Annotated in this window: 45 protein-coding genes and 2 tRNA genes (1 of these 47 only partly in view); 3 read left to right on the top strand and 44 right to left on the bottom strand. The window is 60.8% G+C overall.

The window, feature by feature from the left end:
• The 4 genes from HMPREF2999_RS05275 to dapB form a co-directional block, all read right to left on the bottom strand.
• On the bottom strand, positions 1 to 262 hold the 5' end (the start) of the coding sequence (locus HMPREF2999_RS05275) for a ribonuclease J (protein ID WP_070674073.1). It extends 1,454 nt beyond the left edge of the window; only the first 262 of its 1,716 coding nucleotides appear in the window; the start codon lies at positions 260 to 262; the stop codon falls past the left edge of the window.
• 396 nt (positions 263 to 658) lie between these two features.
• Positions 659 to 1,594: a 4-hydroxy-tetrahydrodipicolinate synthase gene (gene dapA, locus HMPREF2999_RS05270; protein WP_005507895.1), complete on the bottom strand. Its 936-nt coding sequence runs from the start codon at positions 1,592 to 1,594 to the stop codon at positions 659 to 661.
• A gap of 193 nt (positions 1,595 to 1,787) precedes the next feature.
• Entirely contained in the window at positions 1,788 to 2,450 is a 663-nt protein-coding gene (locus HMPREF2999_RS05265; protein ID WP_070674075.1) for a tetratricopeptide repeat protein, read from the bottom strand.
• 9 nt (positions 2,451 to 2,459) lie between these two features.
• Entirely contained in the window at positions 2,460 to 3,230 is a 771-nt protein-coding gene (gene dapB / locus HMPREF2999_RS05260) for a 4-hydroxy-tetrahydrodipicolinate reductase (protein ID WP_070674078.1), read from the bottom strand.
• A 252-nt stretch (positions 3,231 to 3,482) separates the two neighbouring features.
• On the opposite strand from dapB, the gene HMPREF2999_RS05255 reads away from it, so the two are divergent.
• Positions 3,483 to 5,429 carry an acyltransferase family protein gene (locus HMPREF2999_RS05255; RefSeq protein ID WP_070674081.1) on the top strand — a complete coding sequence of 649 codons (1,947 nt, stop codon included), beginning with the start codon at positions 3,483 to 3,485 and terminating at the stop codon, positions 5,427 to 5,429.
• Positions 5,430 to 5,617: 188 nt separating this feature from the next.
• Here HMPREF2999_RS05255 and HMPREF2999_RS05250 read toward each other — a convergent pair whose 3' ends face one another.
• The 30 genes from HMPREF2999_RS05250 to rpsB all read right to left on the bottom strand — a co-directional run bounded on the left by HMPREF2999_RS05250 (position 5,618) and on the right by rpsB (position 42,531).
• A complete protein-coding gene (locus HMPREF2999_RS05250; protein ID WP_070674084.1) occupies positions 5,618 to 6,949 on the bottom strand; it encodes a M16 family metallopeptidase in 1,332 nt (443 codons plus the stop codon).
• Between the two features lie 22 nt (positions 6,950 to 6,971).
• Entirely contained in the window at positions 6,972 to 8,018 is a 1,047-nt protein-coding gene (locus HMPREF2999_RS05245; protein WP_168165995.1) for an acyltransferase family protein, read from the bottom strand.
• Between the two features lie 148 nt (positions 8,019 to 8,166).
• Positions 8,167 to 10,386 (bottom strand): polyribonucleotide nucleotidyltransferase, encoded by a 2,220-nt coding sequence (locus tag HMPREF2999_RS05240; RefSeq protein WP_005507099.1) that lies wholly within the window; start codon positions 10,384 to 10,386, stop codon positions 8,167 to 8,169.
• Positions 10,387 to 10,804: 418 nt separating this feature from the next.
• On the bottom strand, positions 10,805 to 11,074 hold the full coding sequence (rpsO, locus tag HMPREF2999_RS05235) for a 30S ribosomal protein S15 (protein WP_005507098.1): 270 nt from the start codon (positions 11,072 to 11,074) through the stop codon (positions 10,805 to 10,807).
• Between the two features lie 262 nt (positions 11,075 to 11,336).
• Complete coding sequence (locus HMPREF2999_RS05230; protein WP_070674088.1) at positions 11,337 to 12,737, bottom strand: amino acid permease; 1,401 nt, start codon at positions 12,735 to 12,737, stop codon at positions 11,337 to 11,339.
• Positions 12,738 to 12,989: 252 nt separating this feature from the next.
• Complete coding sequence (locus HMPREF2999_RS05225; protein ID WP_044142243.1) at positions 12,990 to 13,328, bottom strand: hypothetical protein; 339 nt, start codon at positions 13,326 to 13,328, stop codon at positions 12,990 to 12,992.
• A 275-nt stretch (positions 13,329 to 13,603) separates the two neighbouring features.
• A complete protein-coding gene (gene mtnN, locus HMPREF2999_RS05220; RefSeq protein ID WP_049341700.1) occupies positions 13,604 to 14,497 on the bottom strand; it encodes a 5'-methylthioadenosine/S-adenosylhomocysteine nucleosidase in 894 nt (297 codons plus the stop codon).
• A complete protein-coding gene (locus HMPREF2999_RS05215; protein WP_005507094.1) occupies positions 14,497 to 14,955 on the bottom strand; it encodes an S-ribosylhomocysteine lyase in 459 nt (152 codons plus the stop codon). The genes mtnN and HMPREF2999_RS05215 overlap by 1 nt, the downstream gene beginning before the upstream one ends.
• A 219-nt stretch (positions 14,956 to 15,174) precedes the next feature.
• Positions 15,175 to 16,191, bottom strand: a complete 1,017-nt coding sequence (locus HMPREF2999_RS05210) for a bifunctional riboflavin kinase/FAD synthetase (RefSeq protein WP_070674090.1) — start codon at positions 16,189 to 16,191, stop codon at positions 15,175 to 15,177.
• A gap of 262 nt (positions 16,192 to 16,453) precedes the next feature.
• Complete coding sequence (locus tag HMPREF2999_RS05205) at positions 16,454 to 17,161, bottom strand: DUF4345 domain-containing protein (RefSeq protein ID WP_070674092.1); 708 nt, start codon at positions 17,159 to 17,161, stop codon at positions 16,454 to 16,456.
• A 220-nt stretch (positions 17,162 to 17,381) separates the two neighbouring features.
• Positions 17,382 to 18,479 carry a tRNA pseudouridine(55) synthase TruB gene (truB, locus tag HMPREF2999_RS05200; protein ID WP_070674094.1) on the bottom strand — a complete coding sequence of 366 codons (1,098 nt, stop codon included), beginning with the start codon at positions 18,477 to 18,479 and terminating at the stop codon, positions 17,382 to 17,384.
• Positions 18,480 to 18,920: a 30S ribosome-binding factor RbfA gene (rbfA, locus tag HMPREF2999_RS05195; protein WP_005507090.1), complete on the bottom strand. Its 441-nt coding sequence runs from the start codon at positions 18,918 to 18,920 to the stop codon at positions 18,480 to 18,482.
• Between the two features lie 172 nt (positions 18,921 to 19,092).
• Positions 19,093 to 21,954, bottom strand: coding sequence for a translation initiation factor IF-2 (infB, locus tag HMPREF2999_RS05190; protein WP_070674097.1), 2,862 nt, complete (start codon positions 21,952 to 21,954; stop codon positions 19,093 to 19,095).
• A 219-nt stretch (positions 21,955 to 22,173) separates the two neighbouring features.
• Entirely contained in the window at positions 22,174 to 22,515 is a 342-nt protein-coding gene (locus HMPREF2999_RS05185) for a YlxR family protein (RefSeq protein ID WP_005507088.1), read from the bottom strand.
• 251 nt (positions 22,516 to 22,766) lie between these two features.
• The gene (gene nusA, locus HMPREF2999_RS05180) at positions 22,767 to 23,864 is read right to left on the bottom strand and encodes a transcription termination factor NusA (RefSeq protein WP_070674100.1); all 1,098 of its coding nucleotides are present in this window, start codon (positions 23,862 to 23,864) and stop codon (positions 22,767 to 22,769) included.
• A 109-nt stretch (positions 23,865 to 23,973) separates the two neighbouring features.
• Positions 23,974 to 24,645: a ribosome maturation factor RimP gene (gene rimP, locus HMPREF2999_RS05175; RefSeq protein WP_049348873.1), complete on the bottom strand. Its 672-nt coding sequence runs from the start codon at positions 24,643 to 24,645 to the stop codon at positions 23,974 to 23,976.
• 99 nt (positions 24,646 to 24,744) lie between these two features.
• A complete protein-coding gene (locus tag HMPREF2999_RS05170; RefSeq protein ID WP_070674103.1) occupies positions 24,745 to 26,577 on the bottom strand; it encodes a proline--tRNA ligase in 1,833 nt (610 codons plus the stop codon).
• A 111-nt stretch (positions 26,578 to 26,688) separates the two neighbouring features.
• Entirely contained in the window at positions 26,689 to 27,924 is a 1,236-nt protein-coding gene (locus HMPREF2999_RS05165) for a GNAT family N-acetyltransferase (protein WP_246823084.1), read from the bottom strand.
• 192 nt (positions 27,925 to 28,116) lie between these two features.
• A complete protein-coding gene (gene ispG / locus HMPREF2999_RS05160) occupies positions 28,117 to 29,259 on the bottom strand; it encodes a flavodoxin-dependent (E)-4-hydroxy-3-methylbut-2-enyl-diphosphate synthase (RefSeq protein WP_044142245.1) in 1,143 nt (380 codons plus the stop codon).
• Between the two features lie 139 nt (positions 29,260 to 29,398).
• On the bottom strand, positions 29,399 to 30,754 hold the full coding sequence (locus tag HMPREF2999_RS05155; protein WP_070633914.1) for a M50 family metallopeptidase: 1,356 nt from the start codon (positions 30,752 to 30,754) through the stop codon (positions 29,399 to 29,401).
• A 232-nt stretch (positions 30,755 to 30,986) separates the two neighbouring features.
• Entirely contained in the window at positions 30,987 to 33,035 is a 2,049-nt protein-coding gene (locus HMPREF2999_RS05150; protein WP_070674109.1) for an ABC transporter ATP-binding protein/permease, read from the bottom strand.
• A 9-nt stretch (positions 33,036 to 33,044) separates the two neighbouring features.
• A complete protein-coding gene (locus tag HMPREF2999_RS05145; RefSeq protein WP_070674111.1) occupies positions 33,045 to 34,235 on the bottom strand; it encodes an efflux RND transporter periplasmic adaptor subunit in 1,191 nt (396 codons plus the stop codon).
• Between the two features lie 210 nt (positions 34,236 to 34,445).
• Positions 34,446 to 35,300 carry a hypothetical protein gene (locus HMPREF2999_RS05140; protein WP_070674116.1) on the bottom strand — a complete coding sequence of 285 codons (855 nt, stop codon included), beginning with the start codon at positions 35,298 to 35,300 and terminating at the stop codon, positions 34,446 to 34,448.
• A gap of 496 nt (positions 35,301 to 35,796) precedes the next feature.
• Positions 35,797 to 37,122: a 1-deoxy-D-xylulose-5-phosphate reductoisomerase gene (gene dxr / locus HMPREF2999_RS05135; RefSeq protein WP_070676249.1), complete on the bottom strand. Its 1,326-nt coding sequence runs from the start codon at positions 37,120 to 37,122 to the stop codon at positions 35,797 to 35,799.
• 139 nt (positions 37,123 to 37,261) lie between these two features.
• Positions 37,262 to 37,849, bottom strand: a complete 588-nt coding sequence (locus HMPREF2999_RS05130; protein WP_070667193.1) for a cell division protein DivIVA — start codon at positions 37,847 to 37,849, stop codon at positions 37,262 to 37,264.
• 193 nt (positions 37,850 to 38,042) lie between these two features.
• The gene (locus HMPREF2999_RS05125) at positions 38,043 to 38,951 is read right to left on the bottom strand and encodes a phosphatidate cytidylyltransferase (RefSeq protein ID WP_070676248.1); all 909 of its coding nucleotides are present in this window, start codon (positions 38,949 to 38,951) and stop codon (positions 38,043 to 38,045) included.
• Positions 38,952 to 38,958: 7 nt separating this feature from the next.
• Positions 38,959 to 39,516, bottom strand: a complete 558-nt coding sequence (gene frr / locus HMPREF2999_RS05120; protein ID WP_070676247.1) for a ribosome recycling factor — start codon at positions 39,514 to 39,516, stop codon at positions 38,959 to 38,961.
• Positions 39,517 to 39,810: 294 nt separating this feature from the next.
• On the bottom strand, positions 39,811 to 40,554 hold the full coding sequence (gene pyrH, locus HMPREF2999_RS05115; protein WP_005507067.1) for a UMP kinase: 744 nt from the start codon (positions 40,552 to 40,554) through the stop codon (positions 39,811 to 39,813).
• 195 nt (positions 40,555 to 40,749) lie between these two features.
• Positions 40,750 to 41,580, bottom strand: a complete 831-nt coding sequence (tsf, locus tag HMPREF2999_RS05110) for a translation elongation factor Ts (RefSeq protein ID WP_005507065.1) — start codon at positions 41,578 to 41,580, stop codon at positions 40,750 to 40,752.
• Positions 41,581 to 41,733: 153 nt separating this feature from the next.
• A complete protein-coding gene (gene rpsB, locus HMPREF2999_RS05105; RefSeq protein WP_005508818.1) occupies positions 41,734 to 42,531 on the bottom strand; it encodes a 30S ribosomal protein S2 in 798 nt (265 codons plus the stop codon).
• A gap of 445 nt (positions 42,532 to 42,976) precedes the next feature.
• On the opposite strand from rpsB, the gene HMPREF2999_RS05100 reads away from it, so the two are divergent.
• A complete protein-coding gene (locus HMPREF2999_RS05100) occupies positions 42,977 to 43,624 on the top strand; it encodes a M23 family metallopeptidase (RefSeq protein WP_246823083.1) in 648 nt (215 codons plus the stop codon).
• Positions 43,625 to 43,749: 125 nt separating this feature from the next.
• Here the strand turns inward: HMPREF2999_RS05100 and HMPREF2999_RS05095 are convergent, their stop codons facing one another.
• The 10 genes from HMPREF2999_RS05095 to HMPREF2999_RS05050 form a co-directional block, all read right to left on the bottom strand.
• On the bottom strand, positions 43,750 to 45,930 hold the full coding sequence (locus tag HMPREF2999_RS05095; protein ID WP_246823082.1) for a flagellar motor protein: 2,181 nt from the start codon (positions 45,928 to 45,930) through the stop codon (positions 43,750 to 43,752).
• 10 nt (positions 45,931 to 45,940) lie between these two features.
• Positions 45,941 to 46,984: a hypothetical protein gene (locus HMPREF2999_RS09660; RefSeq protein ID WP_070676245.1), complete on the bottom strand. Its 1,044-nt coding sequence runs from the start codon at positions 46,982 to 46,984 to the stop codon at positions 45,941 to 45,943.
• Positions 46,985 to 47,244: 260 nt separating this feature from the next.
• Positions 47,245 to 47,318, bottom strand: a tRNA-Ile gene (locus HMPREF2999_RS05085).
• Between the two features lie 109 nt (positions 47,319 to 47,427).
• Positions 47,428 to 48,633, bottom strand: coding sequence for a glycosyltransferase (locus HMPREF2999_RS05080; RefSeq protein WP_070676244.1), 1,206 nt, complete (start codon positions 48,631 to 48,633; stop codon positions 47,428 to 47,430).
• A gap of 326 nt (positions 48,634 to 48,959) precedes the next feature.
• Positions 48,960 to 49,832, bottom strand: coding sequence for a phage holin family protein (locus tag HMPREF2999_RS05075; RefSeq protein ID WP_005508823.1), 873 nt, complete (start codon positions 49,830 to 49,832; stop codon positions 48,960 to 48,962).
• A 566-nt stretch (positions 49,833 to 50,398) separates the two neighbouring features.
• A tRNA-Asn gene (locus HMPREF2999_RS05070) sits at positions 50,399 to 50,471 on the bottom strand.
• A 195-nt stretch (positions 50,472 to 50,666) separates the two neighbouring features.
• Positions 50,667 to 52,775 carry a DNA primase gene (dnaG, locus tag HMPREF2999_RS05065; protein WP_070676243.1) on the bottom strand — a complete coding sequence of 703 codons (2,109 nt, stop codon included), beginning with the start codon at positions 52,773 to 52,775 and terminating at the stop codon, positions 50,667 to 50,669.
• Between the two features lie 137 nt (positions 52,776 to 52,912).
• The gene (gene dusB / locus HMPREF2999_RS05060) at positions 52,913 to 54,079 is read right to left on the bottom strand and encodes a tRNA dihydrouridine synthase DusB (RefSeq protein WP_049355088.1); all 1,167 of its coding nucleotides are present in this window, start codon (positions 54,077 to 54,079) and stop codon (positions 52,913 to 52,915) included.
• A 200-nt stretch (positions 54,080 to 54,279) separates the two neighbouring features.
• Positions 54,280 to 55,257: a GNAT family N-acetyltransferase gene (locus HMPREF2999_RS05055; protein ID WP_070676242.1), complete on the bottom strand. Its 978-nt coding sequence runs from the start codon at positions 55,255 to 55,257 to the stop codon at positions 54,280 to 54,282.
• Positions 55,258 to 55,385: 128 nt separating this feature from the next.
• Positions 55,386 to 56,765, bottom strand: a complete 1,380-nt coding sequence (locus HMPREF2999_RS05050; RefSeq protein ID WP_005507052.1) for a glycine--tRNA ligase — start codon at positions 56,763 to 56,765, stop codon at positions 55,386 to 55,388.
• Between the two features lie 231 nt (positions 56,766 to 56,996).
• On the opposite strand from HMPREF2999_RS05050, the gene HMPREF2999_RS05045 reads away from it, so the two are divergent.
• On the top strand, positions 56,997 to 57,212 hold the full coding sequence (locus tag HMPREF2999_RS05045) for an RNA-binding S4 domain-containing protein (RefSeq protein ID WP_005508828.1): 216 nt from the start codon (positions 56,997 to 56,999) through the stop codon (positions 57,210 to 57,212).
• The last annotated feature ends 459 nt before the right edge of the window (positions 57,213 to 57,671 follow it).

Raw genomic sequence — 57,671 nt, 5'->3', positions numbered from 1 at the left:
CCTCGTGGCCGTGGGTCAGCACCATGGCAACCACGTCGTCCAGACGGTCGACAATGTAGCTGAAGTCGGGCAGGATCAGGTCCACGCCGGGCTGGGACTCTTCGGGGAAGAGCACGCCGCAGTCAACAATCAGCAGCTTGCCGTTGATTTCGTACACGGTCATGTTACGACCGACTTCGCCCAGGCCGCCCAGGGGCACCACGCGCAGGGTGTCCTTCTTCAGGCGGGGAGGGAGGGGAAGATTCGCTTCAAAGACGCTCATCGTGTGTCTCCTCTTTCTTCTATGTTTTCTTGTGATGTCTGTGATTCGTAGGCGACGCTTCGTACCGCAAGCGCTCCAGCCGGCTCTCATGTGCCGAGGCGGAGGTGCTGCCGGTGCGTCCAAATCACCGAAAGTATTCAAAAGTATTCGGGGCGTAGTGTGCGGGTGCCTCTGTCTACCCTGGGCCCTGTCTGAGTGGGGGCTAGAGTCTTCATGAGTCAACAGGCAACGATAAACCGCGACAATACGCCAGAGCGGACCCCTCACCTAGTGTTAGGTGTGGAGTCCGCGTCCGTTAGCTACATCATGTGCCCCGAAGTCGGGGTGTGACGGTAGCCGAAGTCCTCTATATATACGCTCCCCGCGCTATTGCATACGCTGGGTCAGCGTTAAAGTTTAGGCGTTCTTCAGGGTGTGCGCGATGCTCGAGGAGAGCAGGTCAGCTCGCATTGCCTGGGCAACCTCCGGTTCGGAGAGTACGTGCGGCAGGCGAACAACGGGCTCATCCAGCACACCCTGCCAGGAAAGAATTTCCTTGGCGGCAACGCAACCGGGGGCACGGCCCATAGTTGCTCGGACAATCGGAGTCAGTTCCAGGTGAAGACGCTGAGCCTCCACCAGGTCCTGTGCAACGACAGCATCAATCAGGGCACGGAAGAGTGCGGGTGCCACATGTGCGGTCACCGAAACGAGGCCGACGGCACCCATTGCCATCCAGGGAAGGGTCAGTCCGTCGTCGCCGCTGTAGTAGTGCAGGTCGGTGGTTGCCATAACTTCGGTTGCGGCACCAAAGTCTGCCTTGGCGTCTTTCACCGCTACAATACTATCAATTTCTGCAAGGCGGCGGTAGGTTTCGGGTGCGATGGGGATGCCCGCACGACCCGGAATATCGTAAAGCATGACGGGGGTCTCAGTTGCTTGAGCAACGGTCGCAAAATGGGCGTAGACACCCGGCTGAGTCGGCTTGTTGTAGTAGGGGGTCACGACCAGCAGGCCGTCCACGCCAACCTTTTCGGCACGGTGTGCCAGCTCAATGGTGTGCGCGGTGTCGTTCGAACCAACACCGGCAATAATCTTCGCACGAGAACCGACGGTATCCTTCACAATCTGGAAGACGCGCTCGTTCTCGTCATCGGTCATGGTGGAGTACTCACCGGTGGTACCGCAGACCACCAGGCCGTCGTGGCCGTTCTCCACAAGGTAGTTCGCCAGGTCTGCGACCTGCTTTTCATCAACGGAGCCGTCCTTCGCGAAGGGGGTCACCATTGCGGTCAGGAGGCGACCAAAGACAGGCTCAACAAAAGTACCGGGGTTCGAAAGGTTCTCAGACATATGTCCAGAGTACGCCCGAAATGCAGATTTTTGCTACAGAACGCATAAGTTTTCATGCGTGTTCTACTATTCGGACTCTTTCAAACCCGCGGTACTTCCACGAGAGCCTATGAAACCGGGCACATAGCCTCGGCGTTATCAGTCTCATACCGAAAATAAATGTGGCATTGACTAGGGATCGCAGCGCTAGCGCCTAACGCATGCCCTTCGCCTGACCGCCCGAACGCAACGCCCACGCGTTACGCATCGCCGCACGAGCACGCTTACGCTCGCCGCCCGCATCATACATGCACGCCAGGTTGAACCATGCCTTCCAGCTATTCGGCTCCTGCTCCACCGCCGCGGCGAAGCTCTCGAACTCCACCGCCGCAGCCTCACGGTCCACACGACCCGCCGGGGTGCGAGGCAGGGTATCCTCCGCAAGCTCACCCGAAGCAGCCAGCTCCTGAGCCATACGCTGAATACGAGCACCGAAAAGCACCTCACGCACCAGCGCCCACGCACCCAGAATCGGGAGCAGGATCATACCCGCGCCAAGAACGATGCCAGCCACAGAACCGGATGTGAGCATCACGAAGCCCTGCTGCGCAATATGCACCAGGTACAGGGTCAGCAGCGCGCAGGTCAGCGCCGCGAAGGTCTTGCCGAATCCGCCAGCATCCACCGTCACAAAGACAGCACTAAAAATCAGCACACCCATAATAGAGGCACGCGCCGCCAAAGGCAGTGGCAGAATCAGCACGGTCAGCACCATCAGCACGCAGGCGCAGACAGTCCACAGACGCAGTGAAGTCCACCAGGGGCTACGAGCCTCGGAAGATACCGGCGAGGCGTCGGGTGAAGTCTGTTCAGACATAACGCTCCCCTACGACAAATCCATGTAGGCGTCCAAGCCCACGCTCAAACCCGGATGCGCCGCCACCTCACGCACACCCAGCAGAACACCGGGCATGAAGGAGGCACGGTCAAAGGAATCGTGACGAATCACGAGCTGCTGACCGGGATCGCCCAGCAGAATCTCCTGATGCGCCACCATGCCGCGCAGACGCACCGCATGTACGTGAATATCGTCGATTACGGCGCCGCGCGAACCAAAAGGATCGGAGGTGGTGGCATCCGGGCTTGCGCCCACGCCAGCCTCCGCGCGGGCGGCAGCCACCTTACGGGCGGTGTGCACAGCGGTACCGGAGGGGGCGTCCACCTTATTTGGGTGGTGAATCTCGATAATTTCTACCGATTCGAAGTAGCGTGCCGCCTTCGCCGCGAACTCGGTGGCGAGAATCGAACCAATCGCAAAGTTCGGGGCGATGAGCACACCCACCTCGGGGTGCTCAGCCAGCAGTTCGCGCAGGGAGTTCAGACGCTCGGGGGTCCAACCGGTCGTACCAACCACCGCGTGCATACCGTGCTCCACCGCGAAACGCACATTCGCCTCGCTGGATTCGGGAACGGTCAGGTCAATAACAATCTCTGCGCCGGCATCGACCAGCTCCTGCAGGTCGTCGCCGCGGCCCAGTGCCGCCACCAGGTCCATGTCTGCGGAGGTGTTGACGGCGCGCACCGCCTCAGAACCCATACGGCCCGCGGCACCGAGTACCGCTACCTTCCAGATTTTTTCGTTACCCTCGCGGGCCATCTTCTCTCCTCCGTAACTTATGAGCACCCCGACGATGGGGCAGACGCTGTGACGTACAGCCTCTATTATCCCCGTGTGAGCGCGGTGCACGCCATCGCACACGCTGGGTGAGATGCCCTGCGGAACCTCAGCGGCATAAAAAGCGAAGTAATCTAACCGTCATACAAGCCGTTTAATACGTTATCTAAAGTTAGCAACCATATAATTAGGAAGTATTTCTCTATTTTCCATCCTACGGAGTGCTTTCACAGTATGAAGTCCCTCTTTACCTCCTCCGTGCGTCCAGATGAGGCTAACCGGCGATATATTCTGCCGGGTCTGGACGGCCTGCGAGCAATCGCTGTGCTCCTCGTGATGGTGTACCATTTCTGGCCCACCGTACTACCCGGCGGCATGATCGGCGTGGATATTTTCTTCGTCATCTCCGGTTTCCTGATTACCTCCCTGCTTCTGCGTGAAGGTGCTCTCACCGGCAAAATTGCCCTGGGCAACTTCTGGATTCGCCGTGCCCGCCGACTGCTTCCCGCCATTACCCTGCTGATTCTGGTCATGGGACCGGTCAGCCTGCTCATTGGCGGCGATATTCAGGTGAACCTCGGCCGACAGCTCGCCGGTGCGGCGACCTTCTCGTCCAACTGGATTTCCATTTTTGCCGGTAATGACTACTTCGCGCAGACCTCCCCGGAGCTCTTCACAAACTTCTGGTCCCTGGCAGTGGAAGAACAGTTCTACGTGGTGTGGCCGCTGCTCATTGTTGGCGCTGGCGTGCTGTTGCGCCGCTCGTGGCGTCGCTTCAGCGTGGTTATGGTGCTGGGCATTATTGCGTCACTGAGCGTTGCTACCGCTCTTCTGATGTCCGGCGCACCCATTAGCCGCGTCTACTACGGCACCGACACTCACCTGTACGGCCTGCTACTCGGCGCCCTGCTGGCGTTTGCGCGCCCCTGGTCGCTGTACCCGCCGCTGCAGCAGTCCGTGCTGTACCGCGTGGCTCAGCCCTTCGGCCTGGTCGCCTTCGCCCGCGTCATGATCAGCTGGCTGTCCCTGTTCGCGCTGATTCCCTACGCAATCCTCGTTCCCGAGTCGGCACCCGGTGCGATTCCCTGGGGCCTGTTCGGTGCCTCCCTGCTAGCACTGGGCGTGATTCAGGGCATGCTTCCCGACATGCTTGCTGGCGCTTCCGAGGTGCTGCGCCGCCTGCTGAACTTCGCTCCCCTACGCTGGGTGGGCGAACGTTCCTACGGCCTGTACCTGTGGCACTGGCCGCTCGCCGTGGTCATGCACTACGCCCTGGGCGCTGACCGCTCCCCACTGGTAAACGTGGGCGTTCTGGTGGCGACCTTCGCTATTGCGGAGATGTCGTACCGCTGGGTTGAGACCCCGATTCGCCGCTACGGTTTCCGCGGTAGCGCTAACCGTGTGGTGGCGGCTTTCCAGTCCTCGCGCACTAAGTTCCTGCCGGTTTCGGTGGCTCTTGCCGCTGTTGTGGCGGCTGCTTCGACCGGTCTGGCGGTGCACACCGCTCCGGCGATGACTACCGCCCAGCAGTCTGTTGAGGACGGCAAGCGTGCTGCCGCTGAGCGTATGAAGGCGCGTCAGGAGGCGCAGGCTGCGAGCGCATCGGCAAGCCCGAGCGCTGCGGGTAAGGACGCGAAGGCTTCGGCAAGCCCCTCGGCGTCGAAGGCTGCAACCGGTTCGGTGAACTCTTCGCAAGTGACCATTGTGGGTGACTCCATTGTGGTGGCGGTATCCCCCGAGCTGTACGACAAGATGCCCGAAGCAACTATTGACGCGCAGGAAGCACGCACCATCGCTAAGGCCCTGCCGATTATTAAGTCCATGGGTGCCAACGGCCAGATTCGTAAGACCTTCGTGCTGTCGGTGACCGCGAACTCGACCATTCTGGACGGTCAGCTCGACGAGGTTCTGGCGGCTATGCCTGCCGATTCTAAGCTGGTGCTGGTCACCGGTTACGGCCCGCGCAACCTGACCTGGATTGACTACTCGAACGGTAAGATTCGTGAGTTTGCGGCTCAGCATTCTGATCGTGTGATTATTGCGGATTGGAACTCTACGATCCGCCAGGCTCTGCAGACTCAGAGCGGTCTGCTCTCCTCCGATGGTGTTCACCCGGAGGCTGCCGGTCAGGAGCTCTACGCCCAGGTGCTGATGGAAGCTATCGCCAAGGCACAGAAGTAGCCCTCAGAAGCAGTGTTCTGAGGTAGCTCTAAGCAGTAGCTTTTCGGGTGCTGCCGCTCATGCTGAGCGTCAAGAGCATGAGCGGCAGACAGCCCCGAAGCCTTACTTCCGATGAACGAAAATGCCCGTTCCTCCCCCTTGTATAGGGGAAGGAACGGGCATTTCTGTGTTTCAGAAGTGCTCAGGGGTTAGCGCACGATGGTGGTAATCATCTGCTGCTGCCCCAGATACGCCGCCAGGTCGCGAACCTCCTCCAGGGAGACCGCGCGGATCTTCTCCAGCAGCTCATCGGTGCTGGTGAACAGTCCAGAGTCCAGCTCGGCGCGGCCCAGGCGGGACATGCGCGAACCCGAATCCTCGCTACCGAGCACGGTGGAGCCGGCCAGCTGGCCGCGGACCTTCGTCAGCTCCTCCTCGGTAATACCGGCGGTGGCGAGCTTATCGAACTCGTAGCCCATGACCTCGCGCACCTGATCGGTCTTAGCGGGCAGGCAGCCGGCGTACATGCCGAAGTAGCCGGCATCCGAGTACGCACCGGAGAACGCGAACGTGCTGTAGGCGAGGCCGCGCTTCTCACGAATCTCCTGGAACAGGCGCGAGGACATGCCCGCACCGAATGCGCTGGTCAGCACGCTCATTGCGTAGCGGCGGTCGTCACCGGCGATAATGCTCGGGCAGCCCATCACAATGTTGGTCTGTTCGAAGCCTTTCTCCACCTCACGCAGCTCGCTCAGCGGAACAATGCCGCTGTCGGTGCGTACACGACGCGGTGCCGGTGCCACGCCCTCCTGTAGGTTCCAGCCGTAGCGGGTCAGCGCCTCCAGCACGAGGCGGACCATGGTACTGTGCTCCAGCGAACCGGCGGCAGAAATAACCAGGCGGTCCGGGGTGTAGTAGCGCTTGTAGTGCTCCCACACGGCGTCACGCGGCACCTCGGTAATCTCCTGCGGGGTACCGCCGATGGGGCGGCCCAGCGGGTTCTCACCCATGAGCTGCTCCACGAAGTTCTCGAAAGCAACGTCGGTCGGGTCGTCCTGGTCCATGGCGATCTCTTCAAGGATCACGCCGCGTTCCTGCTCCAGGTGAGCCGGGTCCAGCAGTGCGTTGGTGACCATATCGGTGATGACGTCCACCGCCATGGGTGCGTCATCGTCGAGCACACGCGCGTAGTAGCAGGTGTGCTCCTTAGCGGTCAGGGCGTTAGATTCGCCGCCTACCGCGTCGAAGGAGGATGCGATGTCCAGGGCGGTGCGGGTGCCGGTGCCCTTGAACAACAGGTGCTCCAGGAAGTGGGTGGAGCCAAGCATGCCGGGGGCTTCGTCACGGGAGCCGACTCCCACCCAGAACCCGATGGATACGCCGCGGGTACCGGGCATTTTTTCGGTAATCACGCGTACGCCACCGGGCAGGATGGAGCGGCGCACCTCGTTACCGCCTACACCCTCGTAGATGAGGCGGCCGTGCTCGTAGTTGAGCTCTTCGGCGATGGCCTCAAGCTCGACGGGCAGGGAAATAGACATTCAGCGTCCTTCGATATTTCGATTAGCTAATTTTTCGTTCAAGAAAGCGAGGCAACGCAAACAGCGGAACCCGTAGCTTCTGAGCACAGTACCCCATCAGGAGCGAGGCGAGGATTGCGAAGATCGTTCCTCCCACCAGGAACAGGGGTACCGAGAAGAAACCGGTCTTAATCAGTACGAAACGGAAAGCGGCACCGCACACAATGTGCGCGATAAAGATTTCCAGGGAGTGACGGCCTAGGTAGGCGAGCCAGCCGCTCCACGAAACCCGCGCCAGCAGGTAGGAGAGCGAGAGCACCGCCAGCGAGGACAGCAACGAAGCGACAATACCCATGGCAATTGCCGCCGGGTTATTCGCAAAGTAGGGCACCACAGTCGGCGGAGCAGCCTGTACATTCACCAAAATTACGGTGTATACAGCAAGACCTACTACCACAATGGCAGCGTGTACCGCCAGCGGTACGGACTCCATAATAGCTTGGAATCTCTCATGCCCAAGAGCCACGCCAAACATGAAGAAGACCGCAAGAGAGATACCTCCGGTACCTACATAATCGCCGCTATAGCCCCAGAAAACGATGGCAAGAACCGCGCACGCTGCCACAACAGCGTAGGCTTTGACATCCTTCTGCCAGACACGGCCCAGCACAGCAATAATGGTGACAATCATGAGCCAGGGGAAGAACCAGAGTTGCCCTTCAGGCTTCCACAGTTCGAGCAGGCTCATGACAGTCGTCTTATCGGAAGAATTAGACGGAAGCACAAGCTTCATGCCCACCTGCAGAACCTGCCAAATAACGTAGAGGTATCCGAAGAGGATCAGCCGCTTCGTCAGGTATGAGGAGGGGGTAGTCTTCGTTGCTCCTCGCGACACGAACAGGCCGCTCAGGAAGGCAAAAACTACCAGGTGCCAGAAGTAAACCCCGTAATCCAGCATGAACTTGTAGGGACGCAGGGCCTCGGTGCCCAACCCTGATGCCCACATTCCTCGATGAATATGACCAAAGACAATCGCGATAATTGCGAGGCCCTTGGCAACGTCAATCGTCGTATCTCGTCGAGTCGACAATTCCGATATTCCTTTCATAGCGAAAACAGCAGTCTGCATTCTGTTGTTCTCTATCCTCATAAAAAATGAGGGGCGCCCGGCACACCCGGCGGGGAGTGAACCGCACCGGGTGCGCCGAACGCCCCTCATCACTTAGCGGGGGTTACGACTACTCGTCGTCGCCACCCTCAACGACCGGTGCCAGCGAGAGCTTGCCGCGGTCATCAATCTTGGTGATCTCCACCTGGACCTTCTGGCCCACGGAGACAACGTCCTCAGCGTCAACAACGCGCTTGCCGCCGTTGAGCTTACGCATCTCGGAGATGTGCAGCAGGCCGTCCTTACCGGGGGTCAGGGAGATGAACGCACCGAAGTCGGTCACCTTCACCACGGTACCCAGGTAGCGTTCGCCAACCTCGGGAACCTGCGGGTTAGCGATAGCGTTCACTGCCGCACGGGCAGCCTCGGCGGAGGGGCCGTCAGCTGCGCCAATGTACACGGTGCCGTCGTCCTCAATGGAGATGTCTGCGCCGGTGTCTTCCTGGATCTGATTGATCATCTTACCCTTGGGGCCGATAACCTCACCAATCTTGGCAACCGGGATCTTCACGGAAATAATGCGCGGTGCGAACTCGCTCATCTCGTCCGGCGCGTCAATCGCGCTGACGAGCACCTCGAGGATGTGCAGGCGAGCCTCACGTGCCTGGGTCAGCGCGCCAGCGAGCACGGATGCGGGGATACCGTCGAGCTTGGTGTCCAGCTGGATAGCGGTCACGAACTCGGAGGTACCTGCCACCTTGAAGTCCATATCGCCCAGTGCGTCTTCCGCGCCGAGGATGTCGGTCAGAGCTGCGTAGCGGGTCTCGCCGTCAACTTCGTCAGAGACCAGGCCCATTGCAATACCTGCAACGGGTGCGCGCAGCGGCACACCGGCGTTCAGCAGGGACAGGGTCGATGCGCAGACCGAGCCCATGGAGGTCGAGCCGTTGGAGCCCAGGGCCTCAGAGACCTGACGGATTGCGTAGGGGAACTCTTCGCGGGAGGGCAGCACCGGGGTGATTGCGCGCTCTGCGAGTGCACCGTGGCCGATTTCGCGGCGCTTGGGCGAACCCACGCGGCCGGTCTCACCGGTGGAGTACGGAGGGAAGTTGTAGTGGTGGATGTAGCGCTTGGACTTGACCGGGTGCAGGGAGTCCAGCTGCTGCTCCATCTTGAGCATGTTCAGGGTGGTGATACCCATGATCTGGGTTTCGCCGCGCTCGAAGAGAGCGGAACCGTGAACGCGGGGCAGGATTTCAACCTCAGCGGTGAGCTGACGGATGTCGGTCAGGCCGCGGCCGTCAATACGGACCTGCTCGGTGAGGATACGCTGGCGAACCACGTGCTTGGTCAGGGCAGCGAATGCTACGGAGACCTCGTTGGAGCGCTCTTCGAATTCCTTACCTTCGCCGGTGAGAGCTTCCATGAGCTCTTCCTGCAGCTCGGATGCTGCTGCTTCGCGTTCCTGCTTGCCAGCGATGGAGTACACCTCTGCCAGGCGGTCTGCTGCGAATGCCTCAACTGCTGCGTCGACGTCTTCGCCGTGGCCGCCGAAGAAGGGCAGTTCCAGGGCGGGCTTGCCTGCGCGAGCCACCAGGTCAGCCTGTGCCTTGCACAGCGCTGCGATGAAGGGCTTAGCTGCTTCCAGACCCTCTGCGACGATCTCTTCGGTGGGGGCGGTCTGGCCGTCTTCCTTGATGAGCTTCCAGGAGTTGTCGGTTGCTTCTGCCTCAACCATCATGATGGCGACATCTTCGGTACCGTCAGCCTTGGTGACGATACGACCTGCAACAGCCATGTCGAACACAGCGTTTTCCAACTGGGAGTACTTGGGGAAGCAGACCCACTGGCCGTCGATCAGTGCCATGCGCACGCCACCGATGGGACCGTTGAACGGCGCACCGGACAGGGAGGTCGATGCGGATGCAGCGTTAATTGCGAAGGTGTTGTAGATTTCGTCCGGCTCGTAGGTCAGGACGGTCACAACAACCTGGACCTCGTTGCGGATGCCCTTGGTGAAGGCGGGGCGCAGCGGGCGGTCAATCAGGCGTGCAGCCAGGATTGCCTCGGTGCTGGGGCGGCCTTCGCGGCGGAAGTACGATGCGGGGATCTTGCCGCCTGCGTACATGCGCTCTTCCACGTCCACGGTCAGCGGGAAGAAGTCGAAGCCCTCGCGGGGAGACTTGCCGATTGCGGTTGCGGAGAGCAGGGTGGTCTCGTCATCGATGGTGACGAGGACGGAGCCAGCAGCCTGCTTTGCGAGGCGGCCGGTTTCAAAGCGCACGTGGCGCTTACCGTGAATGCCGTTGTCGATTTCGACTTCAGCAAACTTGATTTCGGGACCTTCCACGGTTCCTTCTTTCTTCTTGGCAGGCCGTACGGCGCACGAGTCGGCCTTCGATAGGAAACCACGGCACCTCTCCCCCGCCTTTTCGTATGCTCGACGTGTGTCGGCGAGGTTGCGGGGGTGGTGTTGTTCCGTAATTCGCTACCGAGGACCGCGGCGTGTGTGCCGGCACGGCCTTCTGTTCTTTCTTTCAGGTGGGGTGGCGTCTTCTACCGATTTCTCGCTGTGAATCTAGCGCTGGAATCTAGCCTTGGAATCTAGTGCTGGAATCTAGCGAGCGGAAGATGCGCCCCTCAACGCGGCAGTACGGACGCGCTGGCGCTACCGCCTCCGTGTTGGAGGGTTGGTAGTGCTGACAGCACGTCCGCACACACCGCCTAAAGGCGATTAATCACCACAAAAGCGTCAAGACGCTCCTGCTTTATCGGCGCAGACCCAGGCGCTCGATCAGCGAACGGTAACGCTCGATGTCGACGCTCTTCAGGTAGCCGAGCATGTTGCGGCGACGACCAACGAGGATCATCAGGCCACGACGGGAGTGGTGATCGTGCTTGTGGAACTTCAGGTGCTCGGTCAGGTCGGCGATACGACGAGACAGAACTGCAATCTGAACCTCGGGCGAACCGGTGTCGCCCTCGTGGGTTGCGTATTCCTTGATGATTGCCTGCTTGACAGCGGGATCCAGTGCCACTTTTAACTCCTAGAGTTAGTACCGCATACGTCCCGTACGGACGGTTGCCGCCGGGTGGTGGGCTTACGCCCTGTAATACACGTCGTCTACTGCGGACTGCAGACGCGTTCTTCCCATTCTACGCTACAGGGGCGCTTTCGTGGAAGGGTGAGCAGAAGCCCGGCGACAGGTAGCTCATCACACTACCGGTCGCCGGGCTTCACAGCTGGTTTCTCATACCGGGCTCTACGTTTATTCGGTGGGCTCTACGTTTATTCAGTGCTTATGCTTCACTGCGAGCGCGCACAACCACGAGGCGGTAGTAGCCCAGCAGGAACAGGCACCAGATTGCGCCCATCACCAGCGCCAGCTGGGTGTCGGCGAAGCAGCCGAAGAGCACCACGATAAAGATCATGAACGCCAACGCCAGGTAGCTCAGCCACAGGGGCTGGCGTACCGGCTGCGCCTCGGTATCGGCGCCGCTGCGCTTGAAGGCAATGTGCGCCAGCAGAATCATGACCCACACGAATACGGTCGCGAAGGTTGCCAGGGAGGCGACCACCTCGAACGCGTTCTCGAAGAGCACGTTCACAATCACGCCGACCGCCATGACCAGCACCATGATGAGGGTGGTCATCCAGGGCGCACCATTCTTCGTAACCTTCGCAAAGGAAGCCGGCGCCAGGTTCTGCTTCGCCAGGCCATACATCATGCGGCCGGCACCGTACACATCCGCGTTCAGCGCAGAGATGGCGGCGGTAATGATGACCACGTTCAGAATCGAAGCAGCCGCCGGAATGCCCAGACCCTCAAAAATCTGCACGAACGGCGAGTTCGCCTTCGTCACCGAGTACCAGGGGTACAGGGACATGATGACCGACAGGGTCAGAATGTAGAAGATGAGGATGCGGAACGGCACCGTGCGAATCGCCTTGGGAATCGAGGTGCGCGGGTCCTTCGCCTCACCGGCGGCAATACCGATGTTCTCGATACCACCGAAGGCAAACATCACCACGGTAAAGCAAGCGAGGAAGCCGGTAAATCCGTTCGCGAAGAAGCCGCCTTCAAGAGCCCAGAGGTTCGTGACGGAGGGTGCCACAGAGTCGTGCGCCTGCACACCCACGAAGAGCAGGGCGATACCGCCAACAATCATGGCGACAATGGCGCTGACCTTCACGAGCGTGAACCAGAATTCGGTCTCACCAAACGCCTTGACCTTCGCCAGGTTAATAGCGAGCAGAATCAGCAGAACCGAGACAATCCAAATCCAGGAGGGGCTGTTCGGGAACCAGAACTTCATGTACACGGCAAAGGCGGTGACGTCCGCAATGGCGACCAGCGCCATTTCCAGGGCGTAGGTCCAGCCGGTCACAAAACCCGCCCAGCGTCCGAGGTAGCGGGTCGCGTATTCGGAGAACGCGCCAGAGACCGGGTGCGCCAGGGCGAGTTCGCCCATTGCGCGCATCACCATGAACACTGCCGCGCCGCCAATAACGTAGGCAAGCAGCACGGAGGGGCCGGCCAGCTGAATGGCGGATGCAGAGCCGTAGAACAGGCCGGTGCCGATGGCGGAGCCGAGGGCGATGAACATGATGTGACGCAGGGAGAGTCCACGCGCTAGCTGCGGGCTCTCGGAGGCTACTGCTCCCTGCTGTACCGGGGATGAGTCCGGAGTGGTATTCATCTTCTTCTTTTCCTTTACCTCGTGGGGTGTACCCGCCGGTGGCGGGGAAACTTATCGGGTGGTGCCGCAGCTCAGCAGGCGGCTGAGAGCGGTACCGGTTGATTCACTCCCCATCGAGTGATGGGGCGTTGCGCGGAAGGTGTTGCCTTCGCGCGTCGCCCCATCGCATCCCCACCCAACCGGTACGGTGGGTGGGAATACAAAAGACGGCGGGAAGGCAACGTTGCCTTTCCGCCGTCTTTTCGTCAAAGACTACTTCTGTCGCTTACGTCCAATGACGATAGAGCACAGAGCGGTTGCAGCAGTCACGGTGTAGACTGCAGGCCACGCACCAAGCTTCTTGGCGAGCGGATGAGCGGCGCCAAACGCGCCGAGGTAGATAGCGGTGAGGAAGGTGGCACGGCCTGCGCCAGCCTTACGCTTCCAATTCTTGTAAGCCACGGCACCGCACAGTGCCAGGACAGCGCCACCGAGCGGGCGGATGCCGGTGCTAGATGCAACCTTGTAGCCACCGAGCAGACCGGTGACGGAGGCGAGAGTCGGGCAGAACTTCACGACGTACTCCTCTGTGAGATCGGATAGTTTCCACATTCATAGTACTCCACGACACACAGAATGTATATTCACCACGGTTAATATTTCTGCATTTCTTACGGACCGGGTACGTCAAAGTGCCTGATCATAAAAAGACTGGGGTACAAAAACCAGTACAAAAAGACCGGCATAAAAAGACCGGCATAAAAAGACCGGCATAAAGGGACCGGGGCGCAAAGACCGGGGCGCAAACCCGTCAGGTTCACGCCCCGGCACTTGCCGCATGCGAGTTCACTTCGTGCCGCATGCTCTAGAGCTTTAGCCTTAGAGCTTTAGAGAGCCAGCTCCAGCGCCTCCAGCTGCGCTTCGGTCCACAGCTCAGCAGCCAGCTGCAGAGCGTAACGAGCCGAACGAGGAGCCACCACGTCCACGGAGAGGTGGAAGTCCTGGTCAGCCTCCGGGCCGCACAGATCAGACACGCAACGCACTCCGATAAACGGAATCTCGTAGTTGTGGCAGACCTGCGCAATAGCGGTGGTCTCCATATCGGTGCTGATGGCGCCCTCGAACGCCTCGCGGGTGTCCTTCACATTGTGGGCGGTTACGAAGGAGTTACCCGCCAGCATCTGGCCGCGGCGCACCTCCCACACGCTCTCAGCCTGCTCACGCACCGGCTCCAGTGCGGCGAGCGCATGCTCCAGAGCGTCCTGCCACTCGTCCGCCTGACCGTCGTAGCTTTCGGGCATGCCCGGAACCTGGCCGCGCGCGTAACCGAACGCGGTCGCGTCTGCGTCAGTGTAGGTGTAGTTCTCGCCAATCAGCACGTCGCCCACGTTAATGCCGCGAGCCAAACCGCCGGCGGTACCTGCGCTAATAACGCCCAGGCAGTTCGAGGAGTAGCTGATTGCCTCGGTGACGGCGCTCGCCGCGTTCACCAGACCAATCTTGGAGCGAACCAGCAGCAGCGGAACCTGGTCCTCGCCCACCTGCAGGTAGCGCGGGTGGAATACTGCGGCGCCCTCGGTGAAGGACGGCTGCAGCTCCTCGGTGACCTTCAGGAAGGGTGCGAGCTCCTCATCCATAGCCACCTGAATGATGATGGCGTTAGACATGCCGTCCATCAGCTCAAACATGCTGTTGAACGCCTCAGCCGGGTCGAAAGCGTTCGGGTCAAAGTCCACCGGGTTGAAGGCGGATGCGAAAGCGTCAGGAATCTGTGCGCTCATTACGCCATCACCTGCGCCCACTCATCGCGTGCCGCGAGGAACTCGCGAGCCGCAGCCTGCGCACCTTCGAGGGTGTGGTTGGCACCCCAACCGCACTGCACCTCGTTAGCTGCCGGAACCTCGGTCGCGTTGAGGATGTCGTTGAGGGTTGCTTCCAGGATGGGGAAGAACTCCTCGGGCTCCAGGCCCAGGGTCAGCGCGTAGAAACCGGTCTGGCAGCCCATCGGGGAGAAGTCAATCAGGCGATCGGTGTGGTTGCGCATGTGCTCGGCGCTCAGGTGCTCGATGGAGTGCACGGTCGGCATTTCCAGGTGCGCGGTGTTCGGCTGGGTGAAGCGGATATCGTACTTGATGAGGGTGTCGCCACCGGGCAGGACCTTGCGGTCTGCGATACGCACGTAGGGTGCTGCTACGGCGCGGTGGTCGAGGTTGAAGGATTCGACGTTCATTTTTTCCATGACTCTATCTTCTCTTAAAACGAGGACGACTAAAACAGGGGTGCCTCACGGGAGGCGCAGGACGTTTCGTCGGAAGGCGCAGGAGGTCAGGTGCGAAGAAGGTGCCCGCTTTTGCACATCCGGTCGGGTACGCAAAAGCCCCGGCGGCAGATCCGAAAATCTTACCGTCGGGGCTTCAAAGACGTTAAAAGCAAAAGCTATGAGCGCAGGATATTGCTCTTAGAAGTGGGGATGCTTCACTTCCGCCTGCACCGGGCACTCCGGCGGGCAGTAGTTCTTCGCGTCCTCAGCCAGCACCTCGCGGGTCTGCACCACATCATCGTTAATCTGCTCAATCAGCGCCTCAGCACCGGTGTACGCCACCATGGGGCGCAGACGTTTCACGAATTCAATCAGCACACGCTGACCGTACAGGTTGAAATCCTCCACACGCTCTTCCGGGCGGTCAATCACGTGCGCCTCAACCTGGCGGTGCTCAATACCGTCAAAGGTCGGGTTCGTACCCACCGAAATAGCGGAGGGGTGACGGTTACCGGATTCGTCCACGAGCCAGCCGGCGTACACACCGTCGGCGGGAATCAGACCGCGCGCCTCAAGCTCAAGGTTCGCGGTCGGGAAGCCCAACTCGCGGCCGCGCGCCAGACCGTGCACGACCTCACCAGCCATCATGTGGTGGCGGCCCAGCAGCTCGGTTGCGGCGGGCATATCGCCCTCCAGCAGCAGCTGGCGGATGCGGGTCGAGGAGCAGCGGGTGTTCTCATCCACCATCAGATCCTCAACGACAACCACCTCAAAGCCGTACTTCTCCCCCAGCTCACGCATGGTGTTCAGGTCGCCGGAGTTGTTCTTGCCAAAGCGCACGTCGTCACCGATGACCACGAAACGCGCGTTCAGCGCATCCACAAAGGTGGACTTCACGAACTCCTCGGGGGTCTGCGCAGCGAACTCCAGGTTATAGTTCAGCAGCAGGTAGTCGTTCAGACCCAGCAGGCACATGAAGTAGCGGCGCGAACCCTGACCCATAATGTCGTGGTGGGCCGCCTCGGGACGGTGCACCTGCATCGGGTGCGGGTCAAAAGAGACCGCGATAGAGCTCAAACCGTGCTCTTCAGCAAGGGAGACCACGCGCGAAATCACGCGGGCATGTCCACGGTGCACGCCGTCAAAATTGCCGATGGTCACGACCGAGGGGCCGTAGCCGGCGGGGACCTCGCTCAAAGCGGTGTAGAGGGTCACGGGCTCTCCTGAAAAAGATAAATGTACCTAACCATCCTAGACCACAGGCGGCAGGATGCAGAATTCAAAACGGGAATCAACAGGGAATGGAACGGCGCCCCTCGCAGGCGGTGCCTTCTCCCCTACCTTTGCGGATGCGGCGGGGTATCTGGCACGCAACTGTGCAGCCTCCGCACCTGGAAAATCCATGCGCAGCACCCGCCCAGAAGAAAGCCCGGGCAGGCACCCCACCGTGCGGCAGGAACCTTCCCGGGCGTTACGACTACTTACGAGCCTGGTTACGAGAAGCCTTCAGCATCTCCTCGCGAATCTTATTGGACTTGTTAATCCAGCCGTACCACACCAGCAGGCACGGAGGAATCACAAGCTCAGTCACCATCAGCACAATCAGCGACCAGTGCGGGGTGCCGAAGAACGCCCACGACAGGATACGACCCACACCACCCAGGAAAACCACCAGGCAGGAGAACGCAAGCATGTTCACCCACTTGAACTTCACGGCAATGAACACGAAGGACAGGCCCACACCCACATAGGTTGCCGCGAAGAACACGTAGTTCGACTGCACCGAGGGGTTCGCAAAATCTGCAGGCGCATCCGGAATGACGCGGATACCGCCCAGAACCTGCCACACACCGTACGCAATCATGAACAGACCGTACAGCGCCACAGCCGCACGGAACGCCGCACGGTTCTGAGGCTTAGCCGCCTCCTCAATGCTCTTGGGGCGGGCAAACGCCTCGCGGGTTGCCTTCTTCTCAGCCTTCTTATCTGCCTTCTGCGACGCCTTATCGCCGGACGCCGGTGCGGCTACGCGAACACCCTCGGGTGCCTTCGCCGCAGAAATAGGCTCAGCAGGCTTAGCGGCACCCGCCTTTGCGGCAGTTTCAGCCTGTGCAGACTCCACGCGGGGTACCGGCGCGGTACGAGGCTCACTCGCCTTCTTAGCAGAGCTCTGGTTCTCGCTCATCTTCTCTCCTTCAGCAGGGCCAGGCGGCACCCGCACGAGTAGTCATGTGTGTTCAGGGGTTGTACACGTTAGCGTGTTGAATGAATAGGGCGCACATTCGGTAGGGCGCACGTTCGATAGGTGCTGAATCAATCAGGATTGAAGGATTCAGTTTTGGGCAAATCAGCTTTGGGTAGGCGCAAACACCGAACCCTCTTCGCCCATCATAAGCCCTCAACGCCTAGTTGAAGGAACGATTCGCCTCAAAAACCAGCACCGGGGCGGCTTGCACCTTCCCGCGCTGCTTCTTATTCTCCAGGAGGGCAACCAGGGTACCGTCCGGAGCGAAGCCCGCCACAATACCCTCAACGCTGGCATGCTGCACCGCGCCGGACTCATCCGCGCTCGCGTGCACGGAACGCTTCACCACGGAACCGTCACCGCTGGGGCTAATACGACGACCGTAAGAAATATCGCTCGCCTCCGCGGCAGAGAGCTCACGCGCACCAAAGATGCGGCGTGCCGCCTCCTCCAGGGGAAGCAGCGGCAAATCTTCCAGCGGTGCTTCCGACTCTTCACGGCGCTGCTTCAACTGCGCCAAATCGGCGGCATCCTCAAGCACCACCGCGCCCACACGGGTACGGCGAAGAGCCGTCAGGTGGCCACCGGTGCCCAGAATCTTGCCCAAATCACGCGCAAGGGCACGAATATAGGTGCCCGAAGAACACGAAACCGTCACATCACAGTCAATCACGGGAACCGAGGTTGCCGCGTGCTCGCCCTCGTTCTCGGGGTCCTCAATCACGTACTCGGCAAAACCAGGGTTGATGGAATGCACCGTGAACTCGCTAATCGTCACCGGACGCGCCGCCAACTCAACCTGCTCACCGCTACGCACACGCGCATACGAACGAACACCGTTGATCTTAATAGCGGACACCGCAGAAGGAACCTGCAGAATATCGCCACTGAGCTGCGCCACAGCCTCCAGGATGCGCGCACGCATCTGCTCAGCGTCCAAACCGGTCAGCGCCTCAACGGCATCCGGATGCGCGGCAGTGTGCTCACCCTCGGCGTCCTCAGTCAGCGTCTCAATGCCCAGACGAATCGTCGCGTCATAGGTTTTATCCTGACCGACCAGGTAGGTCAGCAGCTTCGTCGCCTTATTGATGCCCAAAATCAGCACGCCGGTCGCGGCGGGATCCAGCGTACCGGCGTGACCAACCCGCCGGGTGCCAGCAATACGACGCATCTGAGAGACCGCGTCGTGGCTGCTCACCCCGGCGGGCTTATCAATGACCATCAGGCCGGACGGGCCCTGAGGTTGCTTCTTCGCCACTTAGGCGTCCTCACCCTCGGCAGGCTCATCCTTCTTGTAGGGGTCAGCCTCACCAGCGTACTCGGCACCCTCAGCTGCAGCAGCCAGGGCGGCGTCGCGCTCGCGAGTCTCACGCAGAAGCGCCTCAATGTGGAAGGCGTTCTCGGGAACCTCGTCAGCGACGAAAGTCAGGGTGGGGGTCAGGCGGGCAGTGATGTTCTTACCCACCTCGGCGCGCAGAATACCCTTAGCGGATTCCAGCGCCTTCTTGGTGTTTGCGGCGTCCTCTTCGGAGCCGAACACGGTGTAGTACAGGGTTGCGTGCTGCAGGTCGTTGGTCACGCGGGCATCGGTAATAGTCACAAAACCGAGGCGGGGGTCCTTAACACGACGCTCCAGCGCCTTCGCCACAATTACCTTGATGCGGTCGGCAAGTCGTGCCGCGCGGGCTGCATCAGCCATGTGTTTCTCCTTGAAATGTCGTGGTGCTTCCGCGAACACTCGGGGTGCTGCGGAGGCGTTCCAGGTAATGCGGAAGCGCCCGCCCCGCCAGCATCCGCCCCGCAGGCTCCAGTTTTAGAAGCCTGCGGGTGCGGGAACACTAGCGGGTGACGGGCGCATCAGCGTGTGAGCCTTAGACACGCGGCTTTTCGCGCATCTCCCAAGTCTCGATAATGTCGCCTTCCTTGATGTCGTTGAAGGAGCCGAGGCCAATACCACACTCGAAACCTTCGCGAACCTCGGTAGCGTCGTCCTTGAAACGACGCAGCGACTCGATGGTGAGGTTGTCTGCCACCACGGAACCGTCGCGCACCAGGCGTGCCTTGGCGTTGCGCTTGATGATGCCGTTCTTGACGATCGAACCTGCGATGTTGCCCCACTTGGAGGAGCGGAAGACCTCGCGGATCTCTGCGGAGCCGAGCTCCACTTCCTCGTACTCGGGCTTGAGCATACCCTTGACGGCCTGCTCAATTTCCTCAATCGCACGGTAGATGACCGAGTAGAACTTCATCTCGACGCCTTCGCGGTCTGCAAGTTCGGCAACGCGCTCTGCCGGGCGGACGTTGAAGCCGATGATCACCGCGTTGTCCACGGTTGCCAGGTTCACGTCGTTCTGGGTAATAGCACCCACACCGCGGTGGATGACGCGCAGCTGAACCTCGTCGCCACCGGCGTCGATCTTCATCAGGGACTCTTCCAGTGCTTCCACAGCACCGGAGACGTCACCCTTAATAATCAGGTTCAGGGTGTCCATCTTGCCCTCAGCCACAGCGGCGTCGAAGGACTCGAGGGTCACGCGCTTACGACGCTTAGCCAGCTGAGCGTTACGATCAGCAGCCTCACGCTTCTCAGCGATCTGACGGGCGGTACGCTCTTCCTCGGTGGAGAGGAAGGTGTCGCCTGCACGAGGAACGGTGGACAGACCCAGCACCTGAACGGGGCGGGACGGGCCAGCTTCCTTCACAGCCTGACCGTTCTCATCGAACATTGCACGAACGCGACCGTGAGCAACACCGGCAACGATAGCGTCACCGACGTGCAGGGTACCGGACTGAACCAGGACGGTGGAAACCGCACCACGGCCCTTGTCCAGGTTTGCTTCAATAGCAACGCCGCGCGCTTCCTTGTTCGGGTTAGCGGTCAGTTCGAGCACGTCAGCGGTCAGGGTGACAGCCTCAAGCAGCTCGTCGATGTTGGTGCCGTTGCGAGCGGAGACGTCCACGAACATGGTGTCGCCACCGTACTCTTCGGGGATCAGACCGTACTCGGTGAGCTGGCCACGGATCTTGTCCGGGGACGCGCCTTCCTTATCGATCTTGTTCACAGCAACCACGATCGGCACGTTAGCTGCCTGTGCGTGGTTCAGTGCCTCAACGGTCTGGGGCATAACGCCGTCATCCGCTGCGACCACGAGGATTGCCACGTCGGTGACCTTCGCACCACGGGCACGCATAGCGGTGAACGCCTCGTGACCGGGGGTATCGATGAAGGTAATCGCGCGGTCTTCGCCCTCAACGGTGGTGTGGACCTGGTATGCACCAATGTGCTGGGTAATGCCGCCGGCCTCACCCTCAATAACGTTGGTGTTACGGATAGCGTCCAGCAGGCGGGTCTTACCGTGGTCAACGTGACCCATGACGGTAACGACCGGGGGACGAACCTCCAGAACATCCTCGCCCTCAGCTTCTGCTTCGGCTTCGAGGTCAATGTCGAAGGACTCGAGCAGCTCGCGCTCCTCATCCTCCGGGGAAACAATCTTGATCGAGTAACCCAGTTCGGCACCCAGCAGCTCGAAGGTCTCCTCGTCCAGGGACTGAGTCTGGGTAGCCATCTCACCCAGGTGGAAGAGAACCGTAATCAGCGATGCCGGATTTGCGCCAATCTTCTCAGCGAAGTCCATGATGGACGCGCCGCGGCGCAGACGAATCTCGGTCGAGCCGTCGCCGCGAGGAACAACCACGCCACCGGGTGCCGGTGCGTTCAGCTGCTCCTGCTCATGGCGGCGAGCTGCCTTGGATTTGCGGCCCTTACGCTTGGAACCGCCGCGACCGAATGCACCCTGTGCGTTGCCGCGACCGCCGGGGCCGGGACGACCCGGACCGCGGTTGAAGCCGCCGGAACCGCCGCCGCGACGTGCGCCGCCGCCACCGTTACCGCCACCGTTGTTGGAACCGGACGCGCCGCCACCAACGTTGGATACCTTGGGCATCATCGAGGGGTTCGGGCGTGCGCCGCCGCCGCCAGCCGGACGGGGTGCACCGGGACGTGCGCCAGCTGCCGGACGGGGGCCACCGTTACCGCCGGGGCGTGCGCCACCTGCGGGGCGGGGACCGCCGTTACCGCCGGGGCGTGCGCCACCGTTGCCACCGGGACGACCGTTACGTGCCGGACGGGGACCGCCGGAACGCTGGGAGTCGCCGCCGCCACGCTTCATACCCTGCTGGGATGCGAAGGGGTTGTTACCGGGGCGAGGACCGGGCTTGGGGCCGGGCTTCGGAGCGGCAGGCTTGGGTGCTGCCGGCTTCGGTGCAGCCTCGGGGCGTGCCATGCCCTGCTGGGATGCGAAGGGGTTGTTACCCGGGCGGGGGCCGCCGGGCTTGGGTGCTGCTGCCGGCTTTGCGGCGGGCTTAGCTGCAGGCTTGGGAGCTGCGCTCTCAGCTGCTGCGGGCTTAGCTGCAGGCTTGGGTGCCGGCTTAGCGGCAGGCTTTGCCGCTGCGGGCTTGGGAGCTGCCGCAGGCTTAGCGGCGGGCTTTGCCGCTGCGGGCTTGGGTGCCGGCTTAGCTGCCGACTCCGCTGCTGCCTTTGCGGGTGCTGCCTTTGCGGCAGGCTTAGCGGCTGCGGCGGGGAATTCCGCGCGCAGCTTCTTCAGAACCATGGGGTTCAGGGTGGAAGAGGAGCTCTTAACGAACTCGCCCATATCCTTGAGCTTGGCAATAACTTCCTTGGAAGGTACGCCTACTTCTTTAGCAAACTCGTGTACTCGAGGCTGAGCCAAATTTTCTCCATTCCCGGTCCGCACCGGGAATGGTGCGGACACTAATGTTTACGGGGTGCACGCCCGAAGGCGCGCCAATTCGTGAAATTGCCGGTGGGTGAGCACGAAAGGGTACTCATTTCGCGGCACTCATTAGATATCCATCAGTTTTCTGACTCGCTTTCAGATAAGAAGTCGTCAAACTCGTTGACTTACAGAGGGCATATACCCGAAAAGCGTCTATGAGGGGGTCGAGTCCGCAATCACGGCTCGAATCTGCTCACAGCACGCCTGCAACTGGGCTGCAGGGACCGCTTTTTTGAAGGCGCGCGCCAGACCGTTCTTTTTCTGCAGAGCGGCTACGCACTTTTCGCTCGGATGGATCCAAGCGCCTCGTCCGGGCATAGTTCCCGCCGTATCGGGCTGATAGGGCGGGGTGTCCGCCTGCTCGGTAGCAGACGTGACGGGTGTGCGGGCGATGCGCAGCAGGTTGCGCTGTTCATCGCGGGCACGGCATCCGATGCAGGTACGGACCGGTCCTTCAAATGCTTCGGAGGTTGCGGTGAGGTCGTGATCGCTCATGGTCCTCTCCCCTCTCTAGCGTGTGTAGAACCGCGTTCGCCGTACATTCGTGATGCTCCATCCGGTGTATGCGAGGGCGCGTTAAAGCGCCCGGTTACGCACCGGTACATCTTAATAGTGTATCCCGTTTTTAAGAATCATGGGCAAAACTGTGACGCAGGCGCAAGAACACCGGGCACGTTGCTGCCCGATCTCTTGCGCCTGCATCAAAAGGATATGCCGCGGGATACGCCCCTCACCGGGGCTAATGCTTATTCAGCGTCCTGTGCGGACTCTTCTGCTGCTTCTTCAATTGCCTTCTCAGCGGAAGCTTCTTCAGCCAGGCTACGAGCCACGCGAGCTGCAACCTCTTCCTCGGCACGAACCTGAGCGTACTTAGACTCGGAGAGAATATCGATACGCCAGCCGGTCAGCTTCGCTGCCAGACGTGCGTTCTGACCCTCACGGCCGATAGCCAGGGACAGCTGGTCATCCGGAACCACGGCACGAGCGGAGTACTCACGCGGGTTCGCGATAATGACCTCGGTGACCTTCGCCGGGGACAGCGCCGCAGCGATGAAGGTTGCCGGATCGGTCGAGTAGTCGACAATGTCAATCTTCTCGTCATTCAGCTCGGCAGCAACCGCACGCACGCGGGCACCCATATCGCCGATGCACGCACCCTTCGCATTAATGGTCGGGTTCTTCGCGGACACAGCAATCTTGGAGCGGTGGCCAGCTTCACGGGCGATGGAGTTAATAGCAACCAGGCCCTCAGAAATCTCGGGAACCTCGTGCTCGAACAGGCGCAGAACCAGGTTCGGGTGCGAACGAGAAACCACAATCGAGGGGCCCTTGGGGCCGCGGCGAGCCTCAACCAGGTAGGCGCGCAGGCGGGAGCCGTGCGGGTACTTCTCGCCCGGAACCTGCTCGTTGCTGGGCAGAACAGCTTCAACGGTGCCCAGGTCAACCTGAACCATACGCGGGTTGTTGCCCTGCTGGATCACGCCGGACACCAGGGTGCCCTCACGATCCTTGAACTCACCCAGAACGGATGCGTCCTCAGCGTCACGCAGACGCTGCGAGAGCACCTGACGGACGGTTGCGGCAGCGATACGGCCAAAGTTGTTCGGGGTATCGTCGAACTCGTCAATCTTCTGGTTATCCTCATCAAGCTCAGGAGCCAGAATGACGAACTCGCCGGTGGTGTGGTCGATGACGGCACGAGAGCCCTTAATAGCGCCGGGCTGTTTCATGTACGCGAGCAGCAGGGCGTTCTCAACCAGGGTGAAGAGCTCCTCCATGACGAGAGAGCGCTGCTTCGCCAATGCGCGCAGTGCGCCCAGGTCAATAGTTTTAATATCCTCCACGCTTTTCAGCCTTTCCCAGTTAGCACGGCGCCGGGACGCTTAGTGCGCCCCGGCTCCCGAACGGTATATACCTGGCACGGAGCACCCCGTGCCTGAAGCTTTAATAACTCTATTCTACCGGCTCAGCGGGCGAATTGAAGTCAATCTCGACGTGAGCAGAAGCAATATTTTCCCACGGAAGCAAGCTCGGCTCGTGGTACGACTCCTTCTGACCCTTCTTCGTGTTCTTCTTACGAGCCAGCACCGGACCCTCATCCTGCACCTCGTGCAGACGCGCCAGGTACTCGGTGCCGTCGGGTGCGGTGACCGCAATCAGGCGGGTACGGGCACGCTCCCAGTGGCGGCGCTCGGTCAGGGCGCGGGTAGCACCCGGCGAGGACACCTCCAGCTCGTAGGGGAAGAACTCGTCGTTTTCATCCGCACGGTCCAGGGCACTCGAAATCGCACCGGAAATCTCCGCGAGGGAATCCAGCGACAGCGAATCGGTACGCTCAGCGGTGTAGTCCACCGTAATCTTCACGGTGCGGTTCGCCGCCGGGCCCGAAATCTTCAGACCCTCCAGCACCAGCGAGAACTCGGAGATAACCGGGGCAATCGCCTCGGCAACCTCTTCCTCACGGATCGCACGGGTACCCACGCGCACCGGTGCCTCCACCACGGGCTCACTCTCAACGCGAGTGCGGGGAGCGTTCACACCATTCGCCACGCGGGATGCGGCACGGCGAGCGCGCGCATTCGGGGCGCTCTTCTTAGAGCCAGAACGCTTCGGCTTGTATGCCATAGTTCTCTTCTTTCATTCTTCCGCCGCTACCCTGCCCCACCTCCTGGGAGGTAGGGCAGGTGGCGACGGTTTTACGTTTTTGCGGGCTAGTGGCGTGCCTTAGACGCCGCGCACCTCAGCGATGACCTCAGCCACCGCGTTCTCGACGGACACCTCGCGAGCCTCACCGCTGCGGCGGTCCTTCAGCTCCAGCACGCCGTCCTTGAAGCCGCGACCAATCACCAGGATGGTGGGCACACCCAGCAGCTCGGCGTCGCCGAACTTCACGCCGGGGCTGGTCTTCGGGCGGTCATCCAGCATGACATGCAGGCCGGCGGATTCCAAGGATGCGCTGAGCTCTTCAGCGTACTCGTGGGATGCTGCGTCCTTGCCAGTGATGACGATATGCACGTCTGCCGGTGCCAGGTTACGCGGCCAGATCAGGCCCTTCTCGTCGTGGTTGCCCTCGGCGATAGCGGCCAGTGCGCGGGTCACGCCCACACCGTAGGAGCCCATGGTCACGGTCTGCAGCTTGCCGTTCTGATCCAGGACCTTCAGGCCCAGTGCCTCAGCGTACTTGCGGCCCAGGGCGAAGATGTGGCCCATCTCGATACCGCGGGCTGCCACCAGCTCACCGGAGCCATCCGGTGCCGGGTCGCCTTCACGCACCTCGCACGCCTCAATCACGCCGTCGGCGGTGAAGTCGCGGCCGAAGACCAGGTTCGCCACGTGCTTACCCTCTTCGTTTGCGCCGGTCACCCAGCGGGTACCGCGCACCACGCGGGGGTCAACGAAGAAGGGAATGCCGGTTGCGGAAGCTACCGCATCCTCGTCCTCGGTGTGCGCACCGAACAGGGGCGCGTCCAGGCTCAGGCCGGGGCCAACGTAGCCCTTGACCAGCTGCGGGTATGCCTTCAGATCCTCCTCGCTGGCCGCCTCAACCTCAACCTCGCCGCCGATGCCCAGCAGGGCACCGATGTTGACCTCAGCGCGGCCCAGGTCCACGGCACGGTCGCCGGGAACGCCCACGGCGAAGACCTTGCGCTCGCCGGAGGGGGTGATGACGGTGCCGAGGAAGCACTTGAGGGTCTGCGAAGCTTCCAGGGTGCCGCCGGTAACCTCGGAGTGCAGTTCGTTCATGCGCTCCACCAGGGTCTCAATGGTGGCGGAGTCGGGGGTGTCCACGACGATTGCCGCCGGGGTGTCCTCGGTGATTTCGATTTCCTCGGGAACCACGGTGGTGACGGCCTCAACGTTTGCCGCGTATCCGCCCGCGGAACGCACGAAGGTGTCCTCACCGATGGGGGTCGGGTGCAGGAACTCTTCACTGCGGGAGCCACCCATCGCGCCGGACTGTGCGGTCACAATGACAATCTCCAGGCCCAGGCGCTCGAAGATGCGCTGGTAGGCGGCACGGTGCGCCATGTACGCCTCGTTCAGGCCCTCATCGTCAATGTTGAAGGAGTAGGAGTCCTTCATGACGAACTCGCGGCCGCGCAGCAGGCCCGCGCGGGGGCGCGCCTCATCGCGGTACTTGGTCTGAATCTGGTACAGGTAAACCGGCAAATCCTTGTAGGAGGAGTACAGGTCCTTGACCAGCAGGGTGAACATTTCCTCGTGGGTGGGTGCCAGCAGCATGTCTGCACCCTTGCGGTCCTTGAGGCGGAAGAGGTTATCGCCGTACTCATCCCAGCGGTTGGTTGCTTCGTAGGGTTCGCGGGGCAGCAGTGCGGGGAAGTGAACTTCCTGCGCGCCAATGGCGTCCATCTCTTCGCGGATGATGTTCTCGACCTTGCGCAGTACCTTCAGGCCCAGGGGCAGCCAGGTGTACACGCCGGGGGCTGCGCGGCGGATGTAACCGGCGCGGACCAGCAGCTTGTGGCTGGCGACCTCAGCGTCTACGGGGTCCTCGCGCAGAGTGCGCACGAAGAGGTTGGAAAGGCGAAGTACCACGATTCTCCTTGAAAGGTCGATAGGTTTAGGTAGGGTGCCCGAGGCTCACCGGGTGAGCCGTAAATAGGCACAGTCGTCTTTAATTTTATAGCGTTTTAGGATTCGGCGTGTTTAGCGCTCAAAAATGATGGTCGAGAACTGCCCAATCTGCTCCCAACCGGTCCCCCGGTACATGGCGAGCGCACGGGCGTTGTAGTCGTTCACGTACAGGCTCAAATGCGGGTAGTAGCGCTGCAGAATCTGCGCGGCGGCGGCAAAGAACGGCTTAGCCAGACCGTAGCCGCGGTAGTCCGGATGCAGCCACACGCCCTGCACCTGTGCGGCGTCCAGGTTCACGATGCCCGCATCCGCTTTGAAGATAACCCGCCCATTCACATCGGTGACAATGGCGCAGCGCTGACCGGCGATGAGCGTGCGCAGGCGCGCCGCATAGCCCTCCCCGTAGCGGGCAATCGGGTCAAAGCCGACCTCCTCGGTGAACATGGCGGCTGCGGCTGGCAGAAGCTCCCCCAGGTCCGCGGAGGTGGCGAGGCGCGCATACCCGGCAGCCTCACCGCTGAATTGGACAGCACCGGTGGGGGCTTCGGCAGGTTTGAAGGGCGCGGGCAGGTGCGCCGGTAGCTCAGGAAGGTCCGCCTCGTAGAAGCGGGCGAGGTCCTTCTCCGGCGGCAGATACAGCAGCGGCTGAATGGGACGCTCCGACAGAACCCGCGCACGGTGATCGCAACCGTCACCCAGGCTCGGCTGCAGCATCTGCAGTAGCGGGCTCTTACCGCCGCGAGTCTGCTCACACAGCTCCTGCATGCGCGTCCACAGGGGCATCACGAAGGCGCTCTCACCGAACATAGAATCCAGGCGAGAACCCACCTGCAGTAGTAGCTGAGCCAGCGCGTCACGATGCGCGAGCGCCGTAGCATCCAGCGCCGCAGTGTCCAGGGTGGTAGCTTCCACCGCTTCAGCAACGTGAGAATCCACATCGTGTTCAGCGTGTTCAACCGCGACGTGTTCAACAGCGGCACCGCACAGCCGCACCGGCACCACATTCGAACCCAGCAACAGCACACAGCACAGCTGCCCGTCACGCTCACAACCCACAAAACCCTGATAGTAGTGCAGCGGAATACGCGGGGACCTCACCGGAAGAGGGCACGCCAAATAATGCTCAATGGAGTACAGATTCGGGACCGGGTCACTGAACAGGACCTCCTCCAGCTCATCGCACCACCGAGCATCCAGAGCAAAAACGTGTTCCTTCACGCGATCAGGCATAGGGGAAGAATCCATCGACGAAACAGCAGCACGCCGGGCACGATTAGCCTTACGGCGGCGAGAAAAAAGAGTGAACATGACCTGTTGAGTGATAGAGAATGAGCGACAAAAATAAGTGAAAACACGGGGACACGCACCCCCGAAAAAGTAGCCGAATCAGGCGGCCACAACCGGCAGCGGCAAGCACCAAGCCTGCCACCACCATAACCGGACATAACCGGAAAAGCGCGGAGGCGCCCTCACCAGGGCGCCTCCGCGCACAAAAGCTAACTAGCTCACCGAAACAGCCGGGGAACCCTCGGGAACATACTCGCCCGAAGCCTCCATCTCAGCAGCAATACGGGTCGCCTCTTCAATCAGAGTCTCAACAATCTGATCCTCAGGCACAGTCTTAATGACCTCACCCTTCACAAAAATCTGGCCCTTACCGTTACCGGACGCAACACCCAGGTCAGCCTCACGAGCCTCACCCGGGCCATTCACCACGCAACCCATCACGGCAACACGCAGCGGAACCTTCATGTGCTCCAGGCCCTTAGTCACGTTCTCAGCAAGCTCCCACACATTCACCTGCGCACGACCACACGACGGGCAAGACACGATATCCAGCTTGCGGGGGCGAAGGTTCAGCGACTCCAGGATCTTGGTGCCCACCTTCACCTCCTCAACCGGAGGAGCAGACAGCGACACGCGAATAGTATCGCCAATACCCTGAGACAGCAGAGTACCGAACGCCACCGAGCTCTTAATAGTGCCCTGGAACGCCGGACCAGCCTCAGTCACACCCAAGTGCAGGGGCCAGTCACCGCGCTCAGCCAGCTGACGGTACGCCTCCACCATCACCACAGGGTCATTATGCTTCACAGAAATCTTGAAATCACGGAAACCGTGCTCCTCAAAGAGCGAAGCCTCCCACACAGCAGACTCAACCAGAGCCTCCGGAGTAGCCTTACCGTACTTCTCCAACAGACGCTTATCCAGCGAACCAGCATTCACACCAATACGCAGAGAAACGCCGTGGTCCGAAGCCATCTGAGCGATTTCCTTCACCTGGTCATCGAACTTACGGATATTACCCGGGTTCACACGCACAGCACCGCAACCAGCCTGAATAGCCGCATACACGTACTTCGGCTGGAAGTGAATATCAGCAATCACCGGAATACGGGACTGCTTCGCAATAATGGGCAGAGCCTCCGCATCCTTATCAGTCGGGCACGCCACACGCACAATATCGCAACCGGCAGCGGTCAACTCAGCAATCTGCTGCAGAGTCGCACCAATGTCGTGGGTCTTAGTGGTCGTCATCGACTGCACCGAAATCGGAGATTCAGAACCAACACCGACAGAACCCACCTTAAACTGGCGGGTCTTACGACGCGGGGACAGAACCGCGGGAGCGGGCTTCGGCATACCAAGGCTGACCGACAAGGTTTTCCTCCATACATGGGTTATGAAGGACGTACGACGCATCCTTCGTTCAACTTTTTATTGTGCCACTGACGCGAAAGAAAGCACTAATACGGGTACCCTTACCGCGTGCAACAACACACTAAAACAGGGTGATGGGCTTAACAATATCCGCCACAATCAGAATGACAGACATCACAATAAACGCGCCCGCCACCACATACGTCAACGGCAACAACTTCACCGGATCAAACGGACCCGGATCCTTACGCCCAGTCAAACGTGCAAAGAAACGACGCACACCCTCCCAGAGTGCACCCAACACGTGGCCACCATCCAGAGGCAGAAGCGGAATCAGATTAAACGCAAAAAGCATCAAATTCATATTCGCCACCAGCGAGACCAACATCGCAGCCTTCGCCTTCACATCAATACGGTCAGTAGCCGTCACCTCACCGGCAATACGACTCACACCAACCACAGACACCGGCGACTCAACACTACGCTCACCACCAGTCACCAAAGTCACCGTCAACTCCCACACACGCTGCGGCAACGAAAGCATCGACGAACCCACACGCGAGAGCGTATCGCCCACCATCGCAGGCACCTCAGTAATAGAACCAGGTACCAACTCACTCGACGGCGAAACACCCACAAAACCGCCGCGAGTCGTCGCAATCGAACCATCCGCAGCACGCGCATACTGGCCCTTACCATCAGAAACCGGGCGGATCATCTCAACCGGAGTCACCGACAAATCCAGACGCTGACCATTACGCTCCACCGTCAAAGTGCTCGGGTGAGAACCCGCCGCACGAATCGCCGAAGACACAGCCTCCCACGAACCCGTCGACGCGCCATTCACAGCAACCACACGGTCACCCACCTGCACACCAGCAGCCTTCGCAGGCGACGGAGTGGACTTATCCGTACACTCGCCATAGCTAATCGAATCATGAGTGACATTCACGCTCGGCACGCACTCAGACACCGCCGACACCTTATTCGTCACCTGCGCCGTACCAAAACCACAAATCAGCACGGCAGTACACACCACACCAATCAGCAGGTTCATGGTCGGGCCGCCCAGCATAATCACCATGCGCTTGAGCACCGGCAACTTATAGAACAGGCGGTCCTCATCGCCGGGCTTCAGGCGCTCAGCATCCGCCGCACGCGCCTCCTCAGCCATGGACGCAAACGGGCTGGTACTGCCCGAATGGCCCTCCTCATGGTGCTCCTTCACCTCAGCAGGGCTCGGCGGGTACATGCCAATCATCGAAATGTAACCGCCCAACGGAATCGCTTTGAAACCGTACTCAGTCTCGCCGCGGCGGAAAGAGAACACGGTCTTACCGAAGCCAATCATGTACTGCGGGACGCGCACATTGAATAGCTTCGCGGGCACCAGATGCCCCACCTCGTGCAGGGCAATCGAGACGGCAATAGCGATTGCCATAAGGATAATGCCCACAGCGTACAGCAGGATTTCCACGCTTTTTCTCGTTTCGGTTCGGGGATACGAAGCTTCTAGGATACTCGCTTAGCCTGTGAAGGCGCCCTCCCCCGCTTTCTGGAGGGGCTGGTTTGGGTGGGGTTTGTCTGGGATAGATGAGGATGGGCTGGTGTTCGTCCTCGTTCCTACAGGGGCACCCGCCCTCGCTTCGCTTCGGGCACCCTGATGTCACTTTCGGACGACACCGCCCCTCCGCCCCTACTCAACGAGACTATCCGGCCGCCAGGGTCTGTGCCGGATCAATACGCGAAGCCTTCGCCGCCGGGTACAGACCAGCCAACACACCAACCAGCGCACCAGCGCCCAGACCCAGCAGGATAGTGTCGGCACTAATAATCGGCGTCCAACGGTTCATCAAAGACACAATCGAGATGCCGTTAACCGCCAGCACAATACCAGCCACAGCGCCCAGGATGCCGGTCAGCAGCGCCTCCGCCGAGAACTGTAGCAGAATACCCGAAGGGCGCATACCAATAGCCAGACGCAAACCAACCTCACGGCGACGCTCCATCACCGCAACCAGGAACGTATTCATAATGCCCATCGCACCAATCACGAGGGTAATAACGCTCATCGCAAGAAGCATGGTGCGTTGCTGCTGGTCGACAGCCTCACGAAGGGTCTTCGGCTCCGGCGGCACACTCACGCTATACAGGGCGGGACGTTCCGGCGAGAGCGCGTACGGTGCTTCCTCCGCAATCTGGTTTGCGGCACCTGCAACAGTACTCACCACAATCTGAGTGGAACGCTTACCGGTCTGCGCCGCAACGGCACCGCCACCGGCAGCGGGCTGCGCCTCTTCAACATCGGCACCAGGCTTCGCGCCCAGAGGCAGGTAGACCGAACCGTACGACAGAGTCAGCGAGGGATTCTCCCGCACCACACCGATGACAGTGTACGGCTCATCGTGAATATAGACCGTAACTCCGGGGCTATAGGGTAGCCCGAGCTGGCGCATCACGCTTTCGCTGAGCACCACGACCTTATCGTTCCGCTCCACATGCCCCTCGTCGAAAGTGCGACCCCACACCAGTTCATGACCCTGCACGCTAAAGATGCTGGGGGTTGCCGCAAGGACGGCAGCCGTCACGTTAGCACCGCGCTCACCAAAGTTGTCTGGACCGCGCTGAATATCCGCGGATTCATAGAGCTGATCCACCAGCGCGGTACCGGTCACTCCGTTCAGCTGGCTAACACGCCGGTAGTTCTCACTTGCCGCCAGGCTCAATAGTTCAGCCCGGCTCATGGATTCGGTTCGGGTCGAGCTTATCGTCAGGTGCTTAGCCCTAAAAATATCGAAGCTGTCAGCCAGCTGCCCAGAAATGGTGGCGGTCAGACCAACGGTCAGCACGAGCGAAGCGATACCCAGAACCACACCAAGCATGGTGAAGATATTGCGCCTCACCCGGTGCACGGTAGCGTCCCAGGCTTCTTTGAGGGAGGCGCGCGCCCAGGGTGCACGACCACTGCTCTGCGGCTTAGATATTTGCTCCTCAGCAAAGCTAGGCAGGTTCAGAGACGCGCGGGCGGTCGTTTCTTCCTGCCGCTGTGCATCCTGCTCGATGAGCTGCCCCTCGTGCATACGTAGCACCCGGTCGCAGTGCTCCGCCACGAGCGGGTCGTGAGTAATCACAATCGTGCTTTGCTGGTCACCCGTACATTCGCGGAGCAGGTCAATGACTTCGCGGGTGAGCTCTTCATCCAGCGAGCCGGTCGGCTCATCACAGAGCAGCAACGCTGGTTCCCCAATGAGCGCACGAGCAATAGCTACACGCTGCTTTTCACCGCCTGAGAGAGTGGTGATGGGGGCATCCGTTCGGTGGCTCAGCCCCAGCAGGGCGAGAGTATCCGCAACACGTTGCGTTCGTTCCGCTTTGGGCACGCCACGGTAGATGAGCGGTAGCTCAACGTTGCGGTACACGTTCTTATGCTCGATGAGGTGGAACGCCTGGAAGACGAAACCGATGCTGTCCAGGCGCGCTTCAGCTCGCTGTGCCGCGTTGAAGGTTGCGGTGTCTGTACCGTCCAGCAGGTAGCTGCCGGAGGCGGGCGTGCTGAGCAGACCGAGGATGTTCAGCAGGGTTGATTTGCCGCTGCCGGACGGTCCCAGGATTGCGACGACTTCTCCGTAGCGGACTTTCAGGTCAATATTTTTGAGCACGTCAATTCGAGTGTCACCCTGCATAAAGTGCTGGGACACTCCCTGAATATCGACGCTATAGGCTGGTGGGTGCGCGTGAGCGGCGCGGGAGTCAGTCATGGCTACTCCCTACTTTTTCTCGCGCATGATTTTGACGCTGTCGCCTTCGTGCAGGTCACCGGTGACGGCGTTCTTGCCGTTGGCGTTGCTGATGACGGTAACGGTTACCTCACGTTCTTCACGGGCCTTCGATCCGTTGGAGCTTTCGGGGCCGAGCACGATGACTCGGGTCTGTCCGTCACGGGTGTAGAGCGCCGATGAGGGCACGACCAGGTGCGCGTCGGGGGTTTCTTCGAGGGTGAGTTCCGCGTTGACGGCGCCTCGGAGGCTGTCCGCCTTATCCCCTACGTCGAGGGTGAGGATGCGTTCCCCTTCGGTGCTTCCTGCCGCACCGGCTGCACCGTTGAGGTTGGAGCCAGCCGCACCTTCTGCGCCATTGGCCTGGCGACCGGCCTGGCTGTTGCCTGCGGCACCTGCGGCTTCGGTGGTGTTCTTGTATCCGAGGGTTGCGACGTACTCAGTATCACCGAGGGAGGGCACGGTTACCTTCTGGCCGCTACGGGCTTCGGGGGTGAGCCTGCCGGTGGTTCCGGTGCAGCTGAGGGTCTTGCTACCTTCTGCGATGGTGGCTACGGGGCCATCTGCGATAGCGCCGGTTGCGCGGGGGTTGCCGGTGACGAGTCCGGCACGGTTGATGATGAGGAAGTATCGGGAGGGAATGGGCTGGTCAGTCTTGACGTGCGCGTAGCCGAGGCTGTCGAGGAGGTTGTTGAGAGCCTCGTAGGTGTCTTCGGTGATGCGCGCGGGCTGCGGGCCCTGACGTCCCATGGCAGTCAGTGCCTCGTTGAGGAGTGCAGCGTCGGGGCCGCTATCGTCGAGTTTGAGGTCGCGGTAGAGCGCGAAGCCGCCGGTGAGGGTGATGAGAGGTTCACCGTTGACTTCTGCGATGAGGGTTCCGTTGCCGACGGTGTCACCGTGTTTGATGGTGATTGCGGTGTACTGCCCTTCGCCGCTGTAACGTAGCGGGGTTGAGGTGGCGTAGTTCGCGGTGCAGGTCAGGGGCACGGTGGTGCGCAGTTTCTCGCGGGTGACCGTGGCGGTGATAGTGGAGGGGTCCGGGGGTGCCGCTTCCGCGTCTTTTTGGGCGGTGGTTTTGATGTTTTGGGCGCTGATGAGCGTACCCACGGTGATGATGAGGAGCAAGGCGATAATGCCGTAGAGCCAGAGGGTTTTCTTCTGACGGTTGGGGGTGGCGCTCATGGGGTCCCTTCTTTGGGTGCGCGTACGGGAACGCTGTTGTCTGTGCCGTTTGGGCTTAGGCGGCGATGCCGTGTGGGGTTAGTTTGTGCCCGGCACGGGGATACGTGCCGGGCACAATACGCTGTGGCGAGGTGTAGCTGTTGTAGCTACTCTGTACGCCTGTTCCTGGTTAGTCCGGTCTGGATAGCCCGGTCTGATTAGTCCGCAGGATTAGCTCAGAATCTTTCGGGCGTTTTCTTCAGCGGTTTTCTTGGCGGTGGTCACCTGTTCGATGAGGCCCTGCTCCTTTTCGAGGAAAGAACTCAGGTAAGCGATAGCAATCTTTCGCTGTTCGGCATCTAGCCCGGTTGCTTCACGGCAGGTCGCATCGTTGATTGCCAGTTCGTGGGTGTCTTGGTTGTTCTGGCGGTACTGTTCGCGAGCCATAACCGGCGTGGTGTAGTCTCCCCCGAAGCGTTCCTTCATGCACTGTGCCCACTTCTCGGTGGCAGGCCCAAGGTCTTTGAAGATTGCGTCGTTGTTGAGGTAGTGAACCGCAGTGACGTAGACCTTTTTTATGGTCGCACGGGATTCTTCTGAACCGAAGACTGCGCGGGTGGCTTCTTGTTGGCAACCGCCCTTTCCTTCGGTGCCGTAAAGAGCCTGCATTTCGGCTTCGCTCATAGTACGGCTCTGCTCTTCCAGTGCTGTAGTAGCCAAAGAGTAGCGCTCTTCGTATCCGCGAGCGCGGGCGTCCGCAACGGTGAGAGGTTCAATATCAGCCTGCAGAAGCAGCGAGATTTCAGTTTTTCCGGCAGGAACCTTGTAGTTCGGGAATCCTCGTTCAGTCATGCACTGGCTCAGGGAACGCTGGTAGGCACGGGCAACGTTGTCAGAAAGTGAGGCGAGGTTCTCTACTTTTTCGATAGCTTGACTATCGGGGCTCTTGGAGGCGCTATACGCCTTCTCAGCGTTAGCGGAAGCCGAGGAGTCGGCACTAGGCTGCCCGGATGCGCAGGAGCTAAGCAGCAGGGTTAGCGGGAGTAGAGCCCCGGCGAGGGTTCGTAGGGTGTTCTGTCGACGCATAGGTGGGCACTTCCTCGTGAAATATAGCTGCATCTTTGTCCGCTCGTTCAGGGGCTCAACGTTGTTTGCCCTTGAGAGAACATATTTTGAACACTAGCCTACTATGCGCCGGGAGGGGAGGCAAGGGGGACGGTGTTTATCCTCGCCCCGCTGGTGGGGATGGCGCGCCGCATATTTCCTCCGGGATACGACTGGAGGGGGCGGTGTTCGTCCTCATTCTGCACCATAGCGTTTGGGGAGGCACGCCGCATGTTTCCTCCGCGCCTACGCAGGGGCACCCGTCACCCGGACGCTCCGCCCTCTCCTCGCTCCGCATCGGAGAGCGTCCGTGTGACACCCTGAGGGCGCTTCCGGAAAACACGGCGCGCCACCTCCGGTAGCCTAGCGTGCATGTGGAGGGGCGGTGTCGTCCGAAAGTGACATCAGGGTGCCCGAAGCGAAGCGAGGGCGGGTGCCCCTGTAGGAACGAGGACGAACACCGCACCGCAGAAGCGATTTAGCGTCCGGTCATACCCAGCAGCTCATTCGCGCGAACGCGAGCCCAACGCTCCGCGTTCAGCACAGCCTCCAGCGTCAAATCAGCGTCAGAAACAGCCTCAGCGCTGCCGGTGTGCTCCTCCAGCACGCGTGCGACCGAATCGACAATGTCGGTAAAGCGAATCGCGCCCGCATGGAATGCTGCCACGGCTTCCTCATTGGCGGCGTTGAACACTGCCGGGTGGGTGCCGCCGACCTTACCGGCGTCCTTGATCATGCGCACGGCGGGGAATGCTTCCTCGTCCAGCGGCTCAAAAGTCCAGGATGCCGCCTTCGACCAGTCACAAGCAGGCACGGCACCGGGGATACGGTGCGGCCAGGTCAGACCCAGAGCGATGGGCAGAACCATGCTCGGCGGGGACGCCTGCGCAATGGTCGATCCGTCCACGAACTGCACCATGGAATGTACGACGGACTGCGGGTGAACCGCCACGTCAATACGGTCCAGGTCCACGCCGAACAGGTGGTGTGCCTCAAGCACTTCGAGTGCCTTGTTGACCATGGTTGCCGAGTTGGTGGTGACGACCAGGCCCATGTCCCAGGTGGGGTGTGCGAGCGCCTGCGCGGGGGTCACGTCGTGTAGCTGTTCGCGCTTGTAGCCGCGGAACGGTCCGCCCGATGCGGTGAGGATGAGTCGGTCGATTTCTGCGTCGGTTCCGGAGGCGAGCGCCTGCGCGAGGGCGGAGTGCTCGGAGTCGACGGGCACCATGGGAGTGTTCAGGGGGGATGCGTCGACGGCGGCGCGTACGAGCGGGCCGCCTGCGATGAGGGATTCCTTGTTGGCCAGTGCCACGCGGTAGCCGCTGTTGAGGGCGGTGAGGGTCGGTTCCAGGCCGATGGAGCCGGTGATGCCGTTGAGGACGGTGTCTGCCGGGTGTGCTGCCGCCTGTACGGATGCTTCGGGACCGTGGGCGATTTGGGGGGTGTAGCCGGTGGCGCCTGCTTCGGAGGCTGCCGCCTCGATGAGGTCGCGGAGGCGCTGCGCGTCGTCTGCGGTGCCGCTGGTGGCGACCAGTTCGGCGCGCACGTGCACTGCCTGGCGTGCGAGCAGTTCGAGGGATCGGGAGCCTGCGGAGAGGGCGACGACCTTCAGCGGTGCGTCGTCGGCGGAGGCGCTGGTGCCCTTGAGCGCGGCGAGGTGGTCGATGACTTCCATGGCTTGGGTGCCGATGGAGCCGGTTGAGCCGAGGAGGGTGACGCGCTGCGGTGCGCGGGTGAGTTCTGTGAGGGCGTCGGTGAGGCGGTCGCGGCTGCCGCCGACGCGTGCTGAGGATCCAAACTTCATGGTTCTAGTGTCTCATGAGCTCGCGGGTACGTCCGGGTACTGGCGCCGCCTCTCATCTTAGAAGGCCTCAGCAGAGAGGGACTCGGCATAGAAGAATCCCCCACCCTGGTACGGGGCGGGGGATTCAACACGTAACGTTTTAGAGCAGATCCTGCAGTAGCTCAATGCAGCGGTCCAGGAAAGCGTCCACCTGGGATTCCTCGTAGCTGACGGTGCCCGAGGCGGGGCGGAACTTTGCGTGGCGCACCACGGAGGGGTCCAGCGGCTCCTCGCTGTTGAGCTGGGCGTACACGCGGTCGCAGATGGCGTCCACATCACCGACGAAGTAGCCCATGTGGCGGCGCTTGCTGGGGCGGCGGAAACGCTCACCGGCGGGGCGTTCCAGGCGGCCCGCGAGCAGCTCGCCGGTCTCTACGAGGGAGCGTTCCCAGTTGTCCAGGCCGTACGCCTCGATGTAGCGGCTGCGTTCGAGCTTGGCGAAGCGTTCCTCAATCTTTTCGAGGGCGCGGTCGACCACGTCCAGCTGGTAGCCGCCGGGTTCTTCACGGAAGACGACCTGGCGGATTCGTCGGGAGGTGTAGAGGTCTTCGGGCAGTTCAGCGGCTCCGCTGAGCTTCTCGTAGTCCTCGGCGAGGCGGGTGAACAGGCGGTCTACTTCACTGCGCTTGTAGCCGGGTTCGGTTTCTGCTGCACGGGCAAATCCGCCTCCGCGGGTGGTGCTTGCCAAAGGTGGGCTCCTCTCGACGATTGAACTTTAAGAATACCAATGCGCAGGCTACCTGGTGCAAGGTGGGCGGGCGGTGTCTTAGATATAGTCCCCTACACCTCTGATGCATCGGGGTACAGCAAAGGCGGGGCGCCCCTCCCCCACTCGTGGGAAAGAGACGCCCCGCCTCCATAAGCGATAAAAGCTTCAGGCTTTAGAGCGGCATAATAAACCGGAAAATCAGGCAGCCAGCCGCCGCAGCGAAAAGAATCGAGTCTAGGCGATCCATCATGCCGCCGTGACCGGGCAGGATATTCGACATGTCCTTCACACCCATACGGCGCTTGAACACGGACTCGACCAGGTCACCGGCAGTCGAAGCGACCACCATGACCGCCGCCAACGGAATAGCCCAATACCAGGGCGAACCCATGACCGCCAACGCGATAGCACCAACCACCGCCGAACCGACGAAGGAACCAGCCAGGCCCTCCCAGCTTTTCTTCGGGGAGATCTTCGGCGCCATCGGGTGCTTACCCCAATTCACGCCGGCAATAAAGCCGAACGTGTCATTGCAGATTGCCATCAGCAGAATCATGAGGACGCCGCGCTCGCCGTGGTCCGCCTGGAAGTAGACCATGGCGATGCCCAGCATCAGCGGCACCCACAGCAGTGCGAGGGCGCTACCGCCCAAGGACTTACCCAACGAAACCTGACGGTCAGCACGCACGAGAGCAGAAGAGAGCAGCAGCGCCAGCAGGCTCACCGCCAGGGCGATGCCCAGCCCGGTAAAACCGAACAGGAAGGACACCACCACAATCGCGCCAGACAGGGCACCCAGCAGGTATTCCGGGATGCCGTAGCCGCGGCGGGTGTTGAGCACGTGCCCAATTTCCCAGGCGCCCAGGCCAGCCGCGGCAGCTGCAAGCGCCACAAAAATCGGCTGGTAAATCAGGCCCAGCACCAATAGCACGCCGAAACCGACGCCCACACTAATGGCGGCGGGCAGGTTACGGCCTGCTTTGGCGCTACGCGACTTCACGGGGGTTACCGCCGTCTGCGGGCTCTGCTGTGGAGCCGGCTGTGCGCCTCTCTCTTCTTTCGCTTCTTTGCGTGCACTCATTTGGGGTTTAGACCTCGAGCAGTTCAGCTTCCTTGTGCTTGTACAGTGCGTCGACCTGGTCGATGTGCTTCTTGGTCAGTGCGTCCAGTTCCTTCTCGGCGCGGGTGCCTTCGTCCTCACCGATTTCGCTGTCCTTGACCAGCTTGTCGATAGCGGTCTTAGCGTGGCGGCGAACGTTACGGATGGAAACGCGGGACTCTTCAGCCTTGTGGTTGACCAGCTTGGTGTATTCCTTACGGCGCTCAGCGGTCATTTCGGGCATGACAACGCGGATAGCTGCACCGTCGTTGCTGGGGTTAACACCCAGGTCGGAGTCACGCAGAGCCTTCTCGATAGCTGCCAGTGCGGTCACGTCGAAGGGAACAATCTTGACAGTACGTGCGTCCTCAACGTTGAAGGACACCAGCTGCTGCAGCGGGGTCGGTGCACCGTAGTACTCTGCGGTCAGGCCGCTGAAGATTGCAGGGTTCACACGACCGGTACGGACCTTAGCGAACTCAGTCTTGGTTGCTTCGATGGTCTTTTCCATCTTCTCGCCGGCTTCGGCAAGGATTTCTTCGATCACGAAAGGATCTCCTTTGTCGGAATTCTGGGGTGCCAGAATTGTCGGTGGGCGTTCGCTCAGCCCTCATGATTCCCCACCGGTCCGCGGCGCATCCGAGGCAAAAACCTTAGGAATAACGCGAAGTCGGCGGGAAAGAGGCAGAACGTCGTATTTGATATAAGTCTAGACGGTACCGGCGGGCATAAGCGAGTTTTAGCGCTTACCCGCGCGGTACCGTCCAGAATAAGTCCGCGCTATCGAGCACGGTCACAATCAGAGGGGGCGTTCCGCACGCCCCAACCTAAAATTTAGGTGTTAGCGAGTAACGAGGGTACCCATCTTCTCGCCCAGGATTGCGCGGGTCACGTTACCCTCGCCCTGCATGCCGAACACGCGCATGGTCACGTTGTTGTCGCGGCACAGGGAGAACGCGGTCTGATCCAGCACGCGGATGTTGCGCTGCATAGCCTCATCGTAGGTGAGGTTGTACAGACGCTCAGCGTTGGGGTCCTTGTTCGGGTCAGCAGTGTAGATGCCGTCCACGCCGTTCTTAGCGACCAGCACCTCGTCCGCGTGGATTTCCAGGGCACGCTGCGCAGCCACAGTGTCGGTGGAGAAGTAAGGCAGACCCGCACCAGCACCGAAAATCACGACGCGGTCCTTCTGCATGTGGCGAATCGCGCGGCGAGGAATGTAAGTCTCAGCAACCTGCGGCATGGTGATTGCGGACTGAACGCGGGTGTCGATACCCTCCTGCTCCAGGAAGTCCTGCAGAGCCAGGGAGTTCATCACGGTGCCGAGCATACCCATGTAGTCTGCACGGGAGCGGTCCATACCCGCCTGAGAAAGCTCAGCGCCACGGAAGAAGTTGCCGCCACCAATCACGATGGAGGTCTCAACCTCGCCAACGGTTGCGGCGATCTGCTTAGCGATGCTGCGCACGACCTCGGTCGAAATGCCAACTTCACCGCCACCAAAAACCTCACCGGAAAGCTTGAGCAAAACGCGGCGGCGGCCGGTCTCGTCACGGTGCATCGGGCGGGGATTCGCTTCAGTCATGGTTCCTCCAGTGGCTTACCTATGGATTGTTATGGGTGATTTGGGCGGGCTCCTGCCGCCTAGTCCTTATCAAGGATACAGCAAAGCCGGGTAGCCACCACTGGTGACTACCCGGCTTCAGGCTATAATCCCAACCTCATACGATTTCCCTTACCGGGAACCCGCAATACGGAAGGGCAGAACTGCAACGAGTCCTTATGCACCCACGCGGAAACGTGCGAATGCGGTTGCGGTTGCGCCAGCCTCGGACAGAACCTGTGCAACAGACTTCTTGGAGTCCTTTGCGAAGTCCTGATCCAGCAGGGTGTTCTCCTTGAAGAAGCCCTTCAGGCGACCCTCAACGATCTTGTCCAGAATCTTCTCGGGCTTGCCCTCAGCGATTGCGGTCTCGCGAGCAACGCGCTTCTCGGTCTCGATCTGGTCTGCGGGGATGGACTCGGAATCCAGGTACTTGGGGCTCATTGCAGCAATGTGCACTGCAACGTCGTGTGCAATCTCGTCGGTGTTCTCACCGGAGACAGCCAGCAGAACGCCAACCTGTGCGGGCAGGTCCTTGGAGGTCTTGTGCAGGTAAACTGCAACGTTCTCGCCCTCAACGCGTGCAACGCGGCGGACAACGATCTTCTCGCCGAGCAGTGCACCAGCGTCGGTGGTCAGCTCCTCAACGGTCTTGCCCTCGTAGGATGCAGCCTGCAGCTCTTCCAGGGTGGAAGCGTCAGCAGCAATAGCAGCCTCGAGCACGTTCTGGCCGAAAGCGATGAAGGGGTCGGACTTTGCCACGAAGTCGGTCTCAGAGTTGACCTCGATCATGTAGCCAACGCCGTTCTCAACGCGTGCAGCTACCAGGCCCTCAGCGGTTGCGCGACCCTCGCGCTTGGTGATGCCCTTCAGACCCTTAACGCGGATGATCTCGGCAGCCTTCTGCTGGTCGCCGTTAGCCTCGTCCAGAGCCTTCTTGACGTCGAGCATACCTGCGCCGGTCTTCTCGCGCAGTGCCTTGATGTCTGCTGCGGTGTAGTTCGCCATTGTGAACTCCTTGTGTTGCTGTAATAAATCGGGATGACATCCCGGTGGTACAAATGGCGGACGGCGCCGCGCCCAGGTCAGGGCGGGCGCCGTCCGAACGTGGTCCCCACGGGCGGGGGCCACAAAGCATAAAGCTTAGTGGGCTAAGAAAGCTTACTTAGCTGCCTCTTCAGCCTGTGCAGCCTCGTGCTGCTCCAGGAGCTCGCGCTCCCAAGCTGCCATGGGCTCCTCAGCTGCTTCAGCCTTGCCGTTCTTCTTAGCGTTGCGCTCGATCAGGCCGGCTGCCACTGCGTCAGCAATCACGCGGGTGAGCAGGTTGACGGAGCGGATAGCGTCGTCGTTACCGGGGATCGGGAAAGCAACCTCGTCGGGGTCGCAGTTGGTGTCGAGGATAGCAACAACGGGGATGCCCAGCTTCTGAGCCTCGTTAACTGCCAGGTGCTCCTTCTTGGTGTCAACAACCCACAGGAGGGAGGGAACCTTGGACAGGTTGCGGATACCGCCGAGGGTCTTCTCGAGCTTCTCGAACTCGCGACGCATGAGGAGCAGTTCCTTCTTGGTGTAGCGAGAACCTGCTACATCGTCGAAGTCAATCTGCTCGAGTTCCTTCATGCGCTCGATGCTCTTGGAGATGGTGCTGAAGTTGGTCAGCATACCACCGAGCCAGCGGTGGTTCACGTAGGGCATGTTCACGCGGGTTGCCTGCTCAGCGATAACTTCCTGAGCCTGCTTCTTGGTACCCACGAACAGGATGTTGCCACCGTGTGCGACGGTCGACTTAACAGCCTCGTATGCCTTGTCGATGAAGGCGAGGGACTGCTGCAGGTCGATGATGTAGATGCCGTTGCGCTCGGTCAGGATGAAACGCTTCATCTTGGGGTTCCAACGGCGGGTCTGGTGACCGAAGTGAACGCCGGAGTCCAGCATTTCACGCATAGTTACGACGGGCATGTCGTCTCCTTTGTGGTGCCGCGCGGACCTCCCATTCGGGCTAGCCCAACGCGCGCATAGTAGTTATCAGTTTTTCCTGGCGGCGGTTAGCGTTCACGGTTGCCCGTTCAGCTCAGGCCCTAACCACCCCGTGTGGGTGGACCGAAGGTCCCTTATCGGCTCCCTATCTGGGGATGCCGCTCACGCCGCGCGTCGTCAGTGGTACTGTGCGGCCCCCTCGAAGAGGGAGAATACCCGCGCAGGCACACTGCAATACGACATTGTACCGTATATTCCGCGATTAATCCGCCGGATTAGGGTTAAAACCTGTGCGGGCGGTTCGGGTGTGTGCGGGGGCACTGTGGATAACGGATTTTAAGGCGCAAAGGGCGGAGTTATCCACAATTTTTCGCGAGGCCCTGCGGGGCGGGCCGATTCGTGATGTGCTCAGAAGATGAAGCAAAACATGAAAAGTTTAGAGAACTCGTTGCGGCACGCGGCGCTGATGATGTGTTGCCTGCTGGGCGCGCTCGTGTGCGCGGGTGGAGATGGCTTGACGGGCGGGGCAGGTTTTACCGGTGGCACCGCCTCAGCTGCGAAGGCTCCCAACACCGTTGAACTCGCCGCGAGCCGAGTACGCTACCGCTCCCCCACCGCCGCATCCAGACCGCGGGTGATCCGCCCCTTTGAGAAGCCCGCCCAACGCTGGAGCGCGGGGCACCGCGGCGTAGACCTTGCCGTACCCGAACACGACCGGCGCGTCTACGCACCGGCACCCGGAAAAGTGGTTTTCAGCGGCACGGTCGTCAACCGCAAAGTGCTGGTTATCGCGCATCCGGACGGGCGGCGCAGCACCTTCGAACCCATGGACGAGGCGCTCCCGGTCGGCACCACGGTTGCAGCCGGTGAGGTCATCGGCACCGTCGCCACCGCCTCCGGCGGCGACAGCGAGCGCCCCTACCGGCGATGCTCCACCCCGTGCCTGTACTGGGGCGTACGCCAGGGAGGCGCCCGCGGAGACGGTAGCGGCAAGGACGCCGAGTACATCAACCCCATGAGCCTGCTGGGCTCGAAGGAGCCGAGCATTCTGCTACCCGTGCCAGGCGGGTATTAGGAGCAGGCGCTAACGGCGACAAGCCGCAGATACAGCTGTGGCCCGTCACCTCCCAAGAAGGAGGCAACGGGCCACAGGAGCCAGTCTAGATTGCGTTCTCTAGCGTAGGTGCTAAAGACAGCTGATTACTGGAGGATGTCACCATCATCAGCACCGAACTGGTTCGGCTGTACAGGCTGCTGAGCAGTCTGACCGGGCTGAACCGGCTGAGCGGGCTGCTCAGTCGGAGGGATATACGCAGGCATTGCCTTGGTCGGTTCATTCTCACCGTAGTTCAGGCCGTGCTGCGGGGTGAACACCTGAGTCGGCGAATCATCACCCGCAGTGTAGGCGGTGTTCTGAGCCGGGTAGCCGCCCTGTGCCTGGTAACCGGGCTGAGCAGCGTAGCCGCCCTGTGCCGGGTAACCATTCTGTGCGTCAGCCTGGGTTGCGCCGTAACCGGTCGCAACACCAGCCGCAGCACCCAGCGCAGCAGCCGAAGCGGCACGACGCTCACGGCCCTTCGCACGAGCCGCCGCAATCTTCTTGCGGAACAGGAAGAGCAGAACCAGGATGAGCAGTAGCAGACCCACAATAACCGCATCCACGATTACGTCAGTCATGCTCAGACCGGACACCGGAACAGTCAGACCGGAGGTGGTGCTGACACCGCGGTCGGTCTTGACGCTCAGCTCGCCACCGTTCACGCTCAGCTGCACGTGCTGAGAGCTCTTCGCGATGCTGTTCGCGGCATCTACCTTCTGCTGCTCCAGCGAGGAGAAGGTCGGCGCCTTGAAGGTGAACTCGAAGGGAGCTGCGTAGTAGTTACCCAGCTTCGAAGAGAGCTTGATCTCAGGGGTCACGGTGTAGTCGGAGCCGAAGGGGTGGTAGCCGCCGGGGCGGGTAACGGTCACCTTCGAATCGGGCAGGTATTCGTTCAGACGCTGGTTGAACTCGTTCTGGTCCTTACCGCGAACCTTCACGCTCACGATGGTGGCGTCGCCGTCCTGACGAACCTCGGTCTCGTCATTGCCGCCGCCTGCGAAAACGTCCTTGAGCTTCTGCTCAGCGCCCGCAACATCCGCGGTCGGGAATGCGTAGAGGAAACGTGCTTCCATGGAACCGTCCAGGCCCAGGGAGGTAGCCACCTTCATGCTCTTCATCTCGATCTGGCGCGAAGAAACACGGTCAACCGCGATGAGAGTACTGCTACCGCCCGAACGGGAGGAGCTAGCGCGACCCTCGGGGTCAACCATGTAGGACTTATCGTTGGTGTCCATGATGGTCAGAGTCAGGCCATCACCGCTCGGGGAGCACAGCAGCGCGCAGTCCAGCAGACCCGAAATCTTCTTCTGAACGGTGAAGTTATTATCCTTCGCCACTACCTCACGGCTAGCGGAGAGATCGGTACTACCTGCACCAAACAGCTTCTTGAGACCGTTGCCCAAATCCTCAATCGAAGAAGCGCTAAAGGTCAGGGTACGGCCCACTTCTTCCTTCGCGCTGGGGGTCGATGCGGAAGGAGCGTATGCCTTCGCCTGCGAGGACTCCAGGCCCTTCTTCAGCTCGGAGCCCTCAGGCTTGACCTGGTTCAGGTAGGCGTCGACCGCCGAGGCGGTCTCGGTGTTCATGATTTCCTTCGCGACGAAGGAAACCATCACGGAGTAACCGCCGTCCTTCTCCTTCACGTCAAGAATGACGTTACGGAAACCGCGGTCCTGAACATCCTTCGCAGAAATCTTAGAACCACCGGAGTTCTTCACTTCCTTCTCGCCAAACTTCACAGTGGTTTCATCGCTGCTGCTGAGGACGCTGTTCTTATTAGAAGCAGACACCACACCATCCACGACCAGCGCTTCCGGAAGCCAGCCCAGCAGGTCGCCAGAGCTGAAGTTTTCCTTCACCTGGATACCCTGCACCAGGCCCTGGTCAGAGTTGATGATGCTAATCTGCGGCTTGATGTCGGAGCCCGAAGCCTTCAGCAGAGAGGTCACCTTGGAGTGGTATTCGTCCACGGAGGAGAAGGAGACCTTGAAGGTCGCACGAGCCTTCTCGCCCTCAGACTGAATACCTTCGTACTCCATGCCCTCGGGCAGGTGCTTACGAACGGACGCATCCAGCGCCTGGGTGCCGCCCTTAACCTTGTCCTGGTTATCCTTCATGTTGAAGGAAACCAGAATCGTACGAGTACCCTTCTCGGCGCTCTCAAGACCCAGCTGGGTCTCAATCTTCGCGCTGCAGGCACTCAGAATCAGCGCTGCAATGGTCAGCAGAACCGCCAGGAACATCCAGCGCTGACGAGCCGGTGCAGCCGGGGTATGAGTCATCGCGTGCATTCTAGGCTCCCATCAGGCGAATAGCCACGTAGTAAACAACCATGGATGCCAGAACCCATGCGGTACTCAGCGCCGCGTGCATGATAATCGGGGACTTCGCGAAGCGGCCCAGACGGTTCAGGCCCAGGTAGGTCAGAGCCTCACCCGAGAACACCGCAAAAGCAAGCACCAGAACCATGAGCATGGTCAGGAAGAACGCGCCGTCACCGCTACGGCTGAGAGTCATGAAGAACACGAGCAGGTTCAGCAGCAGGAACGAAGGAATCAGCACCAGAGAAGACACCGACACAGCATGCATACTCGCGGTGAAGGACGCCGGCGCCTTGCCAATGCGCGCGGTCAGCTGCAGCTGCACACCGCGCAGAACCTGCACGCCGAAGATGGCGAGAGCCATCAGCACGTACGCCAGAATCATGCGTCCGGTCGGCACAGCCTGTGCGGCGTAGGCACCACCGTAGGCGGCACCACTTCGGCCACCAAACATGTAGCCCAACATGGACATCATGACAACCGCCGCCAGAATTACCAGCTGGCTGAAGAAGAACGCGCCCACCAGCGCCTGCAGAGTCGTGGGAACAATCCAACCCCACGCACCTGCGGAAGAGATGCGGGCATGCGCGGTCGCCGGGTTGCTGGAGAAAACGTCCAGGAACGCGTTCCAGGTAGCACCCAGCGCCTTCACCGCCGGATGCGGTGCGCTCGGCGCGTAGACTGCCTGGCCGGGCTGACCCGGCTGCGCGGCACCGGGCTGAGGCGCAACACCGGGCTGCGCGGGGGCTGCCTGAGCCTCAGCATTCGACTGCGCATTAGCGTTTACCTGAGCGGGCTGAGGCGCCTGCTGAGGCTGAACGGGCTGCTGAGGTGCTACCGTTGCGGCAGGCTGAGCAGCATTACCCGGCTGGCTCGGCTGAGCAGCCTGAGCTGCATTACCCGGCTGAGCAGCCTGGCCCGGAAGCGAAGCATCCTGCGCGGGACGCGCGCCGGCGTCGTAGCCGTAGCCTCCGGCTGCACCCTGCGACGGGTTGTTGGGAGTGTTCTCCGACATTGAGATCCTCTCGTATGGTGTGTGGAAGCAACACCTACCGGCTGAATCGGCATCTACCGGCGGCATCACACTGTCTTTCGTGACAAGACTCTTCAACCCTACCGTATTGAACGGTATGATGCGTCTTCGTTCGTCATTTACTCATTTTCATCACCATTGATGCATTCCACGCACGAAAATAACCGCTTCCGAGAGCACGAAAAGAGAGCGCGAAAAAGCCCCGCCCGCCAACAAGTGGGTGAAGTCGACGGGCGGGGCCGTAGGGAGTGCGGGGCTCGAACCCGCGACCAAGGGATTATGAGTCCCCTGCTCTAACCGGCTGAGCTAACTCCCCATCCGGTGCAGTGACGGCGCGCAATGGGCGCCAGCACCATCCTCTAGAGTACCTGAACAGCGACTGAGAACGAAAAACGCTCAATCAACTACTCAGCACCTAAAGAAGCTTATCGGCGCGAATCCAGGTAACGCTGGTACGGAGCGTCGCTCACGTACAGTTCCTCGAAGGTACGCCAGGTGTTCTCAGCGCTGTGGAAGCCCACGATGCGGCGGGACTCGCGACCCATCTGCTCACGCTCGGCGGCGGGCAGGGAGAGCACAGCCTCCAGCTTCTTCGCCAAATCCTGAGCGTTATTGGGTTCGAAGAGGTAGCCGTTCACGCCATCCTCCACCAGGTGCGGCAGAGCCAGCGCGTTCGCAAGCACCACGGGGGTGGAGGCGCTCATCGCCTCCAGGGAAACCAGGGACTGCAGCTCGGCGGTACCGGGCTGGCAGAACACGTCAGCCATCTGGTACACCTCGGGCAGATGCTCATCCGGAACGAAGCCACGGAAAATCACACGGTCGGACACGCCGCAATCGTGCGCTTTCTGCTCAAGAGCTTCACGCAGCTCACCGCCACCGGCGATATCCAGCACCACGTGCTCGAGAGTGTCGGGCAGCAGGGAGAGCGCCTCGATGAGCACGTCCACGTTCTTCTCTTCGGCAAGGCGACCCACGAAGGCAATACGCAGCTCACCGGGAACCTTGCCGGCGTCCGCTCCCTCAGGCAGCTCGTAGTCGCTGATTTCAATACCGTTAGAAACCGGCATGACGGGGCGATCAAAATGACCCAGGTCGCGCATCGCATCCGCACCGATCTGGGTGGGGGTGGTAACGACCGCAGTCTTGGAGAAGCAGAAACGCATGTCCTTCCAGGTGACCTTCTCAATCACGCGCTTCACGGGATCGGGGAAGGGCAGGAACGGATCAAGGTTCGCAGGCATGAAGTGGTTGGTTGCGATAACGCGGATACCGCGGCGCTTCGCCTGGAAGATGAGGGCACGGCCAATAATGTAGTGGCACTGCACGTGCACCACGTCCGGGCGGACCTCGTCAAGGATTGCGCCGACCTCGGACCAGATCTCCCAGGGCACGCAGATGCGGTTCGTCTCGTGGGTCGGGGGCAGGTGCGAGCGCAGGCGGTGCTCCACGATGCCGCCCTCTACTTCGGTGCGGTAGCTGGGGCCGGGGATGGGGCTGGCGGCGACTACGTGTACGGAGTGGCCTCGCTTGAGCATGGAGGTGGCGAGGCGGTGACCGAATTGTGCTGCACCGTTGATGTCCGGCGGGTAGGTTTCTGCGCCAATCAGAATCGTCTTTGCCTGTTCCATGACGGGGCTCCTCATCGGGGTGTAGTGTGTCGGTGACTTTGGGGTTTCGGGTGCGACGGCGCGCCGCTTCTACCTCTGTCTGCCGCGTGCACCGGGTGGGTCCAGTACGTACAGCACTTGTCTATTCTACCTGTGAGCTGCGTCCTTCTCCGACTTGTGGCGGGCGGCTTTGGCTGGGAGTTACCTCTAAACCTCACATTGAGACAGAAGTCGGCAACTTGCCCGTAGACGCACAAACGCCCCGATACGAATATCGGGGCGTTTGGACGCTTGGCGTTAAACCTGTACCGGTTTTAGCGGCGGCTAGGTTTAGCGGCGAACAGTGTTTAACGGCGAACCAGGCGGTTCAGGAAGTGCAGGACGGTTGCAATGGATGCGCCCAGTGCTGCGAAGGACTTCCAGCGTGCCTGCAGAACCTCGGGCTTGCGCACGTTCTCTGCCAGGCCGCGGCCGGTAGCTGCTGCACCTGCAGCAACCTCGGAGGGCACTGCCTTGAGAGCATCCAGAGCCTGCTGGGTGTTGTTCTGAACGTCGCCGGTGTAGGACTGCAGGTCGTCGCGCAGGGCTGCCAGGTGCTGGCGACGCTCTGCGGTGCGCTGCTTGAGCTCTTCGAAGGTCGGCGGCTTGGGCTCTTCCTCGCCGCGTGCCTTGCGCTCTTCAGCTTCCTGACGTGCGCGTTCTGCTGCTTCTTCAGCTTCCTTAGCCTTCTGCTCTGCACGCTCTGCCTGTTCCTTCTTCAGGCGCTCAGCGGACATGGCGGTACCTTCCTTGAGTACGCCGAGGTCGAAGAGCAGACCGAAGATTGCGGATTCGGGCTTGAACGGCAGCTGTGCCTTGACCTTCTTCAGACCGACCAGGGCGCAGATTGCCAGGACGATGAGGAAGATGAGGGCGAAGACCAGCGCGGATGCCCAGTAGGGCATGACAGTGCCGAGGCCGAGGATTGCTGCGGCGACCAGCGCAATAATCAGGAACAGACCGAAGACTGCTGCGACGCCGAAGAAGGCAGCGCCCTTACCAACGGCGATGCCCTTGGTCTTCAGCTCGTGCTTTGCAATCTGGATTTCGTCCTTGACCTGGCTGGGTCCGAGGGTCTTGAAGGTTTTGCCAGCGTCGATGATGTTCGCGACGCCGGACTTAATCCCGCTGATGCCAGCAAAGAAACGCTTAGGTGCCTTGGGATTAGTAGTAGTGGTCATGACCACCTCTCCGTGACGTGTTTTTGGAGGCTTCTTTTTCGCACTCCACCTCCTATAGTTTAGCCCCTTATGATACCTCCGCGTGACCGTTTGGGTGGGGGTTTGCGCTATCTCTTCAGGTATTTTCGACTTTCTGGAGGCTACATTGAGCTGCAGGCGTAGCTTTCTGGGTTTGGTTGCGCCTGTGGATTTGCTCTGGAGTAGGCATAAGAGGATGCCGATGCACCGCTCCCCCGCTACGCGCCGAGTGGGCGTGTGGTTGATGTGGACGAGGAACTTCTCTGTGCGTTAGACTTCACATTTTTGCGGGGTACATTTTTGCAGGGTGAAGTATCTTCGCTTCCCTTCACAATTCGCTGTTGCTCTGGACTCGACACAGCGGGGTGACGGTTTTTCCGAGCGCGCGAGGAAGTAAAAAACCGTTATCCCGCCGAGGGCGTAAGCCCGAGAACCTGGAGCAGGCGCCCCAGCGCCTGCGTATGGCGGAGTGGTTACTGGTTCGAGCCAGGGCAACAGATAAAGCAAGAATCCCCAGGGCGGAGCCCTGAGGATTCTTGCTTTATGCGCTCCCCCGACTGGACTCGAACCAGTAACCCTTCGATTAACAGTCGAATGCTCTGCCAATTGAGCTACGGGGGATTATTTTGTTTTCGTTGCCGGTTTCCCTTGCAACGAGTAATAACTATACCGGGGCTGTTTGGGCTCCGCAACTTGAAATGCCGTGAAGTGCATCACTCTTTGGGTTGCGTGGTTAGTTTGGGTGGCGTTCCCCCCGGCAACCTGCAGAACACAGGACATTCGGCAGATTGCCGGGGCGTAGCGGAAGAACCGTACTTAGCCGCGCTGTGCGCTGAGCTGGCGGCGGCGCATTTCCAGTTCGAGAAGCTGACGCTGTACCGCTTCGAACTCTTCGTCGTCGGGGTTGACGCTGAGCTGCTCTAGGCGCATCATCAGGTCAGATTTTTGGCGAGCGATCTGCTGTTCGAATAGGGCGTTGAGCGCACCAGTCACGAAACCGGGCAGACGCTCAGCGCTGCTGACCGGTAGCGGTGAGACTGCAAGCTCCGCGATGGCAGGGTGCACGCCCTCCACGGCGCCGGAGCGCACGCAGTTGATCCATTCGATGCCGGGGGTGGGCGCCATGACGGTTGCCGCGTGAATAATACCGGCGGCCACCTCACGATGGGTTCGATAGCGGAACTGCACGGTGGCGAGGTTACGCCACTGTTCCACGCTGATGAGCTCGGGATGCTGCAGGGCAATCTCGAGCGCCGCCTTTTCGAGGCGGGCAACCGGATCGCGCGGGTCGGGGGTGAGGAACTCCTCGACGGCGGGGGCGGTCGCCTCCGGCTGGGGTGCGGTGGGTTGAATGCTGCTCGGCGGGTGCGCGGCAGCGTTCTGCCCGGCGTAGACGCTGGGTGCGGCGTGGTCTTCCGGTGGCGGTGCGTCGTAGGCGGGGTCGTAGGGCGCGTCAGCATGAACTGCACCCTGAGCACCTGCATAACTCGGCGCACCCGCGTAACCCGGCGTGCCCGGCACGCCCTGCGGCCCCTCGTTCAGACGCTCGTAACGCGGTGCGGCGGCGGGAGCCTCCGCCTGCTGGGAGCGAGAAAGCTTCGGGTGGTTCTGTGCGTACGCCACGGCACGCTGAATCTCGTCGAGCTCCAGCCCGAGCTGACCGGATACCTTACGCATGTAGGCGGGGCGCAGGTCGCGGTCCTTAATGCCGGCAATAATCGGGGCGATAGCGCGCATCGCCAGCACGCGGCCTTCAAGGGTCGCCAAATCGTACTTGGCGAGGGTCGAATCAATCGCGAACTCGAAGAGTGGGCGGCGCGAAGCAATCAGGGAGCGCACGGCGGCGTCGCCCTTGTGCAGGCGCAGGTCGCAGGGGTCCATGCCGTTCTCGGCAACCGCCACAAAGGTCTGCGCGACGAAGCGCTGGTCCTCCTGGAAGGCGGCCATGGCGGCTTTCTGGCCTGCGGCGTCGCCGTCGAAGGTGAAGATGATTTCGCCGCCGGAGCCGTCGTCGGTAATCATGCGGCGCACCATCTTGATGTGGCCGGGACCGAACGCGGTGCCACAGGTGGCAACAGCGGTGGTGATGCCGGCAAGGTGTGCCGCCATGACGTCCGTGTAGCCTTCCACGATGACGACCTGCTTGGTCTTGGTCATATCGCGTTTTGCCAGGTCAATGCCGTAGAGCACCTGCGATTTTTTGTACAGCTGCGTCTCGGGGGTGTTCAGGTATTTGGGGCCCTGGTCGTCGTCGAAGAGGCGGCGGGCACCGAAACCGATGGTTTCACCGGCGATGGTGCGAATCGGCCAGATAATGCGGCCGCGGAAGCGGTCGTACAGGCCGCGGTTGCCCTCCGAGAACATGCCGGTAGCCTTCAGCTCCTCATCAGTGAAACCCTGGGAGCGAAGGTGCTTGAGCAGGTGGTCCCAGCCGCGCGGGGCGTAGCCGACACCGAACTTGCGGGTTGCGGCGGGATCGAAACCGCGGGCGCCGAGGAAGCGCTGCGCCTCCTGAGCATCAGCGCTGTAGAGGTTGCGTTCGAAGAACTCGGCGGCAATCTTGTGCGCGTCGAGCAGGCGGCGGCGCATACCCGCCTCGTAGCGGTCGCCGGGCTTACCACCCTCATAGTGCAGGGTGTAGCCGATGCGCGCGGCTAGACGCTCCACCGTCTCAACGAAGCTGGTGTGTTCCATCGCCATGACGAAGGAGTACACGTCACCGGATTCACCGCAACCGAAGCAGTGGTACGAGCCAACCTGCGGGCGCACATTGAAGGAGGGCGTGCGCTCGTCGTGGAACGGGCACAACCCCTTGAAGGTGCCTATACCGGCGCTTTTGAGGCTCACATAGCCTTCAATGATTTCGCGGATATCGGTACGGGCGCGGACTTCGTCAATGTCTTCTTTGCGGATTAATCCAGCCATAAACTCAATTCTACGGTGAGGGTCAACAGGCAGCGCCTACAGGCGTTGCAGGCGCGGGAAATAACGCACGAACAGGCTCATAAAAAGGATGCGCCGCGACGCGCAAACAGCACGCCGCGGCACACAAGTACAGGTGTTTAGCCGCCGGAAATATCCAGCTCAGCCTCCGCCAGGCCCAGACGCTCAGCGTCCCCCAGGATGCGCGAATCCAGCCAGCCATCGGGCAGATGCGGCTGCTTGGGGCTGCCGGCGCGGCCGCGCGAACCCTCAACGGCGGCACCCGGGTAACCAATCGAGTGGTCCAGCTGAGCAATCAGCTCACGGAACGTCGCCAGGTCGGGCACCTGAGCCATCTTCGCGCGCAGCTCACCGCCAACCGGGTAACCCTTGAAGTACCACGCCACGTGCTTGCGGATCTCGCGCAGGCCTCGGGTCTCATCGCCGAAGGTTTCCACCAGCAGTTCTGCGTGGCGGTAAATCATGTCCGACACCTCAGTCAGGGTCGGGCGGATACGCTCCGACGAACCCTCAAACGCATTCTGCAGGTCGCCAAACAGCCACGGGCGACCCTGGCAACCGCGACCAATCACGACGCCATCCACGCCGGTCTGCTCAACCATGCGCACCGCATCCTCGGCGGAGAAAATATCGCCATTACCCAGGATCGGCACATCCGGAATCAGCTCACGCAGCTGCGCAATAGAATCCCAGTCGGCCTTACCCGAATAATGCTGAGCCGCAGTACGACCGTGCAGAGCAATCGCCGCAACACCGGCATCACGCGCAATCTTGGCGGACTCCAAGAACGTAATGTGATCATCGTCAATGCCCTTACGCATCTTAATGGTCAGCGGAATATCGTTGCGGGACGCCTCCTTCACCGCGGTCTGCACAATCGCAGTGAACAGGTCAGTCTTCCAGGGCAGGGCAGCACCGCCACCGCGGCGAGTCACCTTAGGAGCCGGGCAGCCAAAGTTCAAGTCAATGTGGTCGGCACGGTCCTCTTCAACGACCATGCGCACAGCCTTACCGACGTTGACCGCGTCCACACCGTAAATCTGGATGGAGCGGATCTTCTCGTCCGGGTCATGCTCAATAATGCGCATGGACTCGGGCTTACGCTCCACCAGGGCGCGCGCAGTCACCATTTCGGTAACGTACAGGCCGCCGCCATATTCACTGCAGAGGCGGCGGAAAGCCTTATTGGTCACGCCAGCCATCGGGGCGAGAACCACGGGAGTATCAACGGTCAGATTGCCCAGTTTCAGGGGCGGAAGGGTAAGACGGGGTGCTTCAGAATTCACCCCTATATTGTGGCATACGGGGGCAAATCGAGAACCGGACTCAGCTGAGGGGGTACAGGAGCGCAGTGCAGCGGCACGACTCAGTAGCACAGCGCAGCTCAGCAACCGTGAGGAGGCGCAAGCACGCACGAGGGGCGGGGAAGCGTTCCGCTCCCCCGCCCCTTCAGCAAGAGTCAGCCAGCAGGCTCAATACCGCGAACCTACTCGGTCACGTAAATATAGGTCGGGTCGCCCTCCACCGAGGCAGTGCCGGCACGCAGCAGCACGTCAGTGACCTGAACCAGCGCCTCCATGGCGTCGTCAACCTCAACCAGCACCGGGTACTTAGCGCTCAGCAGGGACAGTACCTGCATAATCGCCTCCACGGCGCCCTCATTATCGAAGTCGTAGCCCAGCAGCAGTTCGGTGGCGGTCTTCTCATTCACCAGCGCTGCCTCCGGGTCGGTCTCAAAGGGATGGTAGCTCACCGCAAACGCCACAATCGGACCCTTCTTACCCTCTGCGGCAGCCTCACGAATATGATCGCGAAGCACCACCGCGCCAAAAGCACGCACCTCATCCGAGAGGAAGTAGCGGTTCACCGTGCCCAGACCCACCTCGGCGGGAACATCCCACTCGTGGGCGCGGCGGTAGAAATCCCACAGCGCGGCGGTCAGCTCCACTGAACCGGTCGCCAAATCCTCAATCGCCTGAGTCTCGTTACCGTCAGCATCCTCACGCAAAGACACCGGAGGAATCGCACCCGGCTCCACACGCACCATACGGGAACGCTGAATCAGCTTCATGCCGGCCGCCTGCGCAAACTCCTCACCGTCACTAAACGGCGCCAACTTCACACGCAGAGCGGTGGTCTGACCGTGCGCCGCCGCAATCTCACGCAACGCATCCAGCAGGGCAGTACCAATACCCTGACGACGGTGGTCAGCCGCGACCTCCACATACGACCACAGACGCGTCGGATGCAGTAGCGAAGCCACCACAGTACCCGCAGCCACCGGCACACCCGAAGCAGTCACCACCAGGGTGCGGCTAAACGGCGCATCCGTATCCGGGCCGAAAAGGCCACGCTGGCGCTCCTCAACCTCATTGCGGGCAGAGTTCCAAATCTCAAGCAGGGCAAGGTCATCACCCTCCTGCCAAGGGCGAATCTCAAATTTTTCGCTGAGGCGTTCAGCCATATCCGTGCACCTTTCCTTCGCTCGCGTCAAACGTGCCAATCAGTCTAACCAGGGTAGCCTAAATACACGACGGCGGGTAGCCTCTTTCGCTCTAAGAGGCTACCCGCCGACCGTGTTATGAATTATTTTTAGCCTGCCAGGCGTGCAGCCAGGTAGGACTTCACCTGATCCAGAGCCACACGCTCCTGGTTCATGGTGTCACGCTCGCGGATGGTCACAGCCTGATCCTCGAGAGTGTCAAAGTCCACGGTGATGCAGAACGGGGTACCGATCTCATCCTGGCGGCGGTAACGGCGGCCAATAGCGCCCGCCTCGTCGTAGTCCACGTTCCACAGGCCACGCAGCTCATTCGCCAGCTTAGTTGCCGGCTCAGACAGCTCAGCCTTCTTCGACAGCGGCAGAACAGCTGCCTTCACCGGCGCCAGGCGCGGGTCAAGCTTCAGCACGACGCGCTTATCCACGCCACCCTTAGTGTTCGGTGCCTCGTCCTCGACGTATGCGTCAACAAGGAACGCCATCATGGAGCGGGTCAGACCGAAGGACGGCTCAATCACGTACGGCACGTAACGCTCACCGGTCGCCTGGTCGAAGTACTCAAGCTTCGCGTTGGAGTGCTCGTTGTGCACGCCCAGGTCGTAGTCGGTACGGTTCGCAACGCCCATCAGCTCGCCCCACTCGGAACCCTGGAAGCCGAAGCGGTACTCAACGTCAATAGTGCCAGCCGAGTAGTGCGCACGCTCCTCCTTAGGAACGTCGAAGCGGCGCATGTTATCCGGGTTAATACCCAGGTCAACAAACCAGTTCCAGCAGTCCTCAACCCACTCGTTGAAGTACTTATCAGCGTCATCCGGGTGCACGAAGTACTCAATTTCCATCTGCTCGAACTCACGAGTACGGAAAATAAAGTTACCGGGGGTGATCTCGTTACGGAACGACTTACCAATCTGGCCAATACCGAACGGCGGGCGCTTACGAGAAGCAGTGACCACATTGTTGAAGTTCACGAAAATGCCCTGAGCGGTCTCCGGGCGCAGGAAGTGCAGGCCCTCCTCATTATCAACCGGGCCCAGGTAAGTCTTCATCAGACCGGAGAAGTTCTGCGGCTCAGTCCACTCACCACGAGTACCACAGTTCGGGCAAGCAATCTCTTCCATGCCCTCAGCCGCGCGGCCCTTCTTCGCCTCAAAGTTCTCCAGCAGGTGATCCTGACGCAGACGCTTGTGGCACGACAGGCACTCAACCAGCGGGTCGGTGAAGGTTGCCACGTGACCGGACGCCTCCCACACCGCACGAGGCAGAATAACGGAGGAATCCAGACCAACCATGTCCGCACGAGAGCGGACGAAACGCTGCCACCACTGCTGACGGATGTTTTCCTTCAGCTCTGCACCGAGGGGGCCGTAGTCCCATGCGGAGCGGGAACCGCCGTAAATTTCACCGGCCTGGAAAACAAAGCCGCGGCGCTTCGCGAGCGCAATAACGTTATCGAGGGTGGACTTTTCAGCCATAGTTACTCCTTCTGCCCCGCCACCGGCTGTGGCGTGCGTGAGTTCGGGTTGATGGGGGCGCTACCCAGAGCAGGGCGCCCGGTGTTCGCGCTCATCGGCGCAATATGCACACTTTTTGATGCAAGACACCAGGGTACCATCACCAACCCGCCCAAGGTATGCTCTTGCCCCTCACCGCTCCCCCATTTTTGCCAGGCACCAGGATGCACTCGGCGGGATAAACTAGAGAGCATGGAAGAAATTTTTATTCGCGACGACATGATCCGCCTCGGCCAGTTCCTCAAGCTCGCCAACCTCGTAGAGGACGGTGCGCAGGCACGCGAGGTCATTCAGCACGGCCTGGTCAAGGTCAACGGCGACATTGAGGAAGCACGCGGCAAACAGCTGCACCCCGGAGATACCGTGACGTTCAACGGCGTGACCGTGAAGGTTGCGCACGAGGACTAGCACCGTCTGATTACACGTTTGGGGCCTAGGAACGATGAGGTGGCGGAATCTGTGAGGGACGGCGTACGTCCTCGTTCCTGCAGGGAACCCGCCCTCGCTTCGCTTCGGGCACCCTGATGTCACTTTCGGACGACACCGTCCCTCCGCGCACCTCACCGGAGCCGAGGGTAGCTATACCCTCCGGAAGCGACATCAGGGTGCCCACCCGGGCGCTCTCCGCCGCGAAGCAAGGAGAAGCGGAGCGTCCGGGTGCGGCGGGTGCCCCTGCAGGAGCGGAGGAAGGGTATAGCGTCCCACCCACCCAGCCCCTGTAGGAACGAGGACGATAACCGCCTTCAGCGCGGAAAATAAGGCTAAACGTAAAGCCCCCGAGTCGTCAGACCCGGGGGCTTTCCATATAGTCGATTTAGGCGTCAGAGCCTTCGGCGGTGCCGGTCGCCTCCGCAACCTTCTGCGCAC

It is taken from the genome of Rothia sp. HMSC066H02 (genome assembly GCF_001814995.1).
In the GTDB taxonomy this organism is placed as follows: Bacteria; Actinomycetota; Actinomycetes; order Actinomycetales; family Micrococcaceae; genus Rothia; species Rothia mucilaginosa.
Note: the sequence above shows the minus strand (reverse complement) of the source record. Positions and strands in the feature narration are given on the sequence as shown.

Coding starts and splice junctions, on each gene's coding strand:
- rpsB (WP_005508818.1), bottom strand. CDS start 42,531: ATGCCCGTCGTAACTATGCGTGAAATGCTGGACTCCGGCGTTCACTTC.
- HMPREF2999_RS05095 (WP_246823082.1), bottom strand. CDS start 45,930: ATGACTCATACCCCGGCTGCACCGGCTCGTCAGCGCTGGATGTTCCTG.
- HMPREF2999_RS05255 (WP_070674081.1), top strand. CDS start 3,483: ATGAAGTCCCTCTTTACCTCCTCCGTGCGTCCAGATGAGGCTAACCGG.
- HMPREF2999_RS05215 (WP_005507094.1), bottom strand. CDS start 14,955: ATGGAAAAAATGAACGTCGAATCCTTCAACCTCGACCACCGCGCCGTA.
- HMPREF2999_RS05230 (WP_070674088.1), bottom strand. CDS start 12,737: ATGAATACCACTCCGGACTCATCCCCGGTACAGCAGGGAGCAGTAGCC.
- HMPREF2999_RS05125 (WP_070676248.1), bottom strand. CDS start 38,951: ATGAGTGCACGCAAAGAAGCGAAAGAAGAGAGAGGCGCACAGCCGGCT.
- HMPREF2999_RS05140 (WP_070674116.1), bottom strand. CDS start 35,300: ATGCGTCGACAGAACACCCTACGAACCCTCGCCGGGGCTCTACTCCCG.
- HMPREF2999_RS05045 (WP_005508828.1), top strand. CDS start 56,997: ATGGAAGAAATTTTTATTCGCGACGACATGATCCGCCTCGGCCAGTTC.
- rbfA (WP_005507090.1), bottom strand. CDS start 18,920: ATGGCTGATGCAGCCCGCGCGGCACGACTTGCCGACCGCATCAAGGTA.
- HMPREF2999_RS05050 (WP_005507052.1), bottom strand. CDS start 56,765: ATGGCTGAAAAGTCCACCCTCGATAACGTTATTGCGCTCGCGAAGCGC.
- HMPREF2999_RS05100 (WP_246823083.1), top strand. CDS start 42,977: ATGAAAAGTTTAGAGAACTCGTTGCGGCACGCGGCGCTGATGATGTGT.
- dnaG (WP_070676243.1), bottom strand. CDS start 52,775: ATGGCTGGATTAATCCGCAAAGAAGACATTGACGAAGTCCGCGCCCGT.
- HMPREF2999_RS05185 (WP_005507088.1), bottom strand. CDS start 22,515: ATGAGCGATCACGACCTCACCGCAACCTCCGAAGCATTTGAAGGACCG.
- HMPREF2999_RS05205 (WP_070674092.1), bottom strand. CDS start 17,161: ATGAGCGAGAACCAGAGCTCTGCTAAGAAGGCGAGTGAGCCTCGTACC.
- HMPREF2999_RS05265 (WP_070674075.1), bottom strand. CDS start 2,450: ATGTCTGAACAGACTTCACCCGACGCCTCGCCGGTATCTTCCGAGGCT.
- HMPREF2999_RS05145 (WP_070674111.1), bottom strand. CDS start 34,235: ATGAGCGCCACCCCCAACCGTCAGAAGAAAACCCTCTGGCTCTACGGC.
- tsf (WP_005507065.1), bottom strand. CDS start 41,580: ATGGCGAACTACACCGCAGCAGACATCAAGGCACTGCGCGAGAAGACC.
- HMPREF2999_RS05080 (WP_070676244.1), bottom strand. CDS start 48,633: ATGGAACAGGCAAAGACGATTCTGATTGGCGCAGAAACCTACCCGCCG.
- dxr (WP_070676249.1), bottom strand. CDS start 37,122: ATGAAGTTTGGATCCTCAGCACGCGTCGGCGGCAGCCGCGACCGCCTC.
- dapB (WP_070674078.1), bottom strand. CDS start 3,230: ATGGCCCGCGAGGGTAACGAAAAAATCTGGAAGGTAGCGGTACTCGGT.
- HMPREF2999_RS05225 (WP_044142243.1), bottom strand. CDS start 13,328: ATGTGGAAACTATCCGATCTCACAGAGGAGTACGTCGTGAAGTTCTGC.
- HMPREF2999_RS05250 (WP_070674084.1), bottom strand. CDS start 6,949: ATGTCTATTTCCCTGCCCGTCGAGCTTGAGGCCATCGCCGAAGAGCTC.
- HMPREF2999_RS09660 (WP_070676245.1), bottom strand. CDS start 46,984: ATGTCGGAGAACACTCCCAACAACCCGTCGCAGGGTGCAGCCGGAGGC.
- mtnN (WP_049341700.1), bottom strand. CDS start 14,497: ATGAGCGCACAGATTCCTGACGCTTTCGCATCCGCCTTCAACCCGGTG.
- pyrH (WP_005507067.1), bottom strand. CDS start 40,554: ATGACTGAAGCGAATCCCCGCCCGATGCACCGTGACGAGACCGGCCGC.
- HMPREF2999_RS05165 (WP_246823084.1), bottom strand. CDS start 27,924: ATGTTCACTCTTTTTTCTCGCCGCCGTAAGGCTAATCGTGCCCGGCGT.
- HMPREF2999_RS05055 (WP_070676242.1), bottom strand. CDS start 55,257: ATGGCTGAACGCCTCAGCGAAAAATTTGAGATTCGCCCTTGGCAGGAG.
- ispG (WP_044142245.1), bottom strand. CDS start 29,259: ATGCCGAAGCCCGCTCCCGCGGTTCTGTCCCCGCGTCGTAAGACCCGC.
- rimP (WP_049348873.1), bottom strand. CDS start 24,645: ATGGCATACAAGCCGAAGCGTTCTGGCTCTAAGAAGAGCGCCCCGAAT.
- HMPREF2999_RS05075 (WP_005508823.1), bottom strand. CDS start 49,832: ATGACCACTACTACTAATCCCAAGGCACCTAAGCGTTTCTTTGCTGGC.
- HMPREF2999_RS05150 (WP_070674109.1), bottom strand. CDS start 33,035: ATGACTGACTCCCGCGCCGCTCACGCGCACCCACCAGCCTATAGCGTC.
- dapA (WP_005507895.1), bottom strand. CDS start 1,594: ATGTCTGAGAACCTTTCGAACCCCGGTACTTTTGTTGAGCCTGTCTTT.